Raw genomic sequence first — 56,677 nt, 5'->3', positions numbered from 1 at the left:
CAGGAAGCGGCAGAAGCGGAGAAGACGGCGGAAACGGCGGAGGCGGAGGAGCCGCGCCGGCACTTCCTGGTCCGCACCGCCTCCGCGGCCGGCTCGCGCACCGGCAAGGTGGTGCACGGCACCGGGCGCCGGATCCGCCGGGCCACCGCCGCCGAGGGCGCCGGCGAGTCGGGCCTGGCCAAGCTCATCGAACTGCACGCCCTGAACGCCTTCGGCGACATGCTGATCACCGTGGCGCTCGCCTCCACCATCTTCTTCTCGGTGCCCACCGGCGAGGCCCGCGGCCGGGTGGCGCTCTACCTGCTGGTCACCATGGCGCCGTTCGCCCTGCTGGCGCCGGTGATCGGCCCGCTGCTGGACCGCCTGCCGCACGGCCGCCGGGCCGCGATGGCGACCTCGATGCTGGCCCGCGCGGTGCTCGCCTGGACGATGGCCGGCGTGGTGGCCGGCGGCGGGCTCGCGCTCTACCCGGAGGCGCTCGGCGTGCTGGTCGCCTCCAAGGCCTACGGGGTGGTGCGCAGCGTGGTGGTGCCCCGGCTGCTGCCCAGCCGGCTCTCCCTGGTGAAGGCGAACTCCCGGGTCACCCTGGCCGGGCTGCTCGCCACCATGGTGGCGGCCGGCGTCGGCGGGCTGCTGCACCTGATCGGGCCGGGCTGGCCGCTGCGCGGCGCCTTCCTGGTGTTCGTGGCGGGCACCCTGATGGCCTTCCACCTGCCGCACGAGGTGGACTCGGCCAAGGGCGAGCAGCGCGCCGTGCTGCACGCCGAGGAGCACCCGGCGGACCGCCGCCACGCTGCGCCGACCGGCCGGGACGGCGCCGGGACGGGCGGGCCGGCCGCCGCCGGACAGCGGCCCAGGGCCTCGCTGCGCACCGTCGGCCCCTCGGTGATCCTGGCGCTGCGCGCGATGGCGGCGATGCGCTGGCTGGTCGGCTTCCTGGTGCTGTTCCTGGCGTTCCTGCTGCGCGACGACCCGGTCGGCGGCCTGCGGCCGACCCTCGCGCTCGGCCTGGTGGCGCTGGCCGCCGGGACGGGCAACGCGCTCGGCTCGGTGCTCGGCGCCTGGCTGCGCCCGCGCGGCCCGGAGCTGACGGTCACCGCGATGCTGCTGCTGGCCGGCTGCGCCACGGCCGCCGCGGCGCTCTGGTACGGCACGGTGACGGTGGTGGCGGTCGCCGGGACGGCCGGGCTGGCGGCCTCGCTGGGCAAGCTCTCGCTGGACGCGCTGATCCAGCGGGACGTCCCCGAGTCGGTGCGGACCTCCGCTTTCGCCCGCTCGGAGACGGCGCTCCAGTTGTCCTGGGTGGCGGGCGGCGCGGTCGGCATCCTGCTGCCGCTGAACGGCGCGCTCGGCCTGTCGGTGGCCGCCGCCGTGGTCGGCGCGGTGCTGCTCTGGACGCTCCGCTCGCTCCTGCGGGTGGGGGTGCGCCACCGCCCGGCCGCGCCCCGGGTGGCGTAGCGGGCGGTTCCGCGGACAACACGCGGTTTCCGACCCCCGCGCGGCGTGATCGCGAAAGCCCGGTAGCCTCTGACGCATGAGCCTCAGCACCCGCGCAGTCGCCGGCCTCGGCGCCGTCGTCGTCATCGCCGCCGGCACGGTCGGCGGGTCCATCGCCTACGCGTCGAACCAGCACGAGATCAGCGACCACCGCGCCACCCTGGTGGTCGGCAACTCCTCGCAGGCCCACGACCCGTTCTGCTTCAACGGCGGCCAGCCGCTGACCGAGCAGCAGCAGGAGGAGTGCCAGGACAAGGCCGGCAAGGCCCTGGAGGACGGCACCCTCCCCTCGTCCGACGTGACGGTCAGCGACCGGATCGGCGTCGGCGTCAGCCCGGAGGTGGCGGACCGCGGCTGGTGGGCCAACACCAACGGCGGCCAGCAGGGCCAGGGCGGCCGCTTCATCCTGGCCTCGGCGGCGCGCAACGCCACGTTCTCGGGCTCGGTCCCGGCCGGCAAGGCGCTCAACGCCTCCGGCAAGACCCTCATCACCGTGGTCGAGACCGACCCGAAGGCTCCGGACTCGATCTACGCCGTCTGGTACTTCCAGCTGAACACCCAGGACAGCTGACGGTCGTCCGGTGACGGTACGACTCCCCGGCGAGCAGTCGGACCCCGCGCGGGCCCGGCTGCTCGTCGTCGTCGCGGTGCCGGCCGAGGCCGACGCCGTGCTGCGCGGCCTGGGCGCTCCGCAGGGCCCCCGGGAGCGGGTGGCGCTGCCGGGCGGCGCGCTGGACCGCGTCGCCCACCCCTCGGGCGTGACGGTGGACGTGCTGGCCGCCGGGGTCGGCCCGGGCGCCGCCGCGGCCGCCGCGGCCACCGCGCTCACCGCCGCCCGCTACGACCTGGCGCTCTCCGCCGGGATCGCCGGCGGCTTCGCCCCCCGGGCGGCGCCCGGCGCGACCGTGGTCGCCACCGCGATCGTCGCCGCCGACCTGGGCGCCGAGACCCCCGAGGGCTTCGCCGACGTCACCGAGCTGGGCTTCGGCAGCGTCCGGCACACCCCGCCGCCGGCCGCCGTGGCGCTGGCCGCCGAGGCCCTGGGCGCGGTCACCGGGACGGTCCTGACCGTCTCGACGGTGACCGGCAGCGCCGGGCGCGCCGCCACCCTGACCGCCCGCCATCCGGACGCGGTCGCCGAGGCGATGGAGGGCTTCGGGGTCGCCGAGGCCGCCGCCCGGCACGGCGTGCCGTCGTTCGAGCTGCGGACCGTCTCCAACGCCGTGGGCCCGCGCGACCGGTCCGCCTGGCGGATCGGCGAGGCGCTGGCCGCGCTGGAGCGCGCCTTCGCCGCCCTGCCCCACCCCGCGCTAGTGAAGGAGGCCGGCCGTGGCTGAACGGCTGAGCATCGCGTACTCGCCCTGCCCCAACGACACCTTCGTCTTCCACGCCTGGTCGCACGGCCTGGTGCCGGGCGCGGACGCCCCCGAGGTCACCTTCGCCGACATCGACGTCACCAACGGCCTGGCCGAGCGCGGCGAGCTGGACGTCCTCAAGGTCAGCTACGCCGCCCTGCCGTGGGTGCTGGACGAGTACACCCTGCTGCCCTGCGGCGGCGCGCTGGGGCGCGGCTGCGGCCCGCTGGTGCTGACCCGGCCGGAGAGCGGCGACGACCTGAGCGGGAGGACCGTGGCCGTCCCCTCCGAGCGGTCCACCGCCTACCTGCTGTTCCGGCTCTGGGCGGCGAAGGCGGTGCCGGGCGGCCTGGGGAGGATCGTGGTGCTGCCGTTCCACGAGATCATGCCCGCCGTCCGGGACGGCCGGGTGGACGCCGGCCTGGTCATCCACGAGGCCCGGTTCACCTACCAGGACTACGGCCTGCGCTGCCTCGCCGACATGGGCGAGGCCTGGGAGCGGGAGACCGGACTGCCGATCCCGCTGGGCGCGATCATCGCCCGGCGCTCGCTCGGCACCGAGCGGCTGCGGGAGCTCGCCGGGGCGATCCGCGCCTCCGTGCGGCAGGCCTGGGAGGACCCGGAGGCCAGCCGCGGGTACGTGCTGGAGCACGCCCAGGAGATGGACCCGTCCGTCGCGGACCGGCACATCGCGCTGTACGTGAACGAGTTCACCGCGGACCTCGGCGAGGAGGGGCACGCGGCCGTGCGGGCGCTGCTCACCCGGGCCGCCGCGGAGGGGCTGGTGCCCCCGCTCGGCCCGGGTGCGCTGGACTTCTGAGCCCGCGCGTCCGGGGCCCGCTTCAGACGTCGAACTGGTCGGCCACCCCGCGCAGCAGCACGGCGAGCTTCTGGCCGGCCGGCTTGGCCGGGTAGCGGCCGTGCTGCAGGCCCGGCAGCACCGCGTCCATCATCGTGATGAGGTCCTGGACGAGCGCCGCCATGTCGTCCGGGCTCTTGCGCTGGGCGGCGGCCACCGACGGCAGCGCGTCCAGCAGCTGGACCTGCATCGCCTGGTCGCCGCGGTGTCCGGCGACCACGCCGAACTCGACCCGCTGGCCAGGCTTCAGCGACGTGATCCCGGCGGGCAGCGCCTTGGTGTGGACGAAGACGTCGCCGCCGTCGTCGCGCGACAGGAAGCCGAAGCCCTTCGTCTCGTTGAACCACTTGACCTGGCCGGTGGGCATCTCGAACAGTCCTCGATGTGGGTGTGAGGGATCCCGGGCCCTGGCCGGGGATCGCTGGGTGGTGGGAGAGCGGGCCGGCCTGGGGGCACGCCCGCAGGGGCGCGTACGGTCAGCACGCTGTAAGGAGCAGACTAACGGTCCGTCACTGTCTCATCCGCGTTCCGCACAAGATCCGTACGGAGCTCCGGCGGCCACGGCGGACCCGGGGCCGGCATGGCCGGGGCGCGGCTCGGCGCTGTCCACAGGCTCGCACCCCCGGTCGGAGAGAGCGGGGCGCACTGATCGCACCCCTCGGCACAGCCTGCATACCCCCGCCCAGCAGGGATCAAAACTCCCAGCGCCCGGAAAACTGCGCAACGTGACCGGGCCGCTCGTCCGCGAAGCGGTCGCGGCCGCCGCCGCCCGGCACCGCGCGGCACCGGCCCCCGGCGGCCTCTGCGAGACTGGGACGGCAGCCGAACCCGCCGTCCCGGCCGCAGAGGAGCAAGCCCCGTGAGCAGCCAGAGCGCCGACCGCGGCGAGGTCTACGTCAAGGCCGGAGCGATCGTCTTCGGGCTCGGCGCGCTCGCCACGCTCGTCACCTTCGTGCCGCTGTTCCTGCACCTGACGCCGCTGCCCACGGCCGCGTACTGGCTGAGCATGCTGATGCCGCTGGGCTTCCTGCTCGCCCTCACCGGCCTGCTGCTCTCCGCCCGGGCCCAGCGCCGCCGCTCCCGCGCGAACGCCTGAGCCGGGGCGCGCCGGACAGAACCTAGACGGCCTCGGCGAGGTGCCCGGCCAGCCAGGCCGGGAAGGCGGTGAGGTCGGGCAGCACCACGTCCGCGCCCGCCGCCCGGAGCTCCTCGGCGCCGTACGGACCGGTGGCCACCGCCACCGCGACGGCGCCCGCGTGCCGGGCGCCGCGGATGTCGCCGAGGTGGTCGCCGACGTAGACGGTGGCGCCGTGCTCGCGCAGCGCGTCGCCCTTGGTCTCCGCCCAGAGGTCGCCCGCCACCGCGTCCGCCCGCAGGCCCGCGTGCTCCAGGTGGAGCCGGGCGTTCGGCTCGTACTTGCCGGTGATCACCGCCACCCGGCCGCCGTGCGCGCGGACCGCGTCCAGGGCGGCGTGCGCGCCGGGCAGGGGGACGGTCGGCGCGAAGGCGTGGTCCCGGTACAGCGTGCGGTAGCGCTGCGCGACCGCCTCCACCCGCTCCGCCGGGAACCAGTTGCGCAGCTCGTCGAGGAGTGGCGGCCCGAGCCGGGTGACCACCAGGTCGGCGTCGATGGCGGTCCCGGTCTCGGCCGATAGCGCCAGGTAGGTGGCGCGGATACCGGGCCGGGTGTCCAGCAGCGTCATGTCGAGGTCGAAGCCGACGGTGAGCGGGGCGTCCGGGGTCGCAGGCATGCCGCCAGGCTACCCAACGGGGCGGGCCGGCCCGCCCCGCGCGGCCCGGCCGCCCCGTGCGACCCCGCGCGAGCCGGGTGACCCCCGACCTGCGCGAAGTAACGATTTGCCCCGGCTTCGGCGTGGAACTTAGGTTTACCTGAGCTATCTGCGAGAGAGAGCCATGACCGATACCACCGCGCCCGGCAGAGCCGGCCTGTTGCGCCGCCGCATCCTGTGGCTCGCCGCCGCGCTGGCCGTGCTGGCCGCCGCGGTGCTGCTGAGCCTGGCGGTCGGCAGCCGGAACATCCCGTTCGGCGACACCCTCGACGCCCTGCTGCACGGCGGGGACTCCACCGACGCCGTCGTGGTCCGCGAGCTGCGGGTGCCGCGCACGGTCGTCGGCCTCGCGGTCGGTGCGGCGCTCGGCCTGGCCGGCACCGTCATGCAGGGCATCACCCGCAACCCGATCGCCGACCCCGGCATCCTCGGCGTCAGCCAGGGCGCGGCGGCCGGCGTGGTGCTGGCGATCTCCGCGTTCGGGATCTCCACGCTCACCGGCTACGTCTGGTTCGGCTTCGCCGGCGCGGTGGTCGCCACCGTGGTGGTGTACGGGCTGGCCGGGCGCGGCCGGGGCGGGGCGACACCGGTCAAGCTGGCGCTCGCCGGCTCGGCGGTCTCCGCGTTCATCGCCTCGCTGAACACCCTGGTGCTCACCACCGACGCGGCCGCCATGGACCAGTTCCGGTTCTGGCACGTCGGCTCGCTCTCCGGCCGCACCGCGGACGTCGCCTGGCAGCTGCTGCCGTTCCTGGCCGTCGGCACGGTGCTGGTGTTCGCGGTGGCGCGCGGGCTGGACGCGCTGGCGCTCGGCGACGACACCGCCAAGGGACTCGGCGCGAAGACCGGGCTGGTGCGGGCCGTCGGCGCGCTCGGCGCGACCGTGCTGACCGGCTCGGCGGTCGCCGCGGCCGGGCCGGTCGCCTTCGTCGGCCTCGCCGTGCCGCACGCCGCCCGCGCGGTGGCCGGCGCCGACCACCGCTGGGTGCTCGCCCTCTCCGCCGTGCTCGGCCCGGCCCTGCTGCTGCTCGCCGACACCCTCGGCCGGGTGCTGTTCCCGCCCTCCGAGGTCCCGGCCGGTGTGATGACCGCACTGGTCGGTGTGCCGGTGCTGGTCGCCCTGGTCCGGCGGCGCACGGTGGTGGCGGCATGACGGCCCCGACCGTGCCGCTGCGCGGCTACACCGTGGTGCGCGCCCGGGGCGCCTCCTTCCTGCTGCACCGGCGCTCGGCCTGGGCGGCGCTCGGCCTGCTGGCGGCCCTGGCCGCCGCCGTCGTCGCCTCGCTCTGCCTGGGCGAGTCCACCGTGGCGCCCGGCGAGGTGCTGAAGGTGGTGTTCGGGCGGCCGAGCCCGCACGAGCTGGTGGTCGGCGAGTTCCGGCTGCCCCGGGTGGTGGTCGGCCTGCTGGTGGGCACCGCGCTCGGACTGGCCGGGGCGCTGATCCAGACCGTCGCCCGCAATCCGCTGGCCAGCCCCGACGTGGTCGGCGTCTCCTGGGGCGCCACCGCCACCGTGGTCGGCCTGCTGGCGTACGGCGTGGTCGGCTCCACCGGCGAGGTGCCGTACGCGGCCGTCGCGGGAGGACTGGCGGCCGGCCTGCTGGTGTACCTGCTGGCCTGGCGGCGCGGGCTGCACGCCCAGCGCTTCGTGCTGATCGGCATCGGGATCTCCGTCGCGCTCTCCTCGCTGACCTCGGTGTTCCTCACCAAGGGCGACGGCTTCCAGGCGCAGGCCGCCAAGGTGTGGATGACCGGCAGCCTGAACGGCTCCGGCTACGACCAGGCCGGCTGGCTCGCCTGGGTGCTGCTGGCCGCCGCGCCGCCGGCGCTGTGGGCGGCGCGGGCGCAGCGCTCGATCTCCTTCGACGACGCCACCGCCATCGGCCTCGGGCTGCGGCTGAACCGGATCCGGCTCGGCATGGCGCTGCTCGGCGTCGTGCTCGCCTCCTGCGCGGCGGGCGCGGCCGGACCGGTGAACTTCGTCGCGCTGGTGGCCCCGCAGATCGCCGTGCGGCTGGTCCGCTCGGCACAGATCCCGCTGTTCTGCTCGGCGCTCACCGGCGCGCTGGTCGTCGTGCTCGCCGACCTGCTGGCCCGCCGGCTGCTGGCGCCCACCGAGCTGCCGGTCGGCGTGGTGACCGGGCTGGTCGGCGCGCCGTACCTGATGTGGCTGCTGATCCGCTCCCGCCGTGGAGGTTCCTGAGTCGTGGAGGTCCCGATGCCCGCCGACGCCGAGTCCGTCGATGCCGTCGAGTCCGTCGACGCCGCCCGTGCCGTCGGGCCCGTCGACGCCGCCGGGACCGCGGACCGGGTGCCCGCCCACCGGCTGGAGGCGCGGGGACTCACCCTCGCCTACGAGGCGCGCACCGTCGCCGAGGAGCTCTCGCTGCGGATCCCGGACGGGAAGGTCACGGTGATCGTCGGCCCGAACGCCTGCGGCAAGTCCACCCTGCTGCGCGCGCTGGGCCGGCTGCTGAAGCCGGTGCGCGGCGCCGTGCTGCTGGACGGCGAGGAGCTGGCGCGCGTCCCCACCAAGCAGATCGCCCGGCGGATCGGGCTGCTGCCGCAGTCGCCGTCCGCCCCCGAGGGGATCGCGGTGGCCGACCTGGTGTCGCGCGGCCGCCAGCCGCACCAGAGCTGGTGGCAGCAGTGGTCGGCGGAGGACGAGGCGGCGGTCGCGGAGGCGCTGGAGCGCACCTCGACGGCCGAGCTGGCCGAGCGCGGCGTGGACGAGCTGTCCGGCGGGCAGCGCCAGCGGGTCTGGATCGCCATGGCGCTCGCCCAGGGCACCGACATCCTGCTGCTCGACGAGCCCACCACCTTCCTGGACATCGCGCACCAGGTGGAGGTGCTGGACCTGGTGCGCCGGCTGAACGTGGAGCGCGGGCGGACGGTCGTCGCGGTGCTGCACGACCTCAACCAGGCGGCCCGGTACGCGGACCACCTGGTGGCGATGCGGGCCGGGCGGATCGTCGCCGAAGGCCCGCCGGTCGAGGTGGTGACGGCGGAGCTGGTGCGCGAGGTGTTCGGGCTGGAGTCGGTGGTGGTGCCGGATCCGGTGACCGGGACGCCGCTGGTGGTGCCCGGCGCGCCGTGGACGGCCCGGGCGGACGCGTAGCGACGTTCTGCACCCCGATTACGCACCAATTCGGACATAATCGACGGACCGCGCTCACCCTCCCCGCCGTCCGAGGTCCCGATGCCCCCGCTCACCCGCCGCACCCTGCTGACCGCGCTCGGCGGGCTCGGCGGCGCCGCGCTCACCGGATGCACGACCGGCCCGGCCGCGCCCCCGCCGGCCGGCGCCCCGGCCGCCGCCGACACCCCCTCCCCCACCCCGCTGCCGCCCGTCACCGTGGCCACCGCCACCGGCCCGGTCACCGTGCCCGGCGCGCCGGTGCGGGTGGTCGCCCTGGACACCGCCGAACTGGACTCCGCGCTCACCCTCGGCATCACCCCGGTCGGCGCGGCCCGGCCCGCGGCGGACCACGCCTTCCCCGACTACTGGCCCGCCTCCCGGCTCGCCCGGATCGCCTACGTCGGCCCGGCCGGCGCCCCGGACCTCGCCGCCGTCCGCGCCCTGCGGCCCGACCTCATCCTGTCCAACCAGACCCGCGACGGCGACCGCTACGAGGAGCTGCGGGCGATCGCCCCGACCGTGCTCACCCAGACCACCGGCGCGCCCTGGAAGGCCAACGTCCAGACCCACGCCCAGGCGCTCAGCCGCCAGGACGCGGCGGCGGCGTTCGCGGCCTCCTACCAGCGGCACGTCAACCAGGTGGTGACCGCACTGGCGAACGCCAGGGCGGGCGGGCGGAAGGTCAGCCTGCTGCGCTTCGTCGAGGGCGGCGGCCTGCGGCAGTACGGCCGGCAGACCTTCCCGGGCACGGTGCTCGCCGACGCCGGCCTCGGCCGGCCGGACGCCCAGAACACCGACCAGGCCGACCAGGAGCTCCCGCCCGACCAGCTCGCCAGGGCCGACGGCGACCTGCTCCTCTACGCGGGCTACGGCGACCCGGCCCGCAACGGCCTCACCGCCACCCTGGCGAGCCCCGCCTGGCGGTCCCTGGAGGCGGTGAAGGCGCACCGCGCGTTCCCCGTCGACGACCAGCTGTGGTTCCAGGGGATCGGCTACACCGGCGCCAACTACGTCCTGGAACAGCTCCAGCGCTTCCTCGGCGTCTGACCGGGGCTCAGCCGCGCGGCAGGTCCGGCGGCGCGCCACGAGGACCTGTGGCGCGCGCTCACGACGGGTCAGTCCTCCTCGTCGGCGACGGCGTTGAGGGAGGTGATGAGGGAGGAGAGCCGGGAGTTCCAGTTCTGGGAGGTCTGGCCGTCGACGGCGTGCTTCCGGGCGAGGTCGCGGACGGTGCGCTGGGCGCTCTTCAGCTTGGCGGCGGCGTCGTCGGGCCGGCCCTCGTTGAGGCGGGCGGTGGCCTCGTCGAGGGTGCGCAGCAGCTCGACCTGGCGGGCGCGCTCCTTCTCCACCTGGGTCTGCGCGATGCTCTGGCGCAGGGCGTTGATCTGGATCAGCGGGGCCGGGTCGTGCGGGGCCGGGGTGGTGGCGGGGGCCGTCGGGACCGGGCGGGCGGACGGGGTGGTGGCGGTCGGGGTCGGCGTCGCGGTCGGGGTCGGGGTGGGGGTCGCCGCCGGGGTGGCGGGGGCGGTCGCGGTCGGGCGGGCGGACGGCGCGGCGGCGGGCGTCGACGGGTCGTCGAAGGCGGTGAGCCCGAGCACCGCGGCGCCCGCGACACCGGCCAGGCCGAGGGCGCCGAACACGATCGGCTTGCGGCGGCTCTCGCGCTCGGGCTGCGGCACCGGCGGCGGGGCCGCCGGGATCGGCGCCATCACCGAGGTGGGGGCCGGGGGCGCCGGCTGGGGCGGCAGGAGGGTGGTGTGCTGCTGGTCCGGGCCGGGAACGGTGGGGAAGGCGGGCGGCAGCGGGGCGGCGGCGAGCAGTTCGGTGGTCGGATCGGCGGGCACCAGCCCCGGCACGCAGGCCAGCAGTTCGGCCCGCGCCGCGGCGGCGTCCGCCGGACGGCCGTCCGGGTGCTTGGCGAGCAGCCGCAGCACCGCCGCGTCCAGCGCGGGCGGCAGGCCGGGCCGCCGGGCGGAGGGCGGCAGCGGCTGCTCGCCGACGTGCTTGTAGGCGATCGCCACCGGTGTCTCGGCGGCGAACGGCGGCGCCCCGGTGAGCATCTCGGTCAGCACGCAGCCGACCGCGTAGAGGTCGGTGCGGCCGTCCAGCGGGCTCGCGGTGGCCTGCTCGGGCGAGAGGTACGCGGCGGTGCCGAGCACCGAGGCGGTCTGGGTGAGGTTGTGCGAGGAGCCCGCCCGGGCGATGCCGAAGTCGACGACCTTCACCCCGCCGTCGTCGGTGATCATGATGTTGCCGGGCTTGATGTCCCGATGCACCAGGCCCGCCGCGTGCGCGTGGGCCAGCCCCTCGCAGACCGCGGCCGCGATCCCGACCGCCTGCTCGACCGGCAGGCCCGGCCGCAGGGCCAGCAGCGCGGCCAGCGAGCGGCCCTGCACCAGCTCCATCACGATGTACGGCGAGCCCTGGTCGACCCCGGAGTCGAAGACCATGACGATCCTCGGGTGGACCAGCATCGCGGCGTGCTGCGCCTCGCGGCCGAACCGCTCGGCGAACCGCGGGTCGTCGGCGAGGCCCCCGTTGAGGACCTTGACGGCCACCTGGCGGCCCAGGACGTGGTCCACCCCGCGCCAGACCGTGGCCATGCCGCCGACGCCGAGTATCTCGACGAGTTCGTAGCGCCCGTTCAGCGCGCGTCCGATCACCTGGAACCGCTCCCCTCAGAGGCCCCGCCCGGGGTCCCGGACCACCTCGTGCACCTGTGCACGATAGCCCCCGGTCACGACCGGTCCCCCGGCGGCGACCTGACGGGGCGGCGGCCCGCCGGAAGGGGTGGCGGCCGGGGAACCGGGCAGCGGATCCCCGACCGCCGGCTCGTGGGTCGTCCAGGACGACGGGTCACGATCGGTCCGGGTCGGACTGGTCGGGCGGGTGCCGGCCCGCCCGGACTGCGGGCGGGCGGGCCGGCGGGGTCCGGTCCGTCCGGACCGGCGGGCGCGTTCCGGGGTGCGCCTGCCGGTCCGGACGGGACCGGCCGGGTGGACGGCCGGCACGGGGGGGCCGACCGTCCGCCCGGGGTCTCGGGTGGAGCGGGGTACTGCGGCTACTGCGGCTACTGCGATGGTGCGGTCACTGCGGTGGTGCGGGGTGGAGCGGTCCGGATGAGCGACGGGCCCGGGGGGATTCGCTCGTCGCCCATCCGGAGATCGTGGGTCACCGCGGGCCTCCCGAGGTGACGCCGGGCCGGCCGGAGCGGTCGGTCCCCGGCAGCCCGGGCGTCACCGCCGAGGCCGTCGCGGGTGGCGCGGTGGGGGCCTTCGACGCCCGGCCCGCGCCCGCCCCGCCGTTCTCGCCCGGACCCTGGCCGCCGGATCCCTGGCCGGTGCCGCCGGAGCCCGACGAGCCGGCGCCGGAACCGCCCGGGTTTCCGGAACCCTGGCCACCGTTGGCGCCCTGGCCGGTGCCGACGCCACCGCTCCCGGACGCGTTCCCGGCACCGTTCCCGGAGGTCGCGGCACCGGACCGGGACGGGGCCGGAGCGCCCTGGCCGTTGCCGCCCGTGCCGCGGAGCAGCCGGGCGCAGTAGTCCTCGACCCCGTCCGGCCCGCCGGCCTCCGAGACCAGCCCGCCGAACTGGGGGTCGGTGATCAGCGTGCGCGGGCGCTCGCCCTTGCCCTCCCGGTCGGAGAACGCCTTGCAGAGCGCCGCGTGGGCCGCCGGGTTCGACGGACCGCGCCCGTCCGCCGGGGTGGCGGCCGGCGGCTGCGGCGTCGCCGGCGCCGAGGCGGACGGGACGGGGGCGACCGGGACGGCGGGGGCCGGGACGCCCGACGGGCTGTTCGACGGGCTGTTCGGCGCAGTGCCGGACGCTCCACCGGCCGGGCCGGTGGTGGACGGCGCCGCGGGCTGTCCGCCGGCCGACGGGGAGCCGGAGCGGGTCCCCGTCGTGGTCGACGCGGCGGACGTCGCGGAGGCGGCCGAGTGGCGCTCCGGCTCGCCCGAACCGCCGCCCAGCGCGGACAGTCCGCCCGTGCCGGCCGCGACCGCGACCCCGCCGAGCGCCGTGGCGCCGAGCACGACGGCGGCGGCCTTCGTGCTGAAGGCCCTCGTCAGCGCGGCGGTTGCCATCGAACGTCTCCGGACGGGTGCGGGTGCGGGTCCTGCGGGAGCTGCTGCGAGACGGGCCTCCCGGAACGCGGCCAGGGCCGCCTCCTCCCCGGCCAGTTCGCCCTGCGCCGCCGGCGCCGCGGCGGCGGCGAGCACCCGGGCGACCCGTCCTTCCGGCCCGGTGCCGGGCGGGAGGGTTCCCGTGTGCCCGGTACTGCCGTCCGGGCCGGTGAGCGAGGCGTCCCGCCCGGCCGACGGGCCGTCCACGGCACCGGCGAGCAGGTGCTCGGCGGTGTCACGGTCGATCCGACGGGGTCGGTTGGTGCTCATCTCATGTCCTTCAGCGTCGCGGCCCGGCGTTCTGTCACACCCTGCGGAGGATTTTTCTTCGCGGCTCGTCCGAGCCCCTTCCGGCCACCGGCGGGGGCGCCGTCCCGGCCCGTGCGCGCGGCCGGGATCCCCGGGCCGCCGGCGCCGGTCCCCGCACCCGCGGGGAAGGACTGTTCCAGCAGCTTGGCGAGCCGCTTGAGCCCCCGGTGCGCGGCCATCCGGACGCTGCCCGAGCGCTTGCCGAGCACCTGGGCGGCGCTCTCCGCGTCCAGTTCCATCACCACCCGCAGCAGCACCGCCTCGGCCTGGTCCCGGGGCAGCCGGGAGATCAGCGCCAGCGCGTCCGCGGTGCCGACGGAGGCGAGCGCCGCGCCCGCGGTGTCGTCCCCGCCGGCCAGCCCGGACAGCTGCTCGAAGGGCAGGTCGGTGACCGGCCGGCGGCGCCGGGCCCGCAGGTGGTCCAGCGCCCGGTTGCGCGCGACGGTCGCCGCCCAGCCGCGGAAGCCGTCGCCGTCGCCGGTGAAGGAGCCGAGGTCGCGGGCGATCTGGAGCCAGGCCTCGGAGGCGATGTCCTCGGCGTCCTGGGCGTCCTCGGGGCGGCCCCCGACCAGCACCCGCAGGTAGCGGAGCAGGCCCGGCTGGACGCTGCGGAACAGCAGCCGGAAGGCCTCCTCGTCGCCGCCCTGCGCGGCCCGGACCGCCTCGGTCAGATCGACGGGGCCGGGGGCCTCGCCGCCGGCGGGCGGGCCCGGTGGCGGGCCGGACGTCGGGACCGGTCCGGACCGGCCGACGGGGCTGTCGGTGCCCGCTCCGGGGCGTTCTGCACTCTGCACCCGCCACATCATCCGCCATCCGGGCGAACGTCCCGCCCCCTCGGGCCCGGGCCGTCGTCCCCGGCCGCGTCCGCCGGCCGTCCGCGGCCCGTCCGCGACCTCTTCGCGCCCCGTCCGGCGCCCGTCCCCCGGTCCGTGCGCCGTCCGTCCACAGCGCCTCCGCGCTCCGTCCAGCGATGGGCAGGGTGCAGCATTCACGCCGATTCGCCTTCAGGTCGAAGGTCCTGAGACCTTCTGGCCTTCGTCTACAGCATCACAACGGCCACATCACCTACGTTGTAGGTGAACGATCCATTTCGGCCGCCCCCTTTGCGCCCCCTCCCCCCTCCGTGCGCCGCGGACGCCGCCGACTGCTCCCCCACCCCCAGGAACGCCATGACCTCCGCCGCCCACGAGCTCTTCGAGCGCGGCCTGCGCGACCACCTCGCGCCCACCCTCCGCCTCCTGGGCCTCACCGGCTGGCGGCGGACCTTCAGCCTCCCCGACCCGACCCACTGGGCGCTGCTCGGCCTGGTCGAGCAGCGCACCGACGGCCGGCTGCGCTACACCTTCGACCTGAGCCTGGTCCGCCGCTCCGACTGGACCGCCGCGGGCTTCCCCGGCCCGCGCCCGGACCCGCGCGCCGTCTACGGCATCGAGTCCTGGCGGGCCCGGATCGGCGAGCTGATGCCGGTCTGCGAGGACGTCTGGTGGGAGGTGCTGCCCGGCCCGCGCTGGCGGGTCGCCCTGGACGACTCGGCGGCCGCCGTCCGCCACTACGCACTGCCCGAGCTGCGCCGCCGGGCCGAACGGGAGCGCGGCGCCGCCGCGGGCGAGACCTACCTCTCCCCCGCCGACCTGGAACAGGTCAACGCCGCGCTGCTGGCCGTCCCGGTGGCCCGGATCCAGCGCGCCGAACTGGTCGACGGGGCGCTGGTCCTCACCGGCGCCTGGACGCGCGCGGACGCGGCCGCCCGGACGGTGCTGCGCGGCGTCGCCCTCGGCTTCCTCTCCGCCGAGGACGAGCTCTTCGCCGTCGTGCGCTGCGCGGACACCCTCGGCCGGCCGCTCTGGGACTTCGGCCACCCCTGACGTCCCGTGCGCGCCATGACAGTTGTCATGCGGATCCGGCAACGGACGGCACTGCTGGGCGGGCGGCCCCGCTCGGAAGACTGGAGGCACGACGGAGCGGGCAGCGGCCCGCCGACCGAGCAGCCAGTCCGGGGAGGAACCCACCGTGAGCCAGATCGCCGCCACCGCGTCCGCCGCCGCACCCGCCGGCGCCGCCACCGCCAAGACCCCGAACCCCCTCGCCCGGGCCCTGCGCCCGCTCGCCGTCGACATCGCCGGCCCGCTCGCCGGCTTCTCCCTCCTCCACTCCGGCCTCGGCCTCGGCGAGTTCGCCGCCCTCGCCTGGAGCAGCCTGCTCCCGGTCGCCCGCACCGTGGTCGGCCTGGTCGGGGAGCGCAGACTGAACCGCTTCGCCGCCCTGATGGTCGGCGTGAACCTGACCGGCCTGGCCCTCACCGCCGTCAGCGGCGACGCCCGGCTGATGATCGCCAAGGACTCCGTGCTCAGCGGCTTCATGGCGCTGGCGATCCTGGGCTCGGCGCTGACCGCCCGTCCGCTGATGTCCGCCGCGCTGCGCCCCTTCCTCACCCGGGGCGACGCGGCCCGCGAGGCGGCCTGGGACCGGCTCGCGGAGGGCTCGCGCGCCTTCCGCCGCCACGAGCGCCGGTTCTCGGCGATCTGGGGCACCGCACTGCTCGCCGAGTGCGTCGCCCGGGTCGCCGGGGCCTTCACCCTGCCGGTGGCCACCATGGCGTGGCTGTCGACCGTGCTGCTGGTCGCCGGGATCGCGGCCGGCTCGGTGCTCGGACAGGCCGCCGCGCAGCCGATGGAGAAGCTGGTCCGCGCCGAGGCCGCCTGAGCGGGCCGGCTGTCCGACCGCCGGAGGAACCAACCCGCCCCACCGGGAGTCCAGAAATAACGAGGGGGTAACGGGACCCCCTCGTCGAGGAAACGGGGAACCGATGAGCCGGGCCGACGCGCGAACCACCACCACCGAGGACCGCACCCTCGTCTGGGACGGTTGCCTCAACGTCCGCGACCTGGGCGGGCTGCGCACCACCACCGGCGCCCGCACCACCCGCGGCGCGATCGTCCGCGCCGACAACCTGGACCGCCTCACCGCCGAAGGCTGGGACGCCCTCCTCGACCACGGCGTGCGCACCGTCGTCGACCTGCGCAACACCGAGGAGTACAAGCCGCTCCTGCCGCTCCCCGAGGACGTCGAACTGATCCGCGTCCCCCTGGACGAACTCGCCGGCCCCGCCTGGTGGCAGGCCTACGGCCACCTCGACGGCACCCCGCTCGCCCTGCGCCCCTACCTCGACCACTGCCCGCACGCCGCCGCCGAGCTGATCACCACGATCGCCGGCGCCCGCCCCGGCGGCCTGGTCGTCCACTGCGGCGCCGGCCGTGACCGCACCGGCCTCGCCGCCCTCCTGCTGCTCGCCCTCGCCGACGTCGAACCCGCCGAGATCGCCGCCGACTATCTCCTGAGCGCCCCCAACGTCCGCCCGCTCTACGGCATGCTCGGCCTCCCCGACCCGTTCCGCCGCATCGACACCGTCCTCGCCGAAGCCGGCACCACCGCCGAAGCCGCCCTCGCCGCCACCCTCACCGGCTTCGCCCCCGCCCCCTACCTCCTCACCGCCGGCGTCGCCCCCACCGCCCTCCAAGCCGTCCGCGCCCGCCTGCTCCCCGCCTGACCGCGGCTCCCCGGGAGGGGGACGCCGGCCCCGCCGGCCTCCCCCTCCGCTCTGGCAGACTCCGGGCGTGATCCTTCGCACCGCCACCCGCCAGGACCTGCCCGGCATCATCGCCCTGCTCACCGACGAGGACGGGGTGGGCGATCCCGCCGACGTCGAGGTGGGTGAGGCGTACGAGCGGGCGTTCGCCGACATCGACGCCGATCCGCGGAACGAGATGCTGGTGCTCGACGAAGGGGACGGGGCGGTGCTCGGGTACCTCCAGCTGACGTACGTCCCGGGGCTGGGGCGGGGCGGGGCGGAGCGGGCGCTGGTCGAAGGGGTGCGGGTGCGGGCCGATCGGCGCGGGGCGGGGCTGGGGCGGGAGTTGATGCTCCGGGCGATCGAGCGGGCCCGGGCGCGGGGCTGCACGCTCGTCCAGCTGACCAGCAACAAGCGGCGGACGGAGGCGCACCGGTTCTACGACGCGCTCGGCTTCGACCGCAGCCATGACGGGTTCAAGCTGACGCTCCGATAATCGTTCGCGGCAGGGCCGCCGGCCGCCCGATACTGCCGGGCATGGTGGACTTCTCCGACTTCGACACCCGCAACTACCCCACCGTGGACGTCCGGACCGGCTACGCCGGCTGGGTCGACACCTATGAGCAGACCGTCGAGGACGCGATGGACCTCGCCGTCCTCGACCGGCTGGACACGCCGCGCTGGGCGGAGGTCCGCCGGGCCGCCGACCTCGGCTGCGGGACCGGGCGCACGGGCGCCTGGCTGCGCGGCCGGGCCGCCGGGGGCCTCGTGCTGGACGGGGTGGACCTCACGCCCGAGATGCTGGCGCGCGCCCGGGAGCGGGGCGCCCACGACAGCTTGACGGAGGCCGACGTCGCCGGCACCGGGCTCGCCGCGGGCGCGTACGACCTGGTGGTCTCCTCGCTGATCGACGAGCACCTGGCCGACCTCGGCCCGTACTACCGCGAGGCCTTCCGGCTGGCCCGCCCCGGCGGGCGCTGCGTCCTGGTCGGGCTGCACCCGTACTTCATCATGGCCGCCGGCATGCCGACCCACTTCACCGGCGCGGACGGCTCCGACGTCGCCATCACCACCCACGTCCACCTGGTCTCCGACCACCTCGCGGCCGGCCTGGCGGCGGGCTGGACGCTGGTCGAGATGCGGGAGGCGGTGGTGGACGACGGGTGGATCGCGCTCAAGCCGAAGTGGGAGAAGTACCGCAGCCACCCGGTCTCGGCGGCGTACGTGTGGGAGAAGCGGTAGGCCGGCAACTCGCCATAGCGTCAACCGATGGTTGACGACCCCAGGGTCGACAACCTACGGTTGACGCTATGGAGAATCCGATCGTTCCCAAGACCACTCCGCTGCGCCTCGACGATCTGATCGACGCGATCAAGAAGATCCACACCGACGCCCTCGACCAGCTCTCCGACGCCGTCATCGCGGCCGACCACCTCGGTGAGCTCGCCGACCACCTCATCGGCCACTTCGTCGACCAGGCCCGCCGCTCCGGCGCCTCCTGGACCGACATCGGCCGCAGCATGGGCGTCAGCAAGCAGGCCGCCCAGAAGCGCTTCGTCCCCAAGGACCCGGCCACCCCCAACGACCTCGACCCGAGCCAGGGCTTCGGCCGGTTCACCGACCGGGCCCGGCACGTGGTGATGGCCTCGCAGGAGGAGGCCCGCCAGGCCGGCAACGCCGAGATCGGCGCCGAGCACCTGCTGCTCGGCCTGCTCGCCGAGCCGGACGGCCTCGCCGTGCGGGCGCTCGCCGCCCAGGGCGTCACCCCGGAGGCGCTCCGCACGGCCGCCGTCGCCGCCCTGCCCGCGCCCGGCGCCGAGGTCCCGGCGCTGATCCCCTACGACGCCCGGGGGAAGAAGGCGCTGGAGCTGACCTTCCGGGAGGCGCTGAAGCTCGGCCACAACTACGTCGGCACCGAGCACATCCTGCTCGCCCTGCTGGAGCTGGAGAACGGCGCCGGGGTGCTCGACGACCTCGGCGTGGAGAAGGCCGAGACCGAGCGGTTCGTCGGCGAGCTGCTCGCCGCGTTCATCGCGTCGAGCGGCGGCGACGCGCAGGACTGAAGGATCCGTTCCGGGGCCGTGCGGGACGGGCCCGGCCCCGGAACGGCGTCCGCCGCTCAGAAGCCCGACACGTGCGTGGTGACGATCCGCGTCCGCCCCTCGGTCTTCGCCTCCAGCGCCGCGCTCAGCCGCAAGGACCGCGCGGGGCCGAGGAGCCGGAGCGCCTCGTCGTCGTCGACCCAGCGGTGGTCGTCCAGTTCACCGGCCGGGACGGTCACGGGGGTGCCGTCCGGGACGGTGCCGGCGTCGAAGAGGAAGTGCACGGCCGGGTGGTCGAGTTCGCCCGACGGGTGGGTCCAGGAGATGGCCAGCAGGTCCCCGGCCTCGCGCACGATGCCGGTCTCCTCCAGCAGTTCCCGGGCCGCGCACTCGGCGGGCCCCTCCCCCAGGTCGATCGTGCCGCCCGGGAACTGCCAGTGCTCCCGGTACCCGGCCTTGACCAGCAGGATCCGCCCGGAGGCGTCCCGCAGGACGCACCCCGCCGCCGCGTAGGTCCGCGGCAGCGAGGCCAACCACTCTTCACGGGACTTCAACGGCTCGACCGACACGGCGGGGCCTCCTGGGGCGCGGGAACAGGCGTGCGTCCCCACTCTGCCAGGCCCCGCCCTGCCGCTCCCCGCCCTGCCGGTCCCCGCTCCCCGCTCCCCCGGTCCGCGCGACGGCCGGCCTGCGCGACGGCCGGCCGGCCTGCGCGACGGTCAGGCCCGGGCGGCCAGGTGCTCGACCAGACGGTCGAAGCTGGAGTTGTGGCCGGCCTCGGCCTCCGGGCCCAGGAACATCGCCGGCACGTTCTCCTGCTCCATGAGCACCCGGGTGCGGCCGTCGCCGAGGTCGCTGAGGGTGATCCGGCCGGTGAGGCCCACGCCCTCCTCGAAGAACTCCAGCAGCTCGCCCTCGCGGATCGCGGTGAAGTGGCCGCGCAGCGGGTAGCGGTCGCCGGTCGCGTCGATCACCATCGTGCTGTCGAAGCGCCCGCCGACCACCGGCTCGATGGTCACGGTGTCCAGCGGCACCCGGGTGCCGACCGGGCCCCAGAAGCGGACGAACTGCTCGGGCTCGACGTACGCCCGGAAGACCTCGGCGGGGGTGGCCGACAGCTCGCGGACGATGGACAGGGTGCCGAGGTTCTCGGTCATGGTGGTGTTCCCTCTGTTCGCTGGACGCGCCGCTCGGTGCCGCGCTTTCACAGGGGTAGACCGGGGGCGCACCGGAAACTCATCGCTCCCCGGAGAAGTTTTTCCGGGAATCTTTCCGGCGGGCCGATGAGGCCCGCCGATCGCGCCGGTCTCATCTCCGTGAAGACCGAACCGGAAGCATCCGCCGACCGTCCGCTGAGCTGCGACCTGGGCGCCCTGACCGCCCCCGACCTGGCCGTCGTCGACGCCCTGGCCCGGCTGCGGCTCGCCGCCGCCCGGCACGGGGTCCGCCTCGTCCTGCGCAACGCCGCCGGCCCGTTGCGCGACCTCCTCGCGTTCAGCGGGCTGGGCGCCGTCCTGCCCGTCGAGGAGGACGGCGCGGGGCTACTCCCCGGCCGCCAGCCGTGGCGGCAGGCCGAAGAGCGGGAACAGCACGTCCGTGTCGAGGAAGTTGGTGAGCCCGGTGATCCGGCCCGCTGACACCTCCAGCACGATCAGCGCCCACGGCTCGTGCCCGCCGTCCGGGCCGGGCCGGTACTGGCCGAACGCCGGACTGCCGTTGGCCCGCGCCGGCACCAGCCGCGAGCCCCGGCAGCCGTGCCCGGGCCCGAGCATCCACTCCCGAAGGTCCGCGTGCCCGGTCAGCCAGAGCGCGAACGGCGGCATGTTGAGCGTGACGTCCTCGTGCAGCAGCGCCGCCAGGCCGTCCATGTCGTACGCCTCGAAGGCGGTGACGTACCGGGCCAGCAGCGCCCGGTGGTCCTCGTCCAGCTCCGCGGCCGGGCGGGAGGCGGCCGGGTCGGCGGCCAGCGCGGCCCGGGCCCGCTGGAGCGCGCTGTTCACCGAGGCGACGGTGACCCCGAGCAGTTCGGCGACCTCGTTGGCCCGCCAGCCGAGCACCTCGCGCAGGATCAGCACCGCCCGCTGCCGGGGCGCCAGCCGCTGGAGCGCGGCGACGAAGGCCAGCCGCACCGACTCGCGCTGCGCGGCCACCTCCGCCGGATCACCGGTCTCGGGCACCACCCGGCCGTCCGGCGCCGGGCCGATCCAGGTGACCTCGGGCAGCTGGGCGTCACTGGCGGTGGCGACGGTGGAGGGGCCGGCCAGGTCCATCGGCCGGGCCCGGGCGTTGCGGCCGTTCAGCGCGTCCAGGCAGACGTTGGTGGCGATCCGGTAGAGCCAGGAGCGCAGCGCCGCGCGGCCCTCGAACCCCCGGTACCCGCGCCAGGCCCGGACCATGGTGTCCTGCACCGCGTCCTCGGCCTCGAAGACCGAGCCGAGCATGCGGTAGCAGTACCCCGTCAGCTCTGTCCGGTACCTCTCCAGCTGGAGTTCGACCGGTTCCTCCGTCATCAGCTCGGCCATCGCCCGCGCCCCCGCTCACCTGCATGTCGTCGATCACCGGGAAAGGTACCGCAGCCCACCGACAGCGCCGCCGCACGCCCCCGGCCGCCGCCCTGAGCGGACGTCAGGACGGCGGCCGGGGGCGGCGGCGCCGGTGTGCCCGGTGCGCGCTGTGCGCGCTGTGCGCGCTGTGCGCGCTGTGCGCTCAGTGCGCGCTGTGCGCTCAGTGCGCGCTGTGGCGCTCGGCACCGCGGTGCCGGTGCCCCTTGAGCTCGGCATGCTGCGCGGGCGCGGCGTGCGGGACGGTGGTCGCGGCGTCCCGGCCGCCGTGCCGGAAGGAGGCGGCCGCCGTCCCGGCACCGGAGGCGGACCGCCCAGCGCCGGTGCGCAGCCGGGGCGGGAGCGTGTCCGGCGTCGTCGCCATGCCCCGGCGTTCCAGCAGCTCCTGGGCACCGCGGCGGAGCCTGGGGGAGCTTCCCGCTGTTCGGTTGGTCATCGTCGGCCTCCCTTCGGTGGCCGCCGGCCGGACGGAACCCGGCCGGGGGCCGCACGGGCGTTATGTCCCGATTGATCGGGAATTACACCTCAACCCATGGCCGCCGGAACGTCAACCCGTCCCCCGCGGCCCGGTCACCCCATGAGCTCGTGGACGAAGCACCACCGCCAGTCCTCCCCCGGCTCGTACGACCTGATCACCGGGTGGGAGCTGTCGTGGAAGTGCGCGGTGGCGTGCCGCTGCGGCGAGAAGTCGCAGCAGCCGATGTGGCCGCAGTCCAGGCAGAGCCGCAGGTGCACCCAGTCCCGGCGGCCCTGGGCCAGGCAGTCGGCGCAGCCGTCCACGGGCGGCAGGGGCGCGATGTCCCCGGGTGCGGCGGCGAGGTCTTCGCAGGCGCTCATGGAACGCACAGTAGTGACGCCGGGCCCGCCGCGCTCCCCGGGACACGCGCCCGGAGGCTCGTGGGAGCATGCCCCTGTGGCGGATGTGACGGGGAGCGCGGCAGTCAGCACGACCGGCGACACGGGAGACCTCCCGCCTCCGGGCATATCCGGCACCGGCCGGATCCGGCAGCCCGCGGCACTGATCCGGCTGCTCGCCGGCCTCACCGTGATCGCCCTGGCCCTGCTCTTCGCCGACTACGCCCGCGCCACCACCAACGGCCTCGCCGAGGACGTCGCCGACGCCGCCGCGCTGGTGCCGCACCCGCTGGGCGGCGTCGCCACCGGCCTCACCACCGCCGCGCTGCTGCTCCTGCCGGCCCTCTCGGCCGCCCGCCGCCTGCTGCGCACCACCGCCGACCGGCGGCACGTCCTCCAGCAGCTCTCCGACGGCCTGCTGGCCGCCGTCCTGGCCTACGGCGCCTCGCTCGCCGTCGACCTGTGGATCGACGGGCCCGCCCCGTTCTCACTGGTGTCCGCGCTCACCCAGCCGCTGCCCGGCGACCCGATCGCCCGCACCGAGCCGGTGTACGGCTACCTCGCCCCCGTCCTCGCCTTCCTCATCGCCTCCGCGGCCCGCGAACGACGGGTGCCCCGCTCCGTCCTCGCCCTCTCCGCGCTGGCCGGCCTCACCGGCGGGGCCGCCACCCCGACCGCCCTGCTGCTGGGGGTGCTGATCGGCTGGACGGCCGCCCACGGCACCCGCTGGGCCGTCGGCACCCCGGACCCGCGGCCCCGGCCCGCCCAGCTCCTGCACAGCCTGCGCGAGGCCGGCCTGCGCCCGGTCGCCGCCACCCCGGCCGGCCCGGACCGCTACCTGGTCCGCCAGCAGGACGGCCGCCCCGAGCTGGACGTCCAGCTGCTCGACCGGCAGGCGGTCACCGCCGCCCTGGTCCAGCGGGCCTGGCGGCGGCTGCGGCTGCGCACCGCCCCGCACCCGCGCGCCCTGCGCTCGCTGCGCACCGGGCTGGAGCACGAGGCCCTGGTCTCCTACGCGGCGGTCGCCGCCGGGGTCCGCACCCGCCGGATCGCCGCCACCGTCGAACTCGGCCGGGACACCGCGCTGGTCGCCTACGAGCGGCTGCCCGGCCGCACCCTGGACGACCTGGCCGACGAGGAGCTCACCGACGCGCTGCTCGCCGACGCCTGGGGCCAGCTGGCCCTGCTCCAGCGGCGGGCGATCGCGCACCGCGCGCTGGTGCCCTCGGCGCTGCTGGTCGACGCGGCGGGGACGGTGCACCTGGTGGGCCTCGCGGACGGCGACATCGCGGCGGGCGAGCTGGTGCTGCGCAGCGACGTCGCCCAGCTGCTCACCACGCTCGCGCTGCGCACCGGGGCGGAGCGGTCGGTGCGCAGCGCGGTGGCGGTGCTCGGGCCGGACGCGGTCGCCGCCGCCCTGCCGCTGCTCCAGCCGATCGCGCTGGCCCGCGGCACCCGGCTCGCCCTCAAGCGGGCCGGACGGGCCGTGCCGTCCGCGCCGGCCCGACCGTCCGAGCCGGCCGAAGCGTCCGAGCCGTCCCAACCGTCCGAGCCGGCCGAAGCGTCCGCACCGTCCGAGCCGACGGCTTCCTCCGGGCAGCCCGTGCCCGATCTGCTGGAGCAGATCCGCGCGGAGGTCCTCCGCAGCCGCCCGCAGGCCCCCGTCCGGCCGGTCCGGCTGGAACGGCTGCGCCCCCGCACCCTGCTCGCCGTCGGCGGCGGCGTGATGGCCGGCTGGCTGCTGCTGCCGCAGCTCTTCGCCACCGAGCGCAACCCGATCGCCGCCGTCGCCGACGCCGACCCGTTCTGGCTCGCCCTCGCCCTGCTCGCCGCAGCCGCCAGCCACGTCACCGCCGCGATGGGCTTCGTCGGCTTCGTCCCCGAGCGGCTGGACTTCCGCAACGCCGTGCTCGCCCAGGTCGCCGGTTCCTTCGTGAAGCTGGTCTCCCCCGGCGGGGTCGGCGGCGTCGCCCTGAACACCCGCTTCCTCCAGCGGGCCGGCATCCCGACCGGCCAGGCGCTGTCCAGCGTCGGCGTCGGGCAGCTGCTCGGGCTGGTGCTGCACCTGCTCCAGCTCGGCGCCTTCGTCTACCTGACCGGGGTGGAGACCGGCGAGTCCGAGCTGGACGCCCTGCCGTTCGTGGTCGGCGGCCTCGCCGTGGCGGGCGCGCTGCTGGTCGCGGTGTCCGCCGTGCCGCCGGCCCGGCGCTGGCTGGCCGCCCGGCTGCGCCCGCTGACCGCCGAGGTGCTGCCCCGGCTGGTGGAGCTGCTGCGCAACCCGGGGCGGCTCGCGATCGGCTTCGCCGGGCAGCTGATGGTGTCGATCACGCTGATCACCTGCCTGTACTGCTGCACCCGGGCGGTCGGCTCGGAGCCGGGCTTCGCCGCGGTCGGCGTGGTGTTCCTGGTCGGCAACGCGGCCGGGAGCGCCGCGCCGACGCCCGGTGGGGCCGGTTTCGTGGACAGCGCGCTGCTGGCCGGCCTGAAGCTGACCCCCTCGATGGCGGACGGCGGGGCACTGGCCGCCGTCACCCTCTTCCGGCTGCTCACGCTCCTCCTGCCGGTGCTGCCGGGCTGGGCGGCGTTCAGCTGGCTCCAGCGCCGCGGGGCGCTCTGACGCCGGGCCCCTCCCGGTGGCGGGGGCTGCTTCCGGTGCGGGGGCTACTCCCGGTACTCGTCCTCGTCGAGCTGGACGATCCGGCTCTGCTCGGCGACGTCCGCGACGTCGGTGGCCGGGTCCGCGCCCAGCGCGCGCCGCTCGGCCAGCTCGTCGTACTCGTCCTCGTCCGACTGCTCGTCCTGCTCCGCAGCCTCCTCGACCTCGTCGACCTCGTCCAGGTAGTCCTCGTGGTTCTGCGGCATGGCGTCCGTCCTCGTTCCTCGAAGGTTCCTCGAAGGCTTCATCGGAGGCTTCCCTGACCCGATGGCGACTGCCCGGTGGGTACTGGCAGTATCCGTCGGCCGCCGCCCGGGCGCGAAGCGCCACCGGCCCGTCGGCGTGTTGCCTCCTACCCGGATCGGCCCGTCGGAACCGGCCGGTGCGCACCACGCCCGGGGCCCGCCCGCCGGATCGGCCCCGCCACCCGCAGGACCCCCGGCACCCGCCGGCCGGCCGGTCCCCCGGGACCGGCAGCGCGGGCGGGACGGGCGGGGCGGGCAGGACGGGCCCGGCGGCCACCGGGGTACGATCGGAGCCGTACCAGCAGGGCTTACCCACACCTCCCGGTGGCCCCGAGGCCCTTACGAACGACGGGGAAATCATGTCCGGCTCGCACTACTTCACCGGTGCACCCGAGGTCGCCAGCGAGCGCAGGCCGATCACGGTCACCCTGCCGGACCTCACCCTGGAGCTCACCACCGACGCGGGCGTCTTCTCCCGCACCCGGCTGGACCCGGGCACCCGGATCCTGCTGGAGCACGCGCCCCCGCCCCGGGTGCGCGGACCGATCCTGGACGTCGGCTGCGGCTACGGCCCGATCGCGCTGACCTGGGCGAGCCGCCGCAAGCGGCTCCCGGTCTGGGCGGTGGACGTCAACGAACGCGCCCTGGAGCTGGTCCGGCACAACGCCGGGTCGCTGGGGCTGGGCAACGTGCAGGCCGCGCTGCCCGAGGAGGTCCCCGCCGACCTGCGGTTCGCGGCGATCTACTCCAACCCGCCGATCCGGATCGGCAAGACGGCGCTGCGCCGGCTGCTGGAGCAGTGGCTGGGCCGGCTGACCCCGGACGGCTCCGCCTTCCTGGTGGTGCAGAAGCACCTCGGCTCGGACTCGCTGCAGAAGTGGCTGAACGAGCAGGGCTGGCCGACCACCCGGCTGACCTCGGTCAACGGGTTCCGGATTCTGGAAGCGCGGCCCCGCCCGGCGGCGGGCGAGGGCCCCGAGAATGGACGAGGGACGACGTCGTGAAGCAGCTCCGCGGGACCGAACTGAAGCGGCTGCACCGCTCCTGGCGGCGTGGCAACGAGTTCCGGCTCGCGATGATCCTGGAGAACCTCCAGTCGCCGTTCAACGTCGGCTCGGTCGTCCGGACCGGCGCCGCGATGGGCGCGGAGAAACTCTACCTCACCGGTGACACCCCGTCGGTGCGCTCCTCCGGCGCGCAGAAGGCCGCGATGGGCACCGACAAGTACCTGAAGGTCGAGCACTTCCCCACCGTCGCCGAGGCGGTCGCGGCCGCGAAGGCCGACGGCTTCAAGGTGGTCGGCCTGGAGCTCGCCGACGAGGCGGTGCCGATGTTCGCCGCCGAGCTGACCCCGGCGGTCGCCTTCGTGCTGGGCCACGAGGACCGCGGGGTGACGGCCGACGCGCTCGCCCTCTGCGACCAGGTGGTCTTCGTGCCGCAGCTGGGCCGGGTCGGCTCGCTGAACGTCTCCGCCGCCGCCACGGTGGCCTGCTACGAGGCGCGCCGCCAGGGCTACGCCCTCACCGGTACCCCGGACGGCTCCGACGCCGGCGCCTTCGACGGCCTCGACGAGGACTGAGAGCCCGGGCCGAGCCCCGGGGCGGGCGGTTCCGGCCGCCCGCCCGGGGCCGGCTCACACCTCGACCAGCACCTTGCCCCGATTGGCCTCCCGGTCCAGGTAGAGGCTCCGGTAGGCCTGCGGGATCGCGTCGAACCCCTTGTGCACGGTCTGGTGGTAGCGGATCTCCCCGCGGCCGACCAGCCCGCCCAGCTCGCGGTGCATCTGTGCCAACAGCGGCTCGGTGAACCACTCCTGGGCGAAGATCCCGCGGATCGTGGTGCGCGGGAACATGATGTACGGCAGCAACCGCGGCCCGGTCAGCTCGCCGTTCACCGTGGTCGCCCACTGCCAGCAGACCGCCACCCGGCTGTCCACGTTCAGCATGGTGAACACCGCGTCCGTAACGGCCCCGCCCAGGTTGTCGAAGTACCGGTCGACGCCGTCCGGGGCGGCCGACACCAGCGCCTGCCGGGCCTTCTCCGCGTCGTCGCCCTGCGTGTAGAGCACCACCTCGTCGAAGCCCAGCTCGCGCATGTACTCGGCCTTGCCCGGCGAGCCGGTGGTGCCGACCACCCGGCCGGCCCCGGCCCGCTTCGCCAACTGGCCCACCAGGGTGCCGACCGAGCCGGACGCCCCGCTGATCACCACGGTGTCGCCCGGGCGGACCTCCAGGAAGCGGGTGAGCGTGCCCCAGGCGGTCATCCCGGGCGCGCCCATGACGCCGAGCGCGGTGGACAGCGGCAGCCGCTCGTCGTACCAGGACGGGTCGAGCCGGCGGTAGGCCGGGAAGACCATCGGGAAGGTACCGGTCGTCCACAGCTCCTCGGCGCCGTTGTGGACGACATGGGTGCGCCAGCCGCCGAAGCCCTGCACCAGGTCGCCGACCGCGAACGCCGCCTCCGGCCCGGCCTCGGTCACCTCCATGATCGAGTCGGCGCCCATGTGGTGGCCGACCGGCGTCTCCAGCGCCAGGCCGTTCTGGTACGGGTCCACCGAGACGTACCTGGTCCGGAAGAGCATCTCGTCCGGCCGCAGGTCGATCTCGACGTCCTCCACGACCTTCTCGTAGATCCGGTTGACGTCGGGCACACCGTCCAGGTGCTCCCGGACCACCCACTTCTCGATCCTCATGCCAGGGCTCCCGTCTCCACGTTCTCGCTGTCCTCGGTCCGTCCCGCCCCGTCGGCCCCCGCCGGCGCCGCCTGCCGGGCCGGCCCCGCGGGCCGGCCCACCGGAATCACCAGGTGCGTCGGCAGCGGCGCGCCCGGGTCGATCTCGGCGGTGAACTCCAGTCCGTCGTCCCGGCAGATGAACTGCATGACGTGCCGCCCGGCGGCCGCCGCCCGGATCAGCCCGCCGATGGTCGCCCAGACCCCGGAGAGGTAGAAGTTCGACAGCCCCGGCAGCACCGGGCCGCTCTTCTTGATCTCCTCCTCCACCGTCTCGGCGCCCTCCACGAAGGGGTTCCAGCCGGGGAAGGTGCCGTCGTAGACGCCGGTGTAGCGGACCTGGGTGAGCGGGGTGGACACGTCGGCGACGGCCACCGCGTCCTTGAAGCCCGGGAAGCGCTCGTCCAGGAAGCCGACGATGCCGTTGCGGACCCGCCGTTTGGCCGCCAGGTACTCCCGGCCGTGCTTGACCGGCAGGGTGTGCAGTTCCTCGCCGCGCCGCACCCGCGAGGACCGCTCCGGGCCTTCCGACAGCGCCCGCCAGGGGGCGATGTCGGAGAAGTACGTCGCGAACACCACGGTCGAGCCGGACGGCGCCAGCTCGGGGTAGTGCCGGGTGCGGAACTGGACGTTCATCGAGGGGCAGCGGATCCCGGTCAGCTGGGCCGCCTCCCGCTCGCCCAGCAGGTAGGTGGTGCACGGGTCGCCGGTCGGGAAGGGCTTGCGCAGGCCCAGGAAGAGCGCCACGTACCCCGGCGACAGCTGTCCCGGCTCGTCGATCAGCGAGGTGTAGAGCCGGCGGTAGGTGTCGTTGAGGTACTGCCCCTTGAGCAGCTTCATCACCGTGGTGTGGCCGTCGGCGGCGGACACCACGATGTCGGCGCGGTACTCGCGGCCGTCGCTGAGCCGCACGCCCACCGCGCGGTCGTGCTCGACCAGGATCTCCTCGACCCTGGCGTTGTAGGTGATCTCCCCGCCGAGCCCGCGGTAGCGCTCCTCGATCGACCGGGCCAGCGCGAGCGAACCGCCCTCCGGCACCCCCGCGGCCCGGTTGGCGTGCGAGGCGAGCTGGAAGTAGAACGGCAGCACCGGGAAGGCCGGGTGCTTCTCGTAGAGGATGAAGTTGAACGCCTCGCGCAGCAGCGGGTCCTGGAACCGCTGCGAGAAGTCCGTCATCAGCACCGCGATGGACTTGCGGATGGTGTTGAAGTACGGCGTGAAGGAGGCCAGCATCCGCCAGCGCTCCAGCCGCCCCATCAGCCCGACCGGCTTGAGGAACGGATAGGCCGCGAGCGCCTTGCGGAAGGTCCTGATCCCCGCGCAGAACTCCCGGATCGGCGCCGCGTCGACCGGGGAGAGGCCGAGCAGGTGGGCCTCCAGCCGGTCCGGGTCGGAGTAGAAGTAGACCGCCCGGCCGTCCCGGGCCCGGACGATGTTGAACACGTCGAAGTGCCGCATCTCCTTGCCCTGGAGCGCGCCCAGTTCGAGCCAGATCTGGTACATCTCGTTGCCCGGGCCGTTGCCGAGCAGCCAGCTGATGCACCAGTCGAAGGTGAAGTCGCTGCGGTCCCAGCCGGTGCAGGAGCCGCCGGGGATCTCGTGCATCTCGAAGATCCTGGTGCGGTAGCCGTTCATCCGGGCGTAGCAGCCAGTGGACAGGCCGCCGAGCCCGCCACCGACGATGATCATCGACTCCCGCCGCTGGGCGGTGTCCGTCTGCCGTGCCATTCCTGGCCTTCCTCGTCGTCCTTGCCTAGCCGTGTGGGTGGGGTCGGCGACCGCTCACCAGGTGACCGGGAGCGCCTGCAGCCCGTTCACCATCGCGTCCTCCTTCCAGCGCAGTTCGCGCTCGGGGACGGCCAGCCGCAGCCCGGGCAGCCGGGTCAGCACCTGCTCGATCGCCACCTGGAGCTCCAGCCGGGCGAGGTGCGCACCAATGCAGTAGTGCACGCCGTGGCCGAAGCCGATGTGCGGGTTGGCCTGCCGGTCCAGCACCAGCCGCTCCGGCTCCTCGAAGACCTCCGGGTCACGGTTGGCGGCGGCGGTGGCGATCATCACCGCCTCGCCGGCCCGGATCACCACCCCGCCCAGCTCGACGTCCGCGGTGGCGTACCGGGGCAGGCTGAAGCCGGTGAGCAGCGGCACGTAGCGCATCAGCTCCTCGACGGCCTTCGGGATCAGCTCGGGGTGCTCCCGCAGCCGGGCCGGTTCCTCCGGGTTCACCAGCAGTTGGTGGAGGAAGTTGCCGATCTGGTTGGTGGTGGAGACGAACCCGGCGATCAGCAGGTCGCAGGCGATGGAGAGCAGTTCCTCCTCGCTGATCAGCTTCTGCTCCCGGCAGGCCGCCACCAGCGTGGTGAGCAGGTCCTCGCCGGGCTCGCGGCCGCGCAGCTCCAGCACCCCGGCCATGTAGTCGATGAACGCCTGCCCGTCGACGGCCAGCACCTCGCCGGGGGTGACGGCGGACAGCACCGTCTCCGCCCAGCGCCAGAGCATCCGGTGGTCCTCGGCCGGGATCCCGAGCACCTCGCAGATGATGGTGGTCGGCATCGGGATCGCGAAGTCCTCGACCAGCTCGGCGGGCCGGCCCTTGGCGAGGATGCCGTCGAGCAGTTCGTCGGCCAGCTCCCGGGCCCGCACCCGCAGCCGCTCCACCCGGCGGGCGCTGAACTCCTTGGCCACCAGCGAGCGCAGCCGGGTGTGCTCGGGCGGCTCGGTGGAGAACAGGCCGGCGCCGGTGCGGGCCACCGGGCGCATCCGCGGCTGGTCCTCGCCCATCGCGGCGGCGAGGCTGAACCGGGGGTCGCCGAGCACCTCCCGGACGTCCTCGTACCGGGTGACCAGCCAGGCGCCGTCGCCGTACGGCATCCGGATCCTGACCAGCGGCTGCTCGCGCAGCTCGGCGTAGCGGGGGTCGAGTTCGAGGCCGTTCGGCTCGAAGGGGTAGGTCAGCGGCGGGTGCTGGCGCAGCATGGGCGGATCCGTCTCTCGTGCGGGGGCGGGCAGGCGCGGGGCGCGGACCCGGACCGTCTCAGGACGCATAGGGGGCGGCTCCGGTGAGGATCGACCGGGCGAGCCCGGCGTTGTGGGCGATGAACTCGCGGTCGAGCATCTCGGCGTGCGGGCCGAAGCCCTTGAAGACGGCCGTCCCGGTGGCCGAGCTGCCGTGCCAGGCGCCGTGCTGCCCGGCCTCGTAGAGCGCCACCTTCTCGTCGTCGGAGATGACGCTGAGCGCGGCGGTGACCACCCCGAGGTTGGGCGTGCGGCTGCAGAACCGCAGGTAGTCCCGGGCCTGTTCGCGGGTCTCCTGGGCGACCGCGGCCGAACCGGTGTGCCGCTGGAGGTGCTCGGCCAGCTCCCGCTCGAAGGCCTGGAGGTGCTCGTCGGCGAGGTCGAAGGACTCCGGGATGCGGTGCGAGTCCATGATCACCACATTGGGCACCGCCCGGCCGCGCCGCTCCAGCTCCTTGGCCACCTCGAAGGCGAGGTTGCCGCCGAGCGAGTAGCCGAGCAGCGCGCACGGGCCCTCCGGCTGGAGCGCCTCGACGAGATCGGCGTACTGCGCGACCTTGTCGTCCCCGGTCACGTAGTTGAAGGCGACCATCCGGTACTCGGGGAGGTGCGCCGCGAACTGCCGGTAGACCAGGCCGTGGCCGCCGGCCGGCGGGAAGCAGAACAGCGTCTGCTGCTGCTCCTGGTTGAACCAGAGGTACGGCTGGCCGCCCTCGATCCGGCCGGTGATGATGTGCTCGACCGTCTTCGCCATCCCGTGCAGGGTGGTGACCTTGAAGAGCCGGCTGACCGGGATGCTGATGTTGAACTCGGACTGCAGCCCGTGGATCAGCTCGATCAGCTTGATCGAGGAGCCGCCCGACTCGAAGAAGTCGTGCTGCAGTCCGGGCTCCTCGATGCCGAGCAGCGTGCGCCAGTGCTCGGCCATCCGGACCTCGTAGAGGGTGACCGGCGGCTCCGAGGCCTCCGCGGCGTCCGTGCGGGGCTCGGGCAGCGCGGCGGTGTCCACCTTGCCGTTGGCGGTGAGCGGCAGCGCGGGCAGCTCCACGAAGTGCGTCGGGATCATGAAGGTCGGCAGGTGGCCGGCCAGTCGGCGGCGCAGCGCGCGGTGGTCGAAGGTCCGACCGGGGGCCGGTACGCAGTAGGCGCAGAGCACGGGCTCGCCGGCGTGGTCCGGCCGGACGGTGACCACGGCCCGCTCCAGCTCGGGCCGGTCGGCGAGCCGGCTCTCGATCTCGCCGAGCTCGATCCGGTGGCCGCGGACCTTGATCTGCGAGTCGGCCCGGCCGAGCAGGTGCACCCCGCCGTCGGCGTCCCAGCGGGCGAGGTCCCCGGTGCGGTAGAGCCGGACCGGCCGGGTGCCGTCGGCGCCGCCGAGCGGCAGGGTGGCGAAGCGGCCGGCGGTCTGCTCCTCGTCGCCGAGGTAGCCGAGCGCGACGCCGGAGCCGCCGATCCACAGCTCCCCGGTGACGCCGGGCGGCACGGGGCGGCCCTGCGCGTCGAGCAGGTAGAAGGCGCTGTTGGGGAACGGCCGCCCGATCGGCACCATCCGGCTGGGCTCCAGGCCGTCCGCCGGGCCCTCGAAGTACGCGCTGTCGATGGTGGTCTCGGTCAGGCCGTAGGAGTTGACCAGCCGCGTGCGGGGACCGCACAGGGCGCCCAGCCGCTGGTACTCCTCGACCTTCCAGACGTCCGAGCCGACCACCAGCAGCCGCATGAACGCCAGGTCCCGCCCGGTGCGTTCGCAGTGGTCCAGGACGGTGCGGACCACCGCCGGGACGAACTCGGCGGCGTCCACCCGCTCGGTGCGCATCACCTCGTACAGCCGGGCGGTGTTGAACAGCAGCTCCCGGCCGACCAGCACCAGGGAGCCGCCCGAGCAGAGGGCGCGGACCACGTCGCCGGTGAAGACGTCGAAGGACGGACCGGCCATCTGGAGGTGGACCCGGGCGTCGGTGTCCAGCCGGTACTCGGCCTGCCAGGCCCGGTAGGCCGAGGCGAGGTTGCCGTGGGAGACCCGCACCGCCTTGGGGCGGCCGGTGGAACCGGAGGTGTGGATGACGTACGCCGGGTCGTCGAGGCTCACCACCGCGTCGGTGAACCCGGCCGCGGGTGCGTCGAGTTCCGCGGTGCCGACCAGCCGGGCGGGCAGTCCGCCGAGCCGCTCGGGGTCGTCGCCGACCAGCAGGGCGGCACCGGCGTGCCGGACCATGTACGCCAGCCGGTCCACCGGGTGGTCCGGGTCCAGCGGCAGGTAGGCGGCGCCGGTGCGGAGCACCGCGAGCAGGGCGGTGACCAGCTCCGGCGACTTCGGCAGGCAGAGCGCCACCACGGTGCCCGGCCCGGCGCCCAGCTCGCGCAGCCGGGCGGCGGCCCGCCGGGAGCCCTCGGCCAGCTCGCCGTAGGACAGCCGGACGGTCGGGCCGGACTCGGCGGGCGCCGCCACCGCGGGCGCCTCCGGGTCGGCCGCCGCCGCGCGCAGCACCAGCTCGTGCACCGGCTCCGGGAACGCCACCCGCCGGCCGGCGCCGCTCCACTCCCGGAGCACCACCGCCCGCTCCTCGCGGCCGAGCAGTTCCAGACCGGTGGCGGCCCGCTCCGGCCCGGCCGTGGTCAGGGCGTCGACCAGGTTGACGTAGTGGCCGGCCATCCGGGCCATCGTCGCGGGCAGGAAGAGGTCGGTGTTGTACTTGAAGACGCAGTGGAAGCGGCGCTCGGCCTCGTCCTCGTAGGCGGACAGGGTGATGTCGAACTGGCCCTCTTCCTCGGGGAGTTCGATGTACTCCAGGTGGTAGCCGTACTTCTCGGTGGCCACCTTGTGGTGGAGCAGGATGAACATCGCCTGGAAGACCGCCGAACGGCTCGGGTCGTGCTGCAGCCCGAGCTTCTCCACCAGCAGGACGAAGGGGTACTCCTGGTGGTCGAGCCCGCCGAGCACGGTGGTCCGCACCCGGTCCAGCAGTTCGGCGACGGTCGGGGCGCCGGCCAGTGAGACGTGCAGCGGCAGCGGGTTGACGAAGTAGCCGTAGACGCCGGCGAACTCCTCGTCGGTGCGGCCGGTCACCGGGCTGCCGACGATGACGTCGTCCTGGCCCGCGTAGGCGTGCAGCAGCAGGTAGTAGGCGCTGAGCAGCACCATGAACACGGTGACGTTGTGCTCGCGGGCCAGCGCGTGCACCCGGGCACTGAGTTCCTCGTCGAGCACGAAGAACTCGGAGGCGCCGTTGTGGGTCTGCACCGCGGGGCGCGGCTTGTCGGTGGGCAGGCTGAGGATCGGCACCTCGGCGGGCAGGTGCGAGCGCCAGTACTCCAGCATCCTCGGTGCCTCGCGGCCGGCCAGGAAGGCGTTCTGCCGGTTGAGGAAGTCCAGGTAGCGGGCGGCCACCGGGGGCAGCTCGGGCACCCGGCCGCGGCGCAGCCCCTCGTAGACGGCGAGCAGTTCCTCGATGAAGGTGAAGGTGGAGATCGCGTCCGAGATGATGTGGTGGACGGCCTTCATGATCACCCAGCGGGCCGGTCCGCGCCGGAACAGCCGGAACCGCACCAGGGGGTCCCGCTCCAGGTCGTACGGCTTGCGGTACTCGCGGACGATCATCGCGTGGATGTCGTCCCAGGCCAGGCCCTCGACGTCGAAGACCCCGAAGTCCGGCTCCACCGCGGCGGAGATCCGCTGCACGGCCCGGCCGCCGTCCAGCACGAAGTTGGCCCGCAGGCTCGGGTGGCGCTCGACCATGGCCCGGAAGGCCAGGGCCATCAGCTCGGGCTCCAGCTCCACCCGGACCTCGACGGCGCCGCCGATGTTGTAGGCGAAGCCGTCCGGGTTGAGCTGCTTGAGGAACCAGAGCGCCTTCTGGTTCTGGGTCAGTGGGTGGGCCGACTCGTCCTCGTACCGCTCGACCTCGGCCGCGCCCGGGCCCTGCGGGTCCTCGTCCAGCAGCTCGGCCAGCGACTCGTGCAGCCGGGCGACCAGTTCGGCCACCGGGGTGTTGCCGAGCAGCGCCACCACCGGGAGCGTGGTGCCCAGTTCGCTGCTCAGCCGGGCCCGCAGCTCCATCGCGAGCAGCGAGTCCAGGCCGAGGCCGCCGAGGCCGGCGGCGGGGTCGACCTGCTCGGCGGGCACCCGCAGCACGGTGGCGGCCAGCGCGGTGAACCGCTCGGTGAGCAGCGCCCGCCGCTCCTCCTCCCCGGCCGCCCGCAGGGCGTCCAGCAGGCCGGTCTGCCCGGCCGCCGGGGCGGCCTCCCGGGCGGCCGCGGCGAGTTCGGCGACCAGCGGCGGCGGCGCCGGGTACCAGGAGAGGAACACCGGCCAGTCGACGACGGTGGCGACCAGCAGCTGGGCGCGGTCCTGGCCGAGCACCCGCTCCAGCACGGCCATTCCGGTCTCCGGGGCGAGCGAGCTCATGCCCCGGCTGTGCCGGTAGTGGTCGATGAGGCCGAGCTCCTCGATCATGCCGGTGGCCCAGGGGCCCCAGTCGAGGCTGAGCGCCGGCAGGCCGAGGGCCCGGCGGTGGTGGGCCAGGGCGTCCAGGAAGGCGTTGCCGGCGGCGTAGTTGGTCTGTCCGGCGGTGGTCAGCAGCGAGGCGATCGAGGCGAACAGCACGAAGTGGTCGAGCGGTTCGCCGGCCAGCTGCCGGTGCAGGGCGAGGGCGCCGAGCACCTTGGGGCCGTACACGGTCTCGAAGGTCGACCGGTCCAGCTCGCCGACCAGGGTGTCCCTGACCTGCCCGGCGAGGTGGAAGACGCCCCGCACCGGCGGCCGGTCCAGCCGCCGGTACTCGGCCAGCCAGGCGGCCAGCGCGGCCTCGTCGGTGACGTCCAGGACCGCCGGGACCGGCTCGGCGCCGAGCGCCTCCAGCTCGCGCAGGAACGCCGCCCGCTGCCCGGCCGGGCTCGCCGGGTCGAGGTCGCGCCACTGCTCGCGCGGCGGCAGCGGGCTGCGGCCGACCAGGATCAGCCGGCGGGCCCCGCGCTTCACCAGGGTGCGGCAGAGCAGCCGGCCGAGCGCCCCGAACGCCCCGGTCACCAGGTACGCCGCGTCCGCCCGCAGCCGGGGCGCGAGCGGCCGGCTCAGGCCCTCGGCCGTCCGCAGCCGGCTGGTCAGCCGCCGCCCGTCGCGCAGGGCGATCTCGTCCTCGTCCGCGAGGGCGAACTCCCGCAGCAGCGCCCCGGCCTCGGCCTCGGGCCCGGCACCGGCCTCCGCGGCTCCGGCTCCGGCTCCGGCTCCGGCTACAACTCCGGCTCCGGCCTCCTCGGACGGGCCGAGGTCGATCAGTTTGCCCTGGTGGGAGGGGAGTTCCTGGTGACGCAGGACGCGGGTGATGCCCCAGGCGGGGGCGGCGAGGGGTTCGACGAGCTCGCCGGGGGCGGTGGACTGGGCGGAGCGGGTGACCACGTGGAGGCGGCAGTCGGGGAGTTCGGCGGCCAGCAGCGCGGCCAGGGCGACCAGGCTGTAGGCACCCGCGGCGGTGTGACCGGCGACGACGGCGGGATCGGCCCCGGCCAGCCCGGGACGGTCGAGGTTCCACAGGTGGACCACGGCGGCGGGGTCGGGGGCGCCGGTGGCCCGGTGGTCGGCGAGCAGCCGGGCGAGGTCCTCGGCGGAGCCGGGGTCGACGGTGGCCGGGTGGCCGCCCCCGGCGGGCCGGTAGCCGGTACCGGCGCGGACCAGCAGACAGCTGCCGCCGCGCGCGGCGATCCGCCCGGCGAGGGCGTCGGCGACCCCGCCCCGGTCGGCGAACAGCAGCCAGTGGTCGGGGTGTTCGGCCAGCAGGTCGGGGGCTTCGGCGGCGGCCGGCAGCTCCGTCCAGGACGGTTCGGCGAGCCAGCCGTCGATGGTGGAGAGGCCGACGGCGGTGGCGGCCTGCTCGACGTCGGCGGCCCGGAAGCCGGTGATCCCGCCGAGCGGTGCGCCGTGCTCGTCGTGCACCGCGAGGTCGCCGACCAGCTCGCCGCCGGCGTCCCGGGTGACGGTGGCGTGCACCCAGAGCGGACGCTCGCCGACCTGGTCCAGCCGGACCTCCGCGATCGCCACCGGCAGCCGGATGCCGGTGCCCCCGGGGCGGCCGTCCAGCAGCTGGGGCGTCAGCAGGGTCTGGAAGAACGCGTCCATCACCACCGGGTGCACCTGGTGGTGCTCCCCCTGCCCGGCGACCGGCGCCGTCGGGCGGATCCTGGCCAGGGCCTCGCCGGGCCCGATCCAGACCTCCTCGATGCCCTGGAAGGCGGGGCCGTAGTGGTAGCCCAGCGCGGCGAGTTCCGCGTAGCAGTCGGGCCCGGCGAGCCGGCGCACCGCCCGCCCGCGCACCGCCCCGGCGTCCAACGGCCGGCCGGGCCGGCGGCGCTGGGCGGGGCGGACGCTGCCGACCGTGTGCACGGTGCGCTCGGCACCCTCGCCGGTGGCGACGGTGAACGTGCCCTGCTCCGCGGAGAGGGTCAGCCGGACGGCGCGGCTCTCCTCGTCCGGCAGGAACAGCGCCTTGCGCAGCTCGATGTCGGCCAGGGCGGCGTCCGTCCCGCCGGTGAGCGCGCGGACCGCCTGGACGGCCATCTCCAGGTACCCGGCGGCCGGGAACAGGACGTCGCCCTGGATCCGGTGGTCCTCCAGGTAGGGCAGCGCCTCGGCGTCCAGCCGGGCCTCCCAGGCCGGTTCCGCCCCGGGCAGCCGACGGCCGAGCAGCGGGTGGTCGAGCTCTCCGCGCCGGACCTGCTCGACCGGCCGGGGCTCCACCCAGTGCCGGTCGCGCCGGAACGGGTAGCGCGGCAGCGGGACGATCCGCCCGGCGGGCTGCAGCACCGACCAGTCGACCGCGACCCCGAGGTTGTGCAGCGCGGCCAGCGAGGCGGTCAGGACGGCCCGCTCGTCCTCCTGGCGGCGGATCGAGGGCAGGGTGCGCACCTCGGGCCGGTCCGCCGTGCCCGGGTGGGCCTCCACGGTCTCCTGGATCGAGCGGCCGAGCACCGGGTGCGGGCCGATCTCCAGGAACAGGCCGTAGCCGTCGTCGGTCAGCCGCTCCACGGCCTGCCGGAAGCGCACGCTGTCACGGACGTTGTGCCACCAGTACCCGGCGTCCAGTTCGGTGCCGTGCGCGGTGCCCTCGCGGCCGGTGAGGTAGAGCGGGACCTGCGCCGGACGGGCCTTGAGGTCGGCCAGCGACTCCAGCAGCTCGTCCTTGATCAGCTCCATCCGGGCGCTGTGGTACGGGACTTCGACGGTCAGCGGACGGGCGAAGACCTGCTCGGCGGTGAGCGCGGCGGCGAGCTCGGCCAGGGCCGGCTCGTCTCCCGCGAGGGTGAGCGAGCCGGGGCTGTTGACGGCGGCGACCGAGACGGCGCCCCCGTACGGGCGGATCCGGCGCAGCGCCTCGGCCTCGGTGAGCGCGACCGCGAGCATGCCGCCGGTGCCGGCGAGCCTCTGCTGCAGGCGGCTGCGGTGGACCACCACCTTGACCGCGTCGGCGAGGTCGTAGACACCGGCCTCGTGGAAGGCGGCGACCTCGCCGGTGGAGTGGCCGACGACCGCGTCCGGCCGCACGCCCCGGCTGCGCCAGAGCGCGGCGAGGCCGGTCTGGACGGCGAAGTTGGCGGGCTGGGCGAGCCAGGTCTCGGCCATCCGGGACGTCGCCTCGTCGGCGGCGAGTTCGTCGGTCAGCGACCAGCCGGTGAGTTCGGCGAGGTGTTCGGAGACCTGTTCGACGGCCTCCCGGTAGACGGGCTCGGTGGCGAACAGCTGACGGCCCATCGCCCACCACTGCGGGCCCATGCCGGTGAAGACCCAGGCCAGCCGGCGGTGCCGGGCCTCGCGGCGGTGGTCGGTGAGGACCCGGGGGTGCGGCTCGCCGCGCAGGTGGGCGCCGAGCGCCTCGTCGAGGGAGGCGCGGGCGGCGTGCTCGCGGGCGTCGTAGACGACCGACAGCCGGGCGTCGTGGTGCTGGCGGCGGTGGGCCAGGGTGTGGCCGAGGTCGGCCGGGCGGGCCGGGCTGCCGCCGCGGACGCCGGCCAGTTCCTCCCGGACGCCGGCGGCCAGTTCGGGCAGGGCCGCGGCCTCCCGGGCGCTGAGCGGCAGCACCGTCCAGGCGGGGACGTCGGCGCGAACGCCGGCGGGGACGTCGGCGGGAACGCCGGCGGGGTGCGCGAGGTCCGCGTCGGGCGCCGGGTCGTCGGCGGGCGCGGGCTCCGGCGCGGCCTCCAGCAGGACGTGCGCATTGGTGCCGCCGAAGCCGAAGGAGTTGACCCCGGCGCGGGCCGGTCCCTCGTGGGCCGGCCAGGGGGTCGGCTCGGTGGGGATCTCGTAGGGCAGGGTGGCCGGGTCGATCGCCGGGTTGAGCGTCTCCAGGTTGATGTGCGGCGGGATGGTGCGGTGTTCGAGGGCGAGCGCGGACTTGATCAGCCCGGCCAGGCCGGAGGCGGACTCGGTGTGCCCGATGTTGGTCTTCACCGAGCCGACGTAGCAGGTGTCGCCGGGGCGGCGGCCGACGGCGAGCGCCCGGGCCAGCGCGTTCGCCTCGATCGGGTCGCCGACCGGGGTGGAGGTGCCGTGCGCCTCCACGTACTGCAGGGCGCCCGGGGTGATCCCGGCCTCGGCGCAGACCCGCTCGATCAGCGCGACCTGGGCGTCCGGGTTGGGCACGGTGATGCCGTTGGTGCGGCCGTCCTGGTTGACGCCGCTGCCGATGACGACGGCGTGCACCGGGTCGCCGTCGCGCAGGGCGTCGGAGAGCCGTTTGAGCGCGACCACGGCGACGCCCTCGGCCCGGACGTAGCCGTCGGCGGCGGCGTCGAAGGTGCGCGAGCGGCCCTCGGGAGAGAGGAAGCCGCCCTTGGTCTCGGCGATGGTGTACTGCGGGGCGATGTGCAGCAGGGTGCCGCCGGCCAGGGCCAGATCGGTCTCGCCGCGCTGCAGGCTCTGCGCGGCGAGGTGGACGGCCACCAGCGAGGAGGAGCAGGCGGTGTCGATGGAGACGCTGGGGCCGCGGAAGTCGAAGCAGTGCGAGATGCGGTTCGACACCATCGTCATCATGGTGCCGGTGGCGGTGTGCGCGGCGAGCGTCTCGAAGGACAGGTCGGAGAACTGGACGATCTTGTAGTCCAGGGTGAACGCTCCGACGTAGACGCCGACCTCGCGGCCGGCCAGCTCGGCGGGCTTCTGCCCGCCGTCCTCCAGTGCCTCCCAGGCCACCTCCAGCAGCTTCCGCTGCTGCGGGTCCATGTGGTCGGCCTCGCGACCGCTGATGCCGAAGAACGCCGGGTCGAACTCGTCGAAGCCGTCGATGTAGCCGCCGCGGCCGCCGACCAGCCGGCCGGGCTTGGCCTTGTCGCGGCTGCCGAGGGTGGCGACGTCGTAGCGGCTGCGCGGGGTGGGGGTGATGCAGTCCTTGCCCTCGACCAGGTTCTGCCAGAACGACCGGTGGTCGCAGGCCCCGCCGGGCAGGCGGAGACCGATCCCGATGATCGCGATCTTCTCCCGCCCGGCGGCGGACGGACCGGCGGGTGCGGGGCGTTCGGAGGTTTCCGGTGAGGTGACGAAGCGGGAATCCGTCATGCGAGTCGAGTCCTTGGGTCGCTGCGTTCGCGCGCGCGGGTGGAGTGCGGGAGCACCGCGTGCGCGGGGGGACACGGGTCGGGGCGCCGGGTCCGGGCAGGCCGGACACCGGGGCGGCCGAGGGGACGGGCCGGTCGGTGGGGGTCGGTCGGAGGACGGGTGCGGGCGGATCGGCTCCGGTCGGGTCGGGTACCGGATGGACGGCTGGGGGCTGGACGGCTGGGAGCTGAACGGCGACGGGGTGAACGGCTTCGGGCTGGTCGGCTTCGGGCTGAACGGCTTCGGCGGGGTCAGGTCGAGCCGGTCGGGGAGCCCTCCGCCCGGGCCGGGCGGCGCCAGGCCTGGAGATGGCTGGCGATCACCCGGCCGGTGGCCGGGAAGGCGCCCGGATCGGCCAGCCCCACCGCGACCGGGCGGCGCCCCGGTTTCCAGGTGAAGCTGCCGAAGGCGTGGTCCCACACCGAGAGGTCGGAACCGTAGTGGCCGGCCTCCGCCAGGTCGGTGCTGTGGTGCAGGCGGTGCTGCTCGGGACCGGCGAGCACGTGGTTGAGCGGGCCGAGCCGGACGTCGATGTTGGCATGCACGAAGTAGCCCTGGGCGACGACGAACAGGCCCACCACGAACACCGCCGGCTCCGAGAAGCCGGCCAGCGCCAGCGAGAACTGGACACAGCCCTGGGTGAGCAGGACGTCCAGCAGGTGGTTGACCCCGTTGTTGCCGACGTTCACCTTGTCGGGCACGTGGTGGACCCCGTGCAGCCGCCAGAGCCTCGGGTTGGTGTGGCACCAGCGGTGGACCAGGTAATTGGCCAGCGAGCCGAGCAGCAGCGCGGCCGGGATCTCCCCCCAGAGCGGCAGCACCCCCGTGGACGGCGCCGCCCAGCCGACGAGAGCGGACACCGGGATCTGGGACAGCGCCCCGCCGATCATCGTCAGCACGAAGTAGATCCCGTACCAGCCCCACTCGCGCACATGCGGAAGCCATTCCGGTTCGTACGGAATCATCCGTTCGAGCAATGCCATGTAGGCGATCGTCCCGAGCAGGAAAAGCTGGTTCGCCCGGCCGAGGTCCCAGCGCAGACGCAGGGTCGCCACCGATACCACGACGAGGCCGACCAGCAGGAACGGATAGGCGACCCGGCGCAGCACGGTCCGAAGCTGCTCACGCATGACAGCCCCCTTTCGCGGCCCTTCGTCGAACGATCACCGAAAGTGTTCGTTCAGATACTAAGGGCGCCCCGAAGGCATCGCCAGGCATTTTCGAGGAGAATCATGGAATTCTCGATTTGTCCGATGATCTACAGAGAACCCCGATCCCGCGCCTTGCCGGAAATCATCGCCATTCGACCGACAGAAGCTTTTGCCGATGATTTTATTTACGGCATTATCAACCCCGCGCGTTTCACGCTCCTGATCACCGGCGCCGTCTCCAGCGTGCCGACACCCTCCAGCGCGCCCAGCCGCTCCGTCAGGTAGTCGTAGAACGCCTCGGTGTCCCGGCAGACCAGCCCGGCCACCAGGTTGGCCGGCCCGGTGGTCGCCGCCACGAAGGCCACCTCCGGATGGTCCGCCATCGCCCGCCCCACCGCCGCCAGCCGCCCCGGCGCCACCGTCAGCCAGCAGAACGCCTCGATCCCGTAGCCGAGCGGGCGGGGATCCACGTCCACGTCGAAGAAGAGCAGCCCGGACCCGGTCATCCCGGCCAGCCGCCGGCGCACCGTCGCCTCCGGGCTACCGGTCCGGGCCGCCAGCGCGGCGAGCGGCGTCCGCCCGTCCACCGCGAGCGCGGCCAGCAGCGCGCGGTCCAGCCCGTCCGGCGCCACCGGTCCGGACGCGCCCGGCGCGGCCGGACGGGGCACGCCCGGCGCGGCCTTCCCTCCCGGCGACCCCGGCACGACCGGCACACCCGGCGCGCCCGCCGGAGCGGACCCGGCCGCCGGCGCCGCACGGAGCAGCCGCCCGGCCTGCTCCGCGCTCAGTGCCGAGGTCCGCCCGCTCCACGCCACCCGCCCGCCGACGTAGGTGCGCAGCAGGTAGTGCGCCGCGACCGACAGCACCCGCGGGGTCCGCGGCAGCTTGCCGAGCAGCAGTTCCTCCCGCTCCGGCCGGACCGGAGCGCGGGCGTTGCAGACGATCTCGCCGCCGGACAGCAGGCTCACCCAGGAGGTGTCCGGCCGCCGGGCCAGCGCCTCGGCGATCGACGCCGCGGCGTCCGGCACGCAGCGGATCCGGGTCAGCCAGTCGACCTGGCCGAGCAGCCGGGCGCTGGTGCGCCCCACCACCCGCACCACCCCGGCGCCGCGCAGCCGCCGGTAGCGGCGGGCCACCGTCTGGTCGGACACCCCGAGCACCTCGGCGATCCGCCGGAACGGTGCCCGGCCGTCCACCTGCAGGGCGTGCAGCAGTGCCCGGTCCAGCTCGTCCAGCGTCAGGGTTTCCACCGTCCGGAGGGTAGCCGGTGTCGGGATCCGCCGGAATCCTCCCGCCGAGCGGCGCAACGGCCGCCCCCGCACGGAAGGTGACGGGGCGTCGGCCGGACCGGGCGGCACGGAGGAAGGGACACGGGGATGCGCAAGTGGGGACCGCTGGTCGCGGTCGGCCTCGGGGTGTTCATGCTGCTGACCGACGTCAGCATCGTGATCGTGGCGCTGCCGGACATCGGCGCCGGGCTGGACATGGGCTTCGACGGCCTGCAGTGGGTGCTCGACGGCTACGCGCTGGCGCTGGCCGCCCTGTTGCTCGGGCTCGGCGCGCTGGCCGACCGGGTGGGCCGCCGCCGGGTGTACACGGCGGGCCTGGCGGTGTTCGCGCTCGCCTCGCTGGCCTGCGGGCTCGCCCCGGACGGCGCCGCCCTGGTGGTGGCGCGGATCGTCCAGGCGGGCGGCGGCGCGGCGATGTTCGCCACCGCCATGGCGCTGCTCAACCTCGCCTACCGGGGCCGCGACCGGGCGGTGGCCTTCGGCGTCTGGGGCGCCGTCAGCGGCGCGGGAGCGGCCGTGGGGCCGGTGGCCGGCGGCCTGCTCACCGAGTACCTGGGCTGGCGGTGGGTGTTCCTGGTGAACCTGCCGGTCGCCCTCGCCGGCCTGGTCCTGGCCCGGCGCACGCTGCCGGAGTCCCGCGGCTCCGGGGACGGTCGGCTCGACCTGCCCGGCGCCGCGGCCTTCACCCTCGCGGCCGGCGCGGCCGTCCTGGCGCTGATCCGCGGCGGCACGGACGGCTGGGGCTCGCCCGCCGTCCTGGGCGCGGGCGCGACCGCCGTGCTGGCGCTCGCGGCGTTCCTGCTGGCCGAACGGCGGGCCCCGCACCCGCTGCTGGACCTCGCGCTGTTCCGCCGCCCCGCCTTCACCGGGGTGATGCTGTGCGGCGCCGTCTACTCCGCCGCCGCGTTCTCCTCCCTGCCGTACATCTCGCTGTGGCTGCAGTCGGTGCTGGGCCTCGGCCCGATGGCCGCCGGGCTCACCCTGCTGCCGATGAGCGCCGCCGCCCTCCTGGTCTCCGCGCTGACGGGCCGCCGGCTCGCCGCGCTGCCGACGGCGGTGCCCCTGGCCGGCGGCCTGGCCGTGATCGGCCTGGGCGGCCTGCTCCAGACCGTGCCGGCCGGGCCATCGGGCTGGGCCGCACTGCTGCCCGGGCTGGCGCTGAGCGGCCTCGGCGTCGGTGCGGTCAGCCCGGTCCTGGCCTCCGCCGCGATGGCGGCCGTTCCGCCGGAGCTCGGCGGCACGGCCGGCGGCGCCCTCAACACCTTCCGCCAGCTCGGCCAGGCGCTCGGCATCGCCCTGCTCGGCCTCGTCCTGCACCGGGGCCTGCGCGACGCCCTCGCCGGGCACCCGGACACCGTCCCGGACCCGGACGCCGCCGCCCGCGCGCTGGGCGCCGGCCGCGCCGTGCCCGGCCTGCCCGGGGACCGGCTCCGGACCGCCTTCGCCACCGCCCTCGACCACACCCTGCTGGCCGGCGGCCTCACCGCCCTGGCGGGCGCCGCGCTGGTCGCGGCCCTGCTGCGGCGACGCCCGGAGCCGGCCAACCCGGAGCCGGCCCACCCGGTCGACGGCCACCCGCCGGTCGACGGCCGCCCGCCGGCCCCGGCCGACGCCGCCGCCCGCCACCGGGCAGCCGGGTCGTAGCCGTGCCGACGCGTCCGGCTCCCGCGTGTCCTCGGTCACGCTCGCGGTGCGGGTGGTCCGCGGGGCGCCGCTGCCCGTCGTCCCGGCCCCCCGGGATGTCGGCGCCCTCCTCCATAATCGCAGGGACAGTCTTCGACGAAGGACCTCACCTCTGTGACGATCGCCCAGCACGAGCTCGAATCCCGACTCTGGGACGCCGCGAACGCGCTCCGCGGTCCCGTCGACCCCGCCGACTTCAAGACCTACGTCTTCCCGATGCTGTTCTGGAAGTGGATCAGCGACACCTGGGTCCACGAGCACGACACGGCGCTCGACGAGTACGGCGACGACCTGGACGACGAGATCGAGGCCGACTTCCACCGGTTCGAGCTGCCCGAGGGCACGCTGTGGAGCGAGGTCACCGGAAAGGCCACCAACCTCGGTGCGGAGATCGCGAAGACCTTCCAGCGCATCGAGATGGCCAACCCCCGCTCGCTCGCCGGCGTCTTCGGCGACGCCTCGTGGGGCAACCAGGAGCGCATCCCGCAGTCGGCCCTGCTGGGGCTCGTCCGGGCGTTCGACAGGATCACGCTCGACCCGTCGACGGTCTCGCACGACCTGCTCGGCGCGGGCTACGAGTACCTGCTGAAGAACTTCGCCGACGAGTCGGGCAAGAAGGCCGGCGAGTTCTTCACCCCGCGCGAGGTCGTGAACCTGCTCGTCGGGATCCTCCGGCCCCGGCCGGGCGAGTCCGTCTACGACCCGTCCTGCGGCTCCGGCGGGATGCTCGTCGCGACGATCAACCAGCTGCGCGAGTCCGGCAAGGACCACCGCACGCTCCGGGCGTACGGCCAGGAGATCAACCTGACGACGGCCTCGATCGCCCGGATGAACCTCTTCCTGCACGAGATCGAGGACTTCGACATCAAGCGCGGGGACACCCTCCGCGCTCCGGCGTTCAAGACCGCCGAGGGTACCGTCCGCCGGTTCGACACCGTGATCGCCAACCCGCCCTTCTCCCTGACGAACTGGGGGGCGGACCGCTGGTCCTCGGACCCGCGGGCCATCTGCGGCGTTCCGCCCGCGAAGAACGGCGACTACGCCTTCGTCCAGCACATGGTCTCGTCGATGAAGCCCGGATCCGGCCGCGTCGGCGTCGTGATGCCGCACGGCGTGCTGTTCCGCGGCGGGGCGGAGGCGAAGATCCGCCGGGGCCTCATCGAGAAGGACCTCCTGGAGGCCGTCGTAGGGCTGCCGTCCAACCTCTTCTACTCGACGTCGATCCCGGCCTGCCTGCTGATCTTCCGCGACCGGAAGTCCGAGGAGCGCAAGAGGCACGTGCTCTTCATCGACGGCTCGGCCCTGTTCGGCAAGGGCAAGAACCAGAGCGTGATGTCCGAGGAGGACGTCAGGGCTCTCATCGAGGCGTACCGGACGGGCGGCGCCCCGGACGGCCGGGAGGGCGCGAACGTCCGACTGGTGCCGTTCGAGGAGATCGAGCGGAACGGCTTCGACCTGAACATCGGCCGCTACATCAAGGTCGCCGCGGAAGAGACCGCCGATCCGGGTGCCGCGCTCGTGGCGTACGCCGACGCCCGGCAGCGCCGCATCGACACCGAGGCCGTCATGTTCGAGCGGCTCGCCGCGGCGGGCGTCGACCTGAGCATGTTCGGGGTGTCGGGTGAGTGAGTGGGTGCCGACACGGCTGGGGGACGTGACGTCCCCGGTCCAGGAGCTCGTCAGGGTCGCCCCGGGGACCGAGTACCCCCTGCTGGGCGTGAAGTGGTACGCCGAGGGTCCGTTCCTCCGTGAGGTGGTGACCTCGGAGACCTCCAAGGCGACGCGCTTCTACCGCGTCCGGCCCGGTCAGTTCATCTACAACCGCCTGTTCGCCTGGAAGGGGGCCTTCGGGCTCGTGGGCGACGACCTGGCCGGCTCCTACGTCTCCAACGAGTTCCCGCTGTTCGACTGCGACCGCGCCCGGCTGCTGCCGGAGTTCCTGAGCCTCCACTTCGGGCAGGCGTCCGTGTGGTCGTACGTCGCGCGCGTGAGCACCGGGACGACCGCCAGCCGAAGCCGCTGGAAGGAGGCGCAGTTCAACGACTACGAACTCGCCCTCCCGTCCCCGGCCACCCAGCGGCGCATCGTCGACGTGATGGCCGCGGTGGACGCGCAGATCGAGGCGCTGGGGGAGGAGGCCGACCGGGCCTGGGCGTCGTGGCAGGCGGCGGTGGCGGGTCTGGACGAGCACGAGGGCCGGCTGCTCCTGTCGGACGGTCTGCGCGCCATCGAAGCCGGCAAGAGCCCGAAGGGACAGGAGCGGATCCCGGCTCCCGACGAGCGGGCCGTCCTGAAGATCAGCGCGGTCGGTCGGGCGCGGTTCCTCCCGTCCGAGGTGAAGACCGTCGACGCTGGCACGGTGCTCCCCGAAGCCACGAGGGTGCGGTCCGGCGACGTTCTCCTGGTCCGCTGCAACGCCGTCCTCGACCGCGTCGGAACGGTCTGCCGCGTGCACGAGGTCCCCGACAACCTGTACCTGTGCGACAAGACCCTGCGGCTCGTGCCGGACGAGGATGTCCTGCACCGCGGCTACCTGGTGCACGCGATGGCGACGCCCAGCGTCCGCGACCAGATCGCCCGGCTGACCGCCGGTTCCGACATGCGCAACATCGGGCAGCGGGCCATCCGGGAGCTCGCGATTCCCGATCCCGGGGCCGAGGCGCAGGCCGTACTCGCGGCAGGCCTGGACGGGCTGATCGCGGGGGCACTGGCGGTCGAGGCCGAACGCTCCCACCTCCGCACCTTCCGCTCCGCGCTCCTGGCCTCTCTCCTCAACCAGGAGATCGAGATCCCGGAGTCGTACGACGCTCTGCTCGAAGAGGTGTCCTGACATGGGTTGGACGGAAGCGAGCACGATCCAGCGCTCACTGCTGGAGTGGGCGGAGGAGACCGGCTGGGAGCGTCTGCGGGGGGACGAGCTCCCGCGCCGCGAGCATGACGTCATCGTCGAGGACTGGGCACGCGAAGCGTTGCTCGCGCTGAACCCGGAGCTGGCCGACGACCCCGAGTCGGCGGACCTCGTGCTGCACGAGCTCAACCAGGCGGTCCTCGACGCGCACAACGGTCTCGTCGCGGCCAACGAGCGGCTGACCGTGATGCTCCGCGGCGACCACTCGTTCACGACGATCGACGGCAGGCACGTGCCGCGCCGGCTGATCGACTTCGAGGACCTCGACAACAACCGCTTCACCGTCGCCGACGAGGTCACCGTCGACGGCGCCGCCAAACCGCGCCGGTTCGACGTCGTCTACTACGTCAACGGGTTCCCGCTGGTCGTCGCCGAGACCAAGACGCCCGTGAAGCACCAGGTCTCGTGGGTCAACGCCGCGAAGGACCTCCACGACGTCTACGAGGCGGAATACCCGGGCTTCTTCGCGACGAACGTCTTCAACGTCGCCACCGAGGGCCTGGAGTTCCGCATGGCTCCGATCCGTGCGGTTCCGGACCCCGACTCCGAGATCTGGGCCCCCTGGGGGTCCACCGGGGACGACCCGAGGACCGTCACCGGACCGGCCCGCGTCGAGCGGGCCGCGCGCCTGCTGCTGCGGCCGGAGACCGTCCTGCCGATCCTCAAGGACCTGGTGATGTTCCGTCACGCCAGGGACGCCTCCGAGGTCGACCTCAAACTCCTGCCCCGCTACCCGCAGTTCGAGACGGCCCTGGCGATCCACGCCAAGGTGCTGGCCGGCCGTCCCGGCGGACTGATCTGGCATCACCAGGGGTCGGGCAAGACCGAACTCATGGCGTTCGCCGCCGCCCGCCTGCTGCGCGACGACGCGGTGACGCGGAGGTTCGGGAGCGCGCCGACGGTCATCGTGATCGCCGACCGCAAGGACCTGGTCCGGCAGACGGCGGAGATGTTCGAGACCGCCGGCATGCCGCGGATGTCCGTGCCCCGCAACCGGCGGGAGCTGCACGCCCTGCTGCGCAGCGGTGAGCCCGGGGTGATCATCACGACGGTGCACAAGTTCGCCGAGGCCGGCCACCTGAACGACCGGTCGAACATCGTGGTCCTCGTCGACGAGGCGCACCGCTCGCAGGAGGGGAAGTTCGGCGACGCCTGGCGCGCGGCGGTGCCGAACGCGAAGTTCTTCGGCGCGACGGGCACCGCCGTCGAGGACAAGGCCCGTTCGACGTTCAAGCTGTTCGGGGACCCTGAGGACCCGGACTTCGTGATGTCGCGCTACACGCCGGAGCAGTCCATCGCCGACGGGTTCACCAAGCCGGTGATCGTGGAGGGCCGCTCCGTCGGGTTCGAGCTCGACAAGGAGGCCCTGGACGAGGCCTTCGACGAGCTGGCCGCGGAGGAGGGGCTGGACGAGGAGGAGAAGGTCTTCCTGTCGGGGAAGGCCTCGCACATCGAGACGATCCTCTCCAGCCCCGAGCGCGTGGCGGCGGTGTGTGCCGACATCGTCGGCCACTTCCTCACCCATGTCGCGCCCCTGGGGCAGAAGGCCCAGGTCGTCGCGTACAACCAGCGCCTCGTGATCGCGTACGCCGGCGCCATCGAGGCCGAGCTGGCGCGCCGTGCCGCCGTCATGCCGGACGGGCGGCTCCGTGAGGTCGGCGTGGTGATGCACGTCGCCGACGGCAAGGAGACCCCCGCGGAGTACCGGAGGCACCTGCTCACCCCGGAGCAGGAGGAGGCGCTCAAGCGCCGCTTCAAGAAGGTCGACGACCCGCTGTCGTTCGTCATCGTCACCGCGAAGTGGATGACCGGCTTCAACGCGCCCATCGAGGGCGTCCTGTACCTCGACAAGCCCGCCAAGGACACCAACCTGTTCCAGACGATCACGCGGCCCAACCGCCCGTGGAGGAACCCCGTCACCGGCCAGCGCAAGGACTTCGGGCGGGTCGTCGACTACATCGGCCTGGCGAGGGCCATCGGCAAGGCGGTCGCCGGCCCGAGGGCGGAGGACGGCGAGGAGCGCGAGCTCAACGTCACCGACGCCTCCAAGCTGGCGGGGAAGTTCGTCACCGACCTCACGCGCCTCCTGCACCTGTTCGACGGCATCGACACCGGCGACTCGTCCTTCGGGTCGCTCGCCGAGGCCCACGAGCGGATCCCCGAGGGCGACGAGCGGCGCTCCGAGTTCATCGAGACCTACGTCGCGCTGCAGACGGTGTGGGAGTTCCTCGACCCGCACCCGGTGCTCCGGCCGTTCCGGGGACAGTACTTCTGGCTCGCGAAGGTGTACGAGTCGATCCGGCCCAAGGACGTCTCCAAGACGTTCCTCTGGGCACGCCTCGGCGCGAAGACCAGGGCCCTGATCCACAGCCACATGACCGATGTGGACGTGACGTCGATGCCGTCGAAGACGGTCACGCTCGACGCCGCCGGCCTGGCGCTGGTGAAGAAGATCGCCGAGCAGCTGCAGCTCGCCGAGCGGCAGACGCCGGAGTCGAGGACCGATGACGTCTACCAGGAGGTCCTCGACTCCATCGAGGCCCGCCTCCGGCGTCGGCTCGCCGCCACCGGGAGCCCGGCGTACCGGTCGCTGGCGGAGCGGATCGAGAGGCTCCGCACCAAGGCGATCGAGAACGTCGAGGACTCACTGGCATTCCTTGAGGAAGCACTGAGGATCGCCCAGGACGTGGTCGCCGCCGACCGGGCGGCGGTACAGGGCGACCACGGAACGCTCGAACGCCTGGCCGACCCGAAGCGTGGCGCGCTCACCCAGATCGTCACGGAGAACACGCCACCCGGACTGCACAGGATCGTCCCCGACATAGCCTCGCGGATCGACACGATCGTCGTCGAGGTCGCCTACGCCGGCTGGAGCGCGAGCGACGCCGGCGACAAGCGCGTTCGCCGCGAACTGCGGTCCGCCCTGAAGGAGTACGGCCTGCCGATCAAGGGCGAGCTGTTCGACCGCACGTACGAGTACGTGCGGGAGAACTACTGACCGACGCCCACCGTCCGGCCCCGAAGACATCGAGGCCGCCCCCGCCCGCCTCCGAGACCGTGGACCCATCCGCACCCGGCCCCGCACTTCGGCACTCCCCGAAACGACCCCGGGCAGTGCCGAGGGCACCGCCGGCGCCCGCCCGCGTGCCGAGGAACAACAAAGGCCCAGGTCACGGTTTGGGTGACCTGGGCCTCTACTGAGCCGCCTATGGGATTCGAACCCATGACCTACGCATTACGAGTGCGTTGCTCTGGCCAACTGAGCTAAGGCGGCGCCGTTGCCGGAAGTCCTGGCAACGCGGGCCAGTCTACACAGGTTGGCCGGTGATCCGTAACGCGGTGGCGGGGTGGGGTCAGGCGGAGGAGACGGCGAGCTTGGCGGCGAAGCCGGCAAAGAGGGCGGCGACGCCGCTGGTGAGACCGGCGGAGAGGCGCTTGCGGCGGCTGAAGGCGGTGGCAAGCGTGGTGCCCGCGAAGATCAGCAGGGAGAGGTAGAGGAAGCTGAAGGTCTGCAGGATGCCGCCGAGCAGGGTGAAGGAGAGCACCGGGCTGCCGTAGGAGGGGTCGACGAACTGGGTGAAGAAGGAGAGGAGGAAGAGGATGGCCTTGGGGTTCAGCAGGCTGATCACCAGGGCGCGGCGGAACGGGCGCTCGGTGGACTCGGCGGGGTCGGCGGCGGGGGCGGTCGCGGGGCCGGCGCGGTGCTCGCGCCAGAGCTGGCGGGCGGCTCGCAGCATGCCGATGCCTATCCAGAGCAGGTAGGCGGCGCCGCCGAACTTGACCACGGCGAAGACGGCGGGGTTGGCCTCCAGGAGGGAGGCGGCGCCGAGCGCGGTCAGGCTGATGAGGGTGAAGTCGCCGACGAACACGCCGGCGGCGGCGCGATAGCCGGTGCGGACGCCCTTGCGGGCGGCGACGGACAGCACGTAGAGGGAGTTGGGGCCGGGGAGGAGGACGATGACGAGGGCGCCGAGGACGTACGTCGCCAGGTCGTTGACTCCGAGCACGGTGGGCTCCGGTGGGGTGGGAGAGCGGTGAGGGGGCGCTCATCCTAACGTCGTACCGGAAGCTTTCTCAGGATCAGGACCCGCAGCGCTTCCCGTCCTCCGGCGCCTCGCCGGCCAGCAGATAGCGGTTGACCGCGCCGTCGAGGCAGACGTCGTGGCGGCCGTACGCGGTGTGGCCGTCCCCGTCGAAGGTCAGCAGGCGCCCGGACTCCAGTTGGCCGGCCAGGGCCTGCGCCCACGCGTACGGGGTGGCCGGGTCCCGGGTGGTGCCGACGACCACGATCGGTGCGGCGCCGGCGGCCCGGACGGTGTGCGGGGTGCCGGTGGCCCGGACCGGCCAGTAGGTGCAGGTCAGCGCCATCCAGGCCATGTCCCGGCCGAACCGCGGCGAGGTCCGCTCGAACTCCGGCACCGCCCGCGCGGCGTCGTCCGGGCCGGCGAACGGCGCGGGCAGGTCGAGGCAGTTCACCGCCGCGTTGGCGGACATCAGATTGGGATAGGAGCCGTCCGCCTCCCGCCCGTAGTAGGCGTCCGAGAGCTTCAGCAGGCCGGTGCCGTCGCCGGAGCGGGCGTCGGCGAGGGCGGTGCGCAGCCGGGGCCAGAGGAACTCCGCGTACATGGCCTGGACGACACCGGTGGTCGCCTGTGCCTCGCTGAGCCGGCGGCCGGCGTCGGAGGTCGGCAGCGGGCGGGCGTCGGCCTCCGCGAACAGGGCGGCGAGCTGTTCGCCCGCCTGTTGCTCGGTGCGGCCGAGCGGGCAGTCCGCGCGGGCGGCGCAGTCCCGGGCGAAGGCGGTCCAGGCGGTCTCGAAGCCGCCCGCCTGGGTGCGGTTCCCGGCCAGCGAGTCGAGCGACGGGTCCATCGCGCCGTCGAGCACCATCCGGCCGGCGCGGCCGGGGAACAGGCCCGCGTACGTCGCGCCGAGGAGGGTGCCGTAGGACTTGCCGACGTAGTTCAGCCGCTCGTCGCCGAGCAGGGCGCGCAGCACGTCCAGGTCGCGGGCCGCCTCGGCGGTGCTCAGGTGGCCCAGCCGGGCGCCGGCGCCCTGGCGGCAGCCCTCGGCGAACTCCTTGGCGGCGGCCACCACGGCGTCGACCTCGGCCGGGTCGTCGGGGGTGATGTCGACGGAGGTGTACGCGTCCATCCGCTCACCGCTCAGGCAGCTGACCGGGGAGCTGCGGCCGACCCCGCGCGGGTCCACCCCGACCAGGTCGTACCGGGCCCGCACGGCGGCGTCGTACGTCCGGGCCGCGCCCTCGACGTACTCGACGGCCGAGCCGCCGGGGCCGCCGGGGTTGAGCAGCAGCGAACCGAGGCGGTCGCCGGACCCGTCGGGGACGGCCGGGGCGCGGACGGCGGCCAGGGTGAGGTCGCCGTCGGCGGGGTGGTCGTAGTCCAGCGGCACCCGGAAGCCGGTGCACTCGTAGCCGTCGTCGCAGGGCGACCAGGCGAGCCGCTGCCCGTAGTAGGGCGCGAGCGCGGCGGGCACGGCGGCGGGCAGCGACTCCAGCGGGGTGACCGGCGACGCGGACCCGGACCCGGAGGTCCCGGCGGCGGCCCCGGACGGCGTGGCGGAGCTGGTCACGCCGCCGCCGGCCGGGGCGGCACCCGGGGTCGTCCCGGCGGCCGAGCAGCCGCCCGCCAGCAGTCCGGCGGCCAGGACGGCGACGGCCGCCACCGCTCCTCCCCCGCGCCCGGCGCGCACCAGCGCCGGGGCGTCCTGCCGCCTGTCGGCCCGCATCCGGGATCCCCTCAGTCGTTCACTCCCGGTGGCCCCACTGCCACCGGGAGTACCGGAAGCGTAGTGCCGCGCGCGGCCGGGCTCAGGACGCCTTGCCGAGCGCCTCGCCGAGGTACTGCGCCGCCTGCCGGACCAGCCGCAGCCGGATCCGGTCCGCCGAGTAGTCCGTCGCGTTGTCGGAGATCCGCACCTCGGCGCGGGCGGCGGCGCCGGTCCCGCCGCGCAGCGCCGACTGGAGCTTGCGGGCGGCATCCACCCCGGCGGTGTCGGCCTTCCCGGCGGCGAGCAGCAGCCTCGGGGTCCCGGTGGCGGGCGCCTCGGCGCCGGTGCGGGCGAGCGCGGGCGCGTCGTACTTGCCGGAGACGGCCGCCGCCGCGCCGTACAGGTCGGGACGGGCCAGGCCGGCGGCCGCGGCGCAGGGCGCGCCGTCCTCGACGCCGAGCGCGCCCCAGGCCGCCGGGCCGGGCGGCAGGGTGCGGAAGGTGGCCGCGATGGTGGTGCGCAGCGCGGCGTCGTCGGCGACCGCCATCGGGGCGGCGGCGACCAGCTCGCAGGGGTGCGCGGTGCCGTTCGGCGCCTCGGGGGCGACCAGGATGAACGGCTTGCCCTTGGCGCTCTGCACGGCGGAGGCGAGGCCCTCGAAGACGTCCGGGACCTCGGCGTCGGCGGTCTTCCTGGGGGTGGCGGCGTGCATCACGACGACCGGGAAGCGGGCGTTCGGGTCCTTGGCGTACTGGGCGGGCAGCCAGACCCGGACGTTGCGCGGATGGCCGTCCGGGCCGGGGACGGCGGACTGCAGCAGCTCGCCGCCGCCCGGGTGGCCGACGCTGTCGAAGCGGCTGACCACCGGCAGGGGTGACGGCGTCGGCACGGACGGGGCGGGCACGGCGGCGTCCGCGGCCTCGGCCGGCGGGGCGGCCTGCCACCCCCCGCCCGATCCGTCGAGCCGCCCGGCCACCGATCCGAGCGAGCCGGCCGAGCCGGTCAGGCCCCCCGGTCCGCCCGCGCCGTCCGCGGCACCGTCGCCGCTCAGCGCGCCGAAGGTGCCCAGCGCCGTCAGCAGCGTCAGCACCGTGACACCGACCCCGCAGACCATCGCCCCGGCCGCCCGCAGCAGCATCGGCCGGTGCTCCCCGGCCAGCTCGTACGTCTCCGCCGCCCGCAGGTCGCGCCAGCGCAGCAGCGCGCCGCGTGCCAGCCAAACCCCGCCCCCGGCGGCGGCCAGCAGGGGAACGATCAGGAGCGAACGGACCATGGGACGCACCACCTCGGAGGAGGGCCGGCCGGCCGTCGGTCGGGCCCGGCACCGTACGGGACACGACGGCCCCGGCGGCGGGGCGCAGTCGGCCCCCAGCGTGCGGGACGAGCCGGGGCTCGCACACGCGTGTGCCCGGCGCGTAACGCACGTTCACTCGAAGGTGGGACGCCGAACGGAGGCGTCGGGCCGAACCGCGCCCCCGGCAGCAGACCGGCCCGACGGCGCGGCCCGCCCCGACGGTGGCTCGGCCCGCGCCCGGGGCAGACCGGCCCGCCCCGACGGCGGCTCAGCCCGCGCGCAGCGCCACGGTCATCGCCTCGACGGCGAGCAGCGGGTCGACGTTGCGGTCCAGCGCCCGCCGGCAGGCGAGCACCGCCTCGATCCGGCGCAGCGTGGACTCCGGCGGACCGGCCTGGGCGACCCGGTCCAGTGCCTGCCGCTGGTCCTCGTTGGCCAGCGCCCCGGTCGAACCGAGCTGGAGCGCGAGGACGTCCCGGTAGAAGCCGAGCAGGTCCAGCAGGGCGACGCCGAGGGTCTCGCGGCGGGTCCGGGTGGCCCGGCTCTTCTGCCGCTTCTCCAGTTCCTTGACCGCCCCGGCCATGCCGCGCGGTGCCTTGCTGCCCTCGGCCGCGCCGTACGCGGCCCTGAGGTCGTCGGTCTCCTTGGCGTCCTGGGTCTCGGCGAGCGCCTCGGCGTCGGCCTTGGCGGTGTCGACCAGGCGCTGGGCGGCGGCCAGGCAGCCGCCGATGTCGCCGACCTCCAGCGGGATCCGCAGCACGTCGGTGCGGCGGGTCCGGGCCTGCTCGTCGACGGCGAGGCGGCGCGCCCGATCGACGTCGCCCTGGCCGGCCAGCGCGGCGAGCCGGGCGGTGTGCGGCTCCACGCCGTCGCGCCGCACCAGCATGTCGGCGACCGCCTCGGCGGCCGGGGTGCGCAGCACCAGCAGGCGGCAGCGGGAGCGGATGGTCGGCAGCACGTCCTGCACCGAGGGGGCGCAGAGCAGCCAGACGGTGCGCGGGGACGGCTCCTCCACGCCCTTGAGCAGCGCGTTGGCGGCGGCCTCGGTGAGCCGGTGGGCGGCGTCGACCAGGATCACCGACCAGCGGCCGCCGGTCGGGTAGCTGGAGGCGCGCAGCACCAGGTCGCGCATGTCGCCGACGCCGATGGACAGGCCGTCGGTGCGCACGTACTTCACGTCGGCGTGGCTGCCCGCGAGGACGGTGTGGCAGCCGTCGCAGAAGCCGCAGCCGGGCGTGCCGCCGAGCGCGAGGTCGGGGCTGGTGCACTGGAGCGCGGCGGCGAAGGCCCGCGCGGCGGTGGTCTGGCCGGCCCCGGGCGGGCCGGTGAACAGCCAGGCGTGCGTCATCAGCGAGGCGTTGCCGCCCGCCTCCGGATCGGCGCCGCGCCCGGCGCCGACGACCGCCCCGGCCGCCCGGGCGGCGGCGGTCAGCTGCTCGACCACCCGCTCCTGGCCCACCAGGTCGTCCCAGACGGCCACTGCTGCTCCCAAGCTCGCTACGGACTACCGCTCCCGCCGTCGAGCATACGTGGCGGCTACGACGGGCCCGGGCCGCGCGGGAGGCCGGGCGGACGGCCACCCGGGAAGCCCGGCGGGAAGCCGGCGGGAAGCCGGGCCGCCGGGCCGCCGGGCCTGGAGGAACCCGGCCGGCCGGGCGCCGGTCAGCTCCGGCGGCCCCAGCGACGGCCCTTGCCCTTGCCGTCGCCCTGCCCGCCCTGACCACCCTGGCCGTCCTGCCCGCCCTGGCCGTCCGGAGCACCCGGTCCGCCCTGGCCGCCGGTGTCACCCCGGCGGTCGGCGCCGCCGGAACCCGGACGGTCGTCCTGGCCCCAGCGGGCCCACTCCTCGCGCGAGCCGAGCAGCGTGTCGGTCAGGCTCGGCAGGTCGTCCATCGGGGTCTCCTCCGCCCAGTCCGGGCGCGGCCGCTGGTCGGCGGCGGGCCCGTCCTGCTGCGGGTCGACCACCGGAAGCTCACGGGTGCGCTCCACCGGGCGCTCCTCGGTCTCCGGCCGCCCGGTGCGGGGCCGCCCGTCCCGCCAGGTGTCCCGGGGCGTCCGGCCGGCCGGGGCGCCCGGCTCGATCCGGGGCAGCACGGCCGTCGAGTCGGCGTCCTCCGCCGGGATCCGCGGCAGCACCGCGGTCTCGTCGGCCGCCGGCCCGTCCGGCACCACCGGCAGCTTCGCCGTCGCCGTGAGGTCCGCCGCGCCCCGGCCCCGCAGCGAGAGCTCCTGGGTCGCGTCGTCGCCGTGCCCGGTCCGCGGCTGCGCCGCCCCGGTGTCCCGCACGGCCCGCAGCTCGGTGG

At 74.9% G+C, this 56,677-nt stretch carries 44 protein-coding genes, 1 tRNA gene and 1 pseudogene; 23 read left to right on the top strand and 23 right to left on the bottom strand.

Going from position 1 to position 56,677, the window contains the following annotated elements; genetic code table 11:
* Nucleotides 1-66 precede the first annotated feature (66 nt).
* The 4 genes from ACFVVL_RS24795 (at nt 67) to ACFVVL_RS24780 (ending at nt 3,672) form a co-directional block, all read left to right on the top strand.
* Nucleotides 67-1,458, top strand: a complete 1,392-nt coding sequence (locus ACFVVL_RS24795; protein ID WP_380286992.1) for an MFS transporter — start codon at nt 67-69, stop codon at nt 1,456-1,458.
* Between the two features lie 76 nt (nt 1,459-1,534).
* The gene (locus tag ACFVVL_RS24790) at nt 1,535-2,068 is read left to right on the top strand and encodes a hypothetical protein (protein WP_380286904.1); all 534 of its coding nucleotides are present in this window, start codon (nt 1,535-1,537) and stop codon (nt 2,066-2,068) included.
* A 10-nt stretch (nt 2,069-2,078) separates the two neighbouring features.
* Nucleotides 2,079-2,834, top strand: a complete 756-nt coding sequence (locus ACFVVL_RS24785; protein WP_387678721.1) for a futalosine hydrolase — start codon at nt 2,079-2,081, stop codon at nt 2,832-2,834.
* Nucleotides 2,827-3,672, top strand: coding sequence for a 1,4-dihydroxy-6-naphthoate synthase (locus ACFVVL_RS24780; protein ID WP_380286902.1), 846 nt, complete (start codon nt 2,827-2,829; stop codon nt 3,670-3,672). The genes ACFVVL_RS24785 and ACFVVL_RS24780 overlap by 8 nt, the downstream gene beginning before the upstream one ends.
* Before the next feature lie 22 nt (nt 3,673-3,694).
* On the opposite strand, the gene ACFVVL_RS24775 is transcribed toward ACFVVL_RS24780, so the two are convergent.
* Nucleotides 3,695-4,078: a cold-shock protein gene (locus tag ACFVVL_RS24775; protein WP_350541364.1), complete on the bottom strand. Its 384-nt coding sequence runs from the start codon at nt 4,076-4,078 to the stop codon at nt 3,695-3,697.
* A 492-nt stretch (nt 4,079-4,570) separates the two neighbouring features.
* Between ACFVVL_RS24775 and ACFVVL_RS24770 the strand changes: the two genes are divergently transcribed.
* On the top strand, nt 4,571-4,807 hold the full coding sequence (locus tag ACFVVL_RS24770; protein ID WP_380286901.1) for a hypothetical protein: 237 nt from the start codon (nt 4,571-4,573) through the stop codon (nt 4,805-4,807).
* Between the two features lie 22 nt (nt 4,808-4,829).
* Here ACFVVL_RS24770 and ACFVVL_RS24765 read toward each other — a convergent pair whose 3' ends face one another.
* Nucleotides 4,830-5,462, bottom strand: coding sequence for an HAD family hydrolase (locus tag ACFVVL_RS24765; protein ID WP_380286900.1), 633 nt, complete (start codon nt 5,460-5,462; stop codon nt 4,830-4,832).
* A 163-nt stretch (nt 5,463-5,625) separates the two neighbouring features.
* Between ACFVVL_RS24765 and ACFVVL_RS24760 the strand changes: the two genes are divergently transcribed.
* From ACFVVL_RS24760 to ACFVVL_RS24745, 4 genes are all read left to right on the top strand, one after another.
* Nucleotides 5,626-6,654 carry a FecCD family ABC transporter permease gene (locus ACFVVL_RS24760; protein ID WP_380286899.1) on the top strand — a complete coding sequence of 343 codons (1,029 nt, stop codon included), beginning with the start codon at nt 5,626-5,628 and terminating at the stop codon, nt 6,652-6,654.
* Complete coding sequence (locus ACFVVL_RS24755) at nt 6,651-7,703, top strand: FecCD family ABC transporter permease (RefSeq protein ID WP_380286897.1); 1,053 nt, start codon at nt 6,651-6,653, stop codon at nt 7,701-7,703. The genes ACFVVL_RS24760 and ACFVVL_RS24755 overlap by 4 nt, the downstream gene beginning before the upstream one ends.
* Nucleotides 7,704-7,718: 15 nt before the next feature.
* Nucleotides 7,719-8,618, top strand: a complete 900-nt coding sequence (locus ACFVVL_RS24750) for an ABC transporter ATP-binding protein (protein WP_387678714.1) — start codon at nt 7,719-7,721, stop codon at nt 8,616-8,618.
* An 81-nt stretch (nt 8,619-8,699) separates the two neighbouring features.
* Nucleotides 8,700-9,686, top strand: coding sequence for an ABC transporter substrate-binding protein (locus tag ACFVVL_RS24745; RefSeq protein ID WP_387678711.1), 987 nt, complete (start codon nt 8,700-8,702; stop codon nt 9,684-9,686).
* Between the two features lie 68 nt (nt 9,687-9,754).
* Here the strand turns inward: ACFVVL_RS24745 and ACFVVL_RS24740 are convergent, their stop codons facing one another.
* The 3 genes from ACFVVL_RS24740 to ACFVVL_RS24730 all read right to left on the bottom strand — a co-directional run bounded on the left by ACFVVL_RS24740 (nt 9,755) and on the right by ACFVVL_RS24730 (nt 13,876).
* Entirely contained in the window at nt 9,755-11,302 is a 1,548-nt protein-coding gene (locus ACFVVL_RS24740) for a protein kinase (protein WP_387678708.1), read from the bottom strand.
* Nucleotides 11,303-11,810: 508 nt separating this feature from the next.
* Nucleotides 11,811-13,034, bottom strand: coding sequence for a hypothetical protein (locus tag ACFVVL_RS24735; RefSeq protein WP_387678705.1), 1,224 nt, complete (start codon nt 13,032-13,034; stop codon nt 11,811-11,813).
* The gene (locus ACFVVL_RS24730) at nt 13,031-13,876 is read right to left on the bottom strand and encodes an RNA polymerase sigma factor (protein WP_387678875.1); all 846 of its coding nucleotides are present in this window, start codon (nt 13,874-13,876) and stop codon (nt 13,031-13,033) included. Before ACFVVL_RS24730 ends, ACFVVL_RS24735 begins: the two co-directional genes overlap by 4 nt.
* Before the next feature lie 366 nt (nt 13,877-14,242).
* On the opposite strand from ACFVVL_RS24730, the gene ACFVVL_RS24725 reads away from it, so the two are divergent.
* The 6 genes from ACFVVL_RS24725 (at nt 14,243) to ACFVVL_RS24700 (ending at nt 18,704) form a co-directional block, all read left to right on the top strand.
* Nucleotides 14,243-14,938, top strand: coding sequence for a hypothetical protein (locus tag ACFVVL_RS24725; RefSeq protein ID WP_387678703.1), 696 nt, complete (start codon nt 14,243-14,245; stop codon nt 14,936-14,938).
* 145 nt (nt 14,939-15,083) lie between these two features.
* Complete coding sequence (locus ACFVVL_RS24720; RefSeq protein WP_387678700.1) at nt 15,084-15,776, top strand: VC0807 family protein; 693 nt, start codon at nt 15,084-15,086, stop codon at nt 15,774-15,776.
* Between the two features lie 103 nt (nt 15,777-15,879).
* On the top strand, nt 15,880-16,620 hold the full coding sequence (locus ACFVVL_RS24715; RefSeq protein WP_387678697.1) for a tyrosine-protein phosphatase: 741 nt from the start codon (nt 15,880-15,882) through the stop codon (nt 16,618-16,620).
* A 67-nt stretch (nt 16,621-16,687) separates the two neighbouring features.
* Complete coding sequence (locus ACFVVL_RS24710; RefSeq protein ID WP_387678694.1) at nt 16,688-17,137, top strand: GNAT family N-acetyltransferase; 450 nt, start codon at nt 16,688-16,690, stop codon at nt 17,135-17,137.
* A gap of 41 nt (nt 17,138-17,178) precedes the next feature.
* Complete coding sequence (locus ACFVVL_RS24705) at nt 17,179-17,883, top strand: class I SAM-dependent DNA methyltransferase (protein WP_380290104.1); 705 nt, start codon at nt 17,179-17,181, stop codon at nt 17,881-17,883.
* A gap of 68 nt (nt 17,884-17,951) precedes the next feature.
* Nucleotides 17,952-18,704 (top strand): Clp protease N-terminal domain-containing protein, encoded by a 753-nt coding sequence (locus ACFVVL_RS24700; protein WP_387678691.1) that lies wholly within the window; start codon nt 17,952-17,954, stop codon nt 18,702-18,704.
* Between the two features lie 56 nt (nt 18,705-18,760).
* On the opposite strand, the gene ACFVVL_RS24695 is transcribed toward ACFVVL_RS24700, so the two are convergent.
* Nucleotides 18,761-19,252: an NUDIX domain-containing protein gene (locus ACFVVL_RS24695; RefSeq protein WP_380290100.1), complete on the bottom strand. Its 492-nt coding sequence runs from the start codon at nt 19,250-19,252 to the stop codon at nt 18,761-18,763.
* A gap of 150 nt (nt 19,253-19,402) precedes the next feature.
* The gene (locus ACFVVL_RS24690) at nt 19,403-19,840 is read right to left on the bottom strand and encodes an SRPBCC domain-containing protein (protein WP_387678688.1); all 438 of its coding nucleotides are present in this window, start codon (nt 19,838-19,840) and stop codon (nt 19,403-19,405) included.
* A gap of 159 nt (nt 19,841-19,999) precedes the next feature.
* Here ACFVVL_RS24690 and ACFVVL_RS24685 point away from each other — a divergent pair, with 159 nt between their 5' ends.
* Complete coding sequence (locus tag ACFVVL_RS24685) at nt 20,000-20,320, top strand: STAS domain-containing protein (protein WP_387678685.1); 321 nt, start codon at nt 20,000-20,002, stop codon at nt 20,318-20,320.
* Here the strand turns inward: ACFVVL_RS24685 and ACFVVL_RS24680 are convergent.
* The 3 genes from ACFVVL_RS24680 to ACFVVL_RS24670 form a co-directional block, all read right to left on the bottom strand.
* The gene (locus ACFVVL_RS24680) at nt 20,225-21,193 is read right to left on the bottom strand and encodes a sigma-70 family RNA polymerase sigma factor (protein WP_387678682.1); all 969 of its coding nucleotides are present in this window, start codon (nt 21,191-21,193) and stop codon (nt 20,225-20,227) included. The genes ACFVVL_RS24685 and ACFVVL_RS24680 overlap by 96 nt on opposite strands.
* Nucleotides 21,194-21,407: 214 nt before the next feature.
* Nucleotides 21,408-21,680, bottom strand: a complete 273-nt coding sequence (locus tag ACFVVL_RS24675; RefSeq protein ID WP_387678679.1) for a hypothetical protein — start codon at nt 21,678-21,680, stop codon at nt 21,408-21,410.
* A 134-nt stretch (nt 21,681-21,814) separates the two neighbouring features.
* On the bottom strand, nt 21,815-22,081 hold the full coding sequence (locus ACFVVL_RS24670) for a UBP-type zinc finger domain-containing protein (RefSeq protein WP_380290090.1): 267 nt from the start codon (nt 22,079-22,081) through the stop codon (nt 21,815-21,817).
* Nucleotides 22,082-22,157: 76 nt separating this feature from the next.
* Between ACFVVL_RS24670 and ACFVVL_RS24665 the strand changes: the two genes are divergently transcribed.
* On the top strand, nt 22,158-24,716 hold the full coding sequence (locus ACFVVL_RS24665; protein WP_387678676.1) for a lysylphosphatidylglycerol synthase domain-containing protein: 2,559 nt from the start codon (nt 22,158-22,160) through the stop codon (nt 24,714-24,716).
* A 44-nt stretch (nt 24,717-24,760) separates the two neighbouring features.
* Here the strand turns inward: ACFVVL_RS24665 and ACFVVL_RS24660 are convergent, their stop codons facing one another.
* Nucleotides 24,761-24,961, bottom strand: coding sequence for a hypothetical protein (locus ACFVVL_RS24660; RefSeq protein ID WP_380290086.1), 201 nt, complete (start codon nt 24,959-24,961; stop codon nt 24,761-24,763).
* 398 nt (nt 24,962-25,359) lie between these two features.
* Here ACFVVL_RS24660 and ACFVVL_RS24655 point away from each other — a divergent pair, with 398 nt between their 5' ends.
* Together ACFVVL_RS24655 and ACFVVL_RS24650 are read left to right on the top strand one after the other, a co-directional pair.
* Nucleotides 25,360-26,004 carry a class I SAM-dependent methyltransferase gene (locus tag ACFVVL_RS24655; protein ID WP_387678673.1) on the top strand — a complete coding sequence of 215 codons (645 nt, stop codon included), beginning with the start codon at nt 25,360-25,362 and terminating at the stop codon, nt 26,002-26,004.
* Complete coding sequence (locus ACFVVL_RS24650; protein ID WP_380290082.1) at nt 26,001-26,579, top strand: TrmH family RNA methyltransferase; 579 nt, start codon at nt 26,001-26,003, stop codon at nt 26,577-26,579. Before ACFVVL_RS24655 ends, ACFVVL_RS24650 begins: the two co-directional genes overlap by 4 nt.
* A gap of 54 nt (nt 26,580-26,633) precedes the next feature.
* On the opposite strand, the gene ACFVVL_RS24645 is transcribed toward ACFVVL_RS24650, so the two are convergent.
* From ACFVVL_RS24645 to ACFVVL_RS24620, 6 genes are all read right to left on the bottom strand, one after another.
* A complete protein-coding gene (locus tag ACFVVL_RS24645) occupies nt 26,634-27,692 on the bottom strand; it encodes an MDR family NADP-dependent oxidoreductase (protein ID WP_387678669.1) in 1,059 nt (352 codons plus the stop codon).
* Nucleotides 27,689-29,419, bottom strand: a complete 1,731-nt coding sequence (locus ACFVVL_RS24640) for a phytoene desaturase family protein (protein ID WP_387678872.1) — start codon at nt 29,417-29,419, stop codon at nt 27,689-27,691. The genes ACFVVL_RS24645 and ACFVVL_RS24640 overlap by 4 nt, the downstream gene beginning before the upstream one ends.
* Nucleotides 29,420-29,512: 93 nt before the next feature.
* On the bottom strand, nt 29,513-30,703 hold the full coding sequence (locus ACFVVL_RS24635; protein ID WP_380290078.1) for a cytochrome P450: 1,191 nt from the start codon (nt 30,701-30,703) through the stop codon (nt 29,513-29,515).
* 58 nt (nt 30,704-30,761) lie between these two features.
* Nucleotides 30,762-40,280 carry an amino acid adenylation domain-containing protein gene (locus ACFVVL_RS24630; protein WP_387678665.1) on the bottom strand — a complete coding sequence of 3,173 codons (9,519 nt, stop codon included), beginning with the start codon at nt 40,278-40,280 and terminating at the stop codon, nt 30,762-30,764.
* 290 nt (nt 40,281-40,570) lie between these two features.
* Entirely contained in the window at nt 40,571-41,449 is an 879-nt protein-coding gene (locus tag ACFVVL_RS24625; protein ID WP_387678662.1) for a sterol desaturase family protein, read from the bottom strand.
* Nucleotides 41,450-41,655: 206 nt separating this feature from the next.
* Complete coding sequence (locus tag ACFVVL_RS24620; protein ID WP_380290072.1) at nt 41,656-42,720, bottom strand: Lrp/AsnC family transcriptional regulator; 1,065 nt, start codon at nt 42,718-42,720, stop codon at nt 41,656-41,658.
* A gap of 126 nt (nt 42,721-42,846) precedes the next feature.
* Between ACFVVL_RS24620 and ACFVVL_RS24615 the strand changes: the two genes are divergently transcribed.
* The 4 genes from ACFVVL_RS24615 to ACFVVL_RS24600 all read left to right on the top strand — a co-directional run bounded on the left by ACFVVL_RS24615 (nt 42,847) and on the right by ACFVVL_RS24600 (nt 50,348).
* On the top strand, nt 42,847-44,403 hold the full coding sequence (locus tag ACFVVL_RS24615) for an MFS transporter (RefSeq protein WP_387678658.1): 1,557 nt from the start codon (nt 42,847-42,849) through the stop codon (nt 44,401-44,403).
* A gap of 153 nt (nt 44,404-44,556) precedes the next feature.
* Nucleotides 44,557-46,071, top strand: coding sequence for an N-6 DNA methylase (locus ACFVVL_RS24610; protein ID WP_387678655.1), 1,515 nt, complete (start codon nt 44,557-44,559; stop codon nt 46,069-46,071).
* Between the two features lie 25 nt (nt 46,072-46,096).
* Nucleotides 46,097-47,272, top strand: a complete 1,176-nt coding sequence (locus tag ACFVVL_RS24605; protein ID WP_387678653.1) for a hypothetical protein — start codon at nt 46,097-46,099, stop codon at nt 47,270-47,272.
* A 1-nt stretch (nt 47,273) separates the two neighbouring features.
* Complete coding sequence (locus tag ACFVVL_RS24600; protein ID WP_387678650.1) at nt 47,274-50,348, top strand: type I restriction endonuclease subunit R; 3,075 nt, start codon at nt 47,274-47,276, stop codon at nt 50,346-50,348.
* Between the two features lie 202 nt (nt 50,349-50,550).
* On the opposite strand, the gene ACFVVL_RS24595 is transcribed toward ACFVVL_RS24600, so the two are convergent.
* The 6 genes and pseudogenes from ACFVVL_RS24595 to ACFVVL_RS24570 all read right to left on the bottom strand — a co-directional run.
* Nucleotides 50,551-50,624, bottom strand: a tRNA-Thr gene (locus ACFVVL_RS24595).
* Nucleotides 50,625-50,703: 79 nt separating this feature from the next.
* Nucleotides 50,704-51,357, bottom strand: coding sequence for a leucine efflux protein LeuE (gene leuE / locus ACFVVL_RS24590; protein ID WP_387678647.1), 654 nt, complete (start codon nt 51,355-51,357; stop codon nt 50,704-50,706).
* 73 nt (nt 51,358-51,430) lie between these two features.
* Nucleotides 51,431-53,098 carry an alpha/beta hydrolase gene (locus ACFVVL_RS24585; RefSeq protein WP_387678644.1) on the bottom strand — a complete coding sequence of 556 codons (1,668 nt, stop codon included), beginning with the start codon at nt 53,096-53,098 and terminating at the stop codon, nt 51,431-51,433.
* 82 nt (nt 53,099-53,180) lie between these two features.
* Nucleotides 53,181-54,353: a hypothetical protein gene (locus tag ACFVVL_RS24580; RefSeq protein WP_387678641.1), complete on the bottom strand. Its 1,173-nt coding sequence runs from the start codon at nt 54,351-54,353 to the stop codon at nt 53,181-53,183.
* 289 nt (nt 54,354-54,642) lie between these two features.
* Nucleotides 54,643-55,854, bottom strand: a complete 1,212-nt coding sequence (locus ACFVVL_RS24575; protein WP_387678638.1) for a DNA polymerase III subunit delta' — start codon at nt 55,852-55,854, stop codon at nt 54,643-54,645.
* Between the two features lie 182 nt (nt 55,855-56,036).
* Nucleotides 56,037-56,677: pseudogene (locus ACFVVL_RS24570) on the bottom strand (hypothetical protein); the annotation flags it as partial.

The organism is Kitasatospora sp. NPDC058115, assembly GCF_042884635.1.
Lineage (GTDB): Bacteria > Actinomycetota > Actinomycetes > Streptomycetales > Streptomycetaceae > Kitasatospora.
This window is presented reverse-complemented; position numbering and strand designations above follow the sequence as displayed.

What these genes read in the sequence shown, in the direction of transcription:
- ACFVVL_RS24745 (WP_387678711.1), top strand. Translation starts at nt 8,700, where the DNA reads ATGCCCCCGCTCACCCGCCGCACCCTGCTGACCGCGCTCGGCGGGCTC.
- ACFVVL_RS24730 (WP_387678875.1), bottom strand. Translation starts at nt 13,876, where the DNA reads ATGTGGCGGGTGCAGAGTGCAGAACGCCCCGGAGCGGGCACCGACAGC.
- ACFVVL_RS24725 (WP_387678703.1), top strand. Translation starts at nt 14,243, where the DNA reads ATGACCTCCGCCGCCCACGAGCTCTTCGAGCGCGGCCTGCGCGACCAC.
- ACFVVL_RS24635 (WP_380290078.1), bottom strand. Translation starts at nt 30,703, where the DNA reads ATGCTGCGCCAGCACCCGCCGCTGACCTACCCCTTCGAGCCGAACGGC.
- ACFVVL_RS24660 (WP_380290086.1), bottom strand. Translation starts at nt 24,961, where the DNA reads ATGCCGCAGAACCACGAGGACTACCTGGACGAGGTCGACGAGGTCGAG.
- ACFVVL_RS24645 (WP_387678669.1), bottom strand. Translation starts at nt 27,692, where the DNA reads ATGAGGATCGAGAAGTGGGTGGTCCGGGAGCACCTGGACGGTGTGCCC.
- ACFVVL_RS24755 (WP_380286897.1), top strand. Translation starts at nt 6,651, where the DNA reads ATGACGGCCCCGACCGTGCCGCTGCGCGGCTACACCGTGGTGCGCGCC.
- ACFVVL_RS24615 (WP_387678658.1), top strand. Translation starts at nt 42,847, where the DNA reads ATGCGCAAGTGGGGACCGCTGGTCGCGGTCGGCCTCGGGGTGTTCATG.
- ACFVVL_RS24700 (WP_387678691.1), top strand. Translation starts at nt 17,952, where the DNA reads ATGGAGAATCCGATCGTTCCCAAGACCACTCCGCTGCGCCTCGACGAT.
- ACFVVL_RS24675 (WP_387678679.1), bottom strand. Translation starts at nt 21,680, where the DNA reads ATGACCAACCGAACAGCGGGAAGCTCCCCCAGGCTCCGCCGCGGTGCC.
- ACFVVL_RS24775 (WP_350541364.1), bottom strand. Translation starts at nt 4,078, where the DNA reads ATGCCCACCGGCCAGGTCAAGTGGTTCAACGAGACGAAGGGCTTCGGC.
- ACFVVL_RS24750 (WP_387678714.1), top strand. Translation starts at nt 7,719, where the DNA reads ATGCCCGCCGACGCCGAGTCCGTCGATGCCGTCGAGTCCGTCGACGCC.
- ACFVVL_RS24600 (WP_387678650.1), top strand. Translation starts at nt 47,274, where the DNA reads ATGGGTTGGACGGAAGCGAGCACGATCCAGCGCTCACTGCTGGAGTGG.
- ACFVVL_RS24640 (WP_387678872.1), bottom strand. Translation starts at nt 29,419, where the DNA reads ATGATCATCGTCGGTGGCGGGCTCGGCGGCCTGTCCACTGGCTGCTAC.
- ACFVVL_RS24705 (WP_380290104.1), top strand. Translation starts at nt 17,179, where the DNA reads ATGGTGGACTTCTCCGACTTCGACACCCGCAACTACCCCACCGTGGAC.
- ACFVVL_RS24670 (WP_380290090.1), bottom strand. Translation starts at nt 22,081, where the DNA reads ATGAGCGCCTGCGAAGACCTCGCCGCCGCACCCGGGGACATCGCGCCC.
- ACFVVL_RS24715 (WP_387678697.1), top strand. Translation starts at nt 15,880, where the DNA reads ATGAGCCGGGCCGACGCGCGAACCACCACCACCGAGGACCGCACCCTC.
- ACFVVL_RS24580 (WP_387678641.1), bottom strand. Translation starts at nt 54,353, where the DNA reads ATGGTCCGTTCGCTCCTGATCGTTCCCCTGCTGGCCGCCGCCGGGGGC.
- ACFVVL_RS24630 (WP_387678665.1), bottom strand. Translation starts at nt 40,280, where the DNA reads ATGACGGATTCCCGCTTCGTCACCTCACCGGAAACCTCCGAACGCCCC.
- ACFVVL_RS24765 (WP_380286900.1), bottom strand. Translation starts at nt 5,462, where the DNA reads ATGCCTGCGACCCCGGACGCCCCGCTCACCGTCGGCTTCGACCTCGAC.
- ACFVVL_RS24735 (WP_387678705.1), bottom strand. Translation starts at nt 13,034, where the DNA reads ATGAGCACCAACCGACCCCGTCGGATCGACCGTGACACCGCCGAGCAC.
- ACFVVL_RS24585 (WP_387678644.1), bottom strand. Translation starts at nt 53,098, where the DNA reads ATGCGGGCCGACAGGCGGCAGGACGCCCCGGCGCTGGTGCGCGCCGGG.
- ACFVVL_RS24690 (WP_387678688.1), bottom strand. Translation starts at nt 19,840, where the DNA reads ATGACCGAGAACCTCGGCACCCTGTCCATCGTCCGCGAGCTGTCGGCC.
- ACFVVL_RS24625 (WP_387678662.1), bottom strand. Translation starts at nt 41,449, where the DNA reads ATGCGTGAGCAGCTTCGGACCGTGCTGCGCCGGGTCGCCTATCCGTTC.
- ACFVVL_RS24655 (WP_387678673.1), top strand. Translation starts at nt 25,360, where the DNA reads ATGTCCGGCTCGCACTACTTCACCGGTGCACCCGAGGTCGCCAGCGAG.
- ACFVVL_RS24760 (WP_380286899.1), top strand. Translation starts at nt 5,626, where the DNA reads ATGACCGATACCACCGCGCCCGGCAGAGCCGGCCTGTTGCGCCGCCGC.
- ACFVVL_RS24680 (WP_387678682.1), bottom strand. Translation starts at nt 21,193, where the DNA reads ATGACGGAGGAACCGGTCGAACTCCAGCTGGAGAGGTACCGGACAGAG.
- ACFVVL_RS24790 (WP_380286904.1), top strand. Translation starts at nt 1,535, where the DNA reads ATGAGCCTCAGCACCCGCGCAGTCGCCGGCCTCGGCGCCGTCGTCGTC.